This window comes from Halalkalibacter suaedae, from assembly GCF_017939705.1.
Classification (GTDB): domain Bacteria; phylum Bacillota; class Bacilli; order Bacillales; family Bacillaceae_D; genus Halalkalibacter; species Halalkalibacter suaedae.
This window is the reverse complement of sequence record NZ_JAGKSQ010000003.1, coordinates 1-57,671: the sequence shown is the minus strand read 5'-3', so window position 1 is coordinate 57,671 and position 57,671 is coordinate 1. Positions and strand designations below refer to the sequence as shown.

Below are 57,671 nucleotides of genomic sequence, written 5' to 3'. Positions count from 1 at the left end.
TTACTCATTATGATGATGTTATGAAGATGCAATACATTGATCTGAACACATGGCTTCGTGGCGACATTTTAGTCAAGGCTGATAAAATGACAATGGCACATTCGTTAGAGCTCCGTGTACCTTTCTTGGACAAAGAAGTTTTTCGTGTCGCTAGTGAATTGCAAACTAGTCATAAAATGGCTAATGGAACCACGAAATTCATACTTAGAGACGCGATGAAAGAAATTATTCCTGAACATATTTTTATGAGGAAGAAATTAGGCTTCCCTGTTCCGATTCGTCATTGGCTTCGTAATGAATGGTTTGGTTGGGCTGAGAAGCTTATTAAGGAAAGTGCGACTGAGCATCTGTTTGAGAAAGGATATCTCTTGAAAATGTTAGAGGCTCACCGAAATCAGAAGGGTGATTATAGTCGTAAGCTTTGGACTGTATTAATCTTTATGATTTGGCATCAAATCTATATTGAGGGATTATATCGTTTCAATGAGCCTATTTCTGAGGATCCTAAACAAAATAATGAAAAAGTTGCTTCAACATCTTTCTAGATGTGAAGCAACTTTTTTTTAATGAAGAACTATAGCTTGTTTGCCCATTTGCTCCCAAGCCTCAATAAAAGATCCACGGGGCATTTTTCGATTTTTGGTCCCTTCTAGAGGGTCATTGAAATAGATGAATTCTTGATCAAAGCCTGTTACCACAACAGAGTGTAAATGGTAGGTAATTTCTCTCGGTCCATTTGGGGTTTGCCACGTCTCAAAAGCACTTGAAGGTAATTTCGAATATTTGGTATTGGAAATGATCCAAACAGGATGTCCTTGTGATAGTTGGAGTAAGACATGGTCAAATGAAGTACCAGTTAAATTGATCACGTCTTCGTCTGAGTAATCCTTCGCTAACTGTTCAATAGGAAGGTGATAGACACCATAGCCTGGATTGGTTCGATTGTACATATCACCTACAAAGCCTTGATGGGGATCGCCAAAATAGATCGTATCTCCTTTTTTCTGATAGGGAGTAGGGTCTTTCATGACTTTTTCTGCAAGGAACATCTTATCAATCGAAAGATGATGGTAAGCAAATAGCATAGCAAGACTTGTCACCTCACAGCCACGAGGTAGCTCTGGGAGTTGTTCAATTAGAGGAACATTGAGAAGTACTTTTTCGGCTATATTTAGATTTCTATGCCAGATGAGATTTCCTTGAACGTGTAAATGAACCTCAGTATCCTCACTCAAACGAGCTGCATCAATAGCCTCTGAATATAAGGTGAAACCGTCGATTATCTCATTATTTCTTATTAATAGAAATGGTAAGTCATTTTCTGAAACTTCATTTAAGCTTGGCACGTCTGTAAATAGAGCAAAATCTAGAGTAAGATCATTCTTTGAAACATAATAAACAATACTAGCAGTACTAAAGAATAATCCACAAAAGAGGAAAACACCCATTCCTTTTAAGGCGACACTTCTCTTGTTGGTAAATTTGAAATAAAGAACGGTAAATAATATAAGGGTAATCAAAATATAAATGAGTCCTGATATGGCGAGTATTTTAAATCGCCTCCTGTTCGAGATAATATCTAGGTATTAATATAGTATCAATGATAGATAAGAGTAACAACAGAAAAAATATGGGCATTTTTTTTTAAATCGATGGTCTATTACGTTTTCAGTATTGAAAAGACAACATAAAAAGATGCCTTAAAAGGTTGTTGACCTTTGAAGACATCCTGCGAACCGTTTATATGTGATTTACTATTACGGAGTTTAATTGTAAAACCTAATTTAGATTAAGAAATTTAACACATACTGGATTTGGGATTGATAGCTCAATCCCTGTTTTTGTTAATTCACCTGTTTCTTGGTTTCTAGAGAATTGAACAATATTATTAGAATCTTTATTTGCTGCAAAAATAAACTGACCTGTCGGATCAATTGAGAAATCACGTGGATGCGATCCTTCCGTTGATGTAAAGGAATTAAGAGTGATTTGTCCAGTATTCTCATCAATAGTGAAGAGAGCTATACTGTCATGACCGCGATTCGAAGCATAGAGGAACCGACCATCGCCTGATAAGTGAAGTGCTCCTCCAGTACTTTCTTCTTCAAAATTTTCAGGTAGTGTAGATAGCACCTGAATTTCTTTGAGATTTCCATTGTCATGATCATATTCAAAAACAATTACTTCTGAGCTTAATTCTGCATTGACGTAAGCTGTTTTGCCATTAGGGTGGAATCTAATATGTCTCGGACCACTCCCTGGTTTTACGGTGATTTCTTTATGTAGTGAAAGCTTTCCTTCCTCAACCTTGTACATAGCAATCTTATCTGTACCTAGATCCACAACACACAAGAAGTTTCCATCAGGTGTGATGCCAGCAAAGTGGGCATGGGCCTTCTCTTGGCGAGCTTCGTTAGGTCCATTCCCCTCATGTTGGACAGTCGACAAGGCCTTTGATAACTGTCCATTCTCATTAATAGAGAATGCATCAGCTGTTCCTTTATGATAATTAGCTGTGAATAGGTACTTATTCGATTCATCTAAACTAACATGGCATGGCGGACTTCCTGCTTCAACCTGATGGTTAATAAGGGTCAAATCATGTTCCTCATTAATCGAATAAGCTGCGACTCCACCATCTTCCCCTACTTTAGCGACAGAGTATAAGTAATCATTATTTTGACTAATTGTTAAATAAGTGGGACCACCAATTTCGGCGACTGCTTTGACATGATCCACTTGTCCTGAAACTGGGTCCACCTGAAAACGATAAATTCCTTTGCTGTCTCCATTTGTGTATGTACCGACGTATGCAACTAACTGATCAGATGTTTTCATAGTTATCATCCCTCCATAGTGAATTTCTACAATTTCACTATAACATAGATGCAGGAGAGAGTAATTGCTATACGAATTATTATCAACTAAAATGATGATAGTAGAAAAAACTGCGGAATGGAACTGAAAGCTTAAAGGAGTTTTTAACATGACTAATATCAATCATGAAAATATACAGTTAATTGCTATTGATATGGATGGTACTCTCTTGGATCACGAACATAAGATTTCAATTGAAAATAGGAAGGCGATTAAGGCAGCACAGGATAAAGGAATTCACGTTGTTATTAGCACTGGGAGAACTCGAATGACACTTGACGATTTAATAGAATCTCTATCGTTAGATTCCTATCTTATTACAGTGAATGGCAGCGAAATTTGGGATGCATCTCGTCAATTGGTTGATAGACAAATTCTTAGTACAGATTTAGTGGAATATATGTGGGAGTTGAAGCAAAAGCATCAAACAGAATGTTGGGCAGCTTCAGTTGGAAATGTATGGAGAGAAACGTTCCCAGAGGACTTTACTTCCCATGAATGGATGAAGTTTGGTTTTAATATAGAGGATGATCAACTAAGACAAATCATACTAGAAGAGCTATCTGAAAATCAGCTACTAGAGGTAACTAACTCAAGCTTAACGAATTTGGAAGTGAATGCAGGTGGTGTGAATAAAGCGAGAGCAATTGAAAAAGTATGCGGTTTATTGGGACTGACGATGAATCAGGTCATGGCTCTCGGTGATAGCCTAAATGATCTAGCGATGATTAAGGAAGCAGGTATTGGTGTTGCGATGGGGAATGCTCAGCCCATCGTAAAAGAAGCAGCAGATTGGGTCACAGTAACAAACGAAGAGAGTGGTGTAGCAGAAGCAATTAAGAAGTGGTGTTTATAAACCGCAAGACGCTTGCTACTATTATCTTGTTTCCAATTTATACTATCTGCCGAAATGCAGCGACGTCTGCACGAACCGCAATTAGTGGGGCAGTTATTAGTATGTCTGGCTCTATTGATCAGCTCCGAAAAAAGTATATAAGTAAAAAAAGGCTGGGCATAGTTAAAGTGTCTAACTGAAATACCGAACAAAGCATTTACTCAGCGGATGAAATGTACGTAGACTCCTGCGCGATGCAAAAGAGGCCACTGAAAAAGGTGTGATTTTCACCTTTCTTCAGTGGCCTCATGGCTCACCGGCTTCCCGCGGAAAGCGAAGTATATTTTAGGAGCGGTTTACGTCCGCCAACTATATTGTTCGGATTTTCTATTAGTTAAATCACTATTGTCTCAGCCTCTGTTTATTTTAAAAATGAATCGATGTCATCGACAAATGGTTGTTTGTCATAGGAAAGATATAGTGCTGATGAAAGTCTAATAGGATCACCGAAAAAAAAGCGTTCATACTGTGTTTGTCTCGAGCCAAAAGGACTCATTGTTAAATCCCAAGCTAATCTTGTCAATTGTACACGTTCTCTACCTTTCACATTTGCTGCTTGAAGATAATGTTCTAATTCTTTTCCGATCGTTGTATTAAAGTCGGCCTCAGTTGGAAGAGAGATAAAACCACTTGCACCAATTAGATGAAGAATCTCAACGAGACGTGGATATGTTTTTTGATAATAGTTAGATGCTGTCATTAGGGGAACATGTGCAGGAACCATTGTGCCGAAAGAATTTACACTTGCTTCTGACTCGGCCCTAGCTAGTAAAGATTTCATAATTTCCAAACAAACGATGATTTCACTCAATTTTTCTTGTATATGTTGATATTGTGTGACGTCAATCGAAGTTGCTAATGATTCACCAACTCCTAGTATGAATTCTGTCTTGATTATTTGTCTTGATACCGCCTGATACAAAAGCATAATATTAAGATTTGTTTCTGTGAAAATAGTACTAGCCTTTTCAGAATTTTTATATAGTAGAACGCACTCCCAGGGAACGAGGACGTGATCGAATACAACGATAGCGTCGACCTCATCGAACTGTGACGACAACGGGTAATCAAATTGACAATTTGAACTAGATGCGTAGGATTGCCGACATAGAAATTTCAACCCTGGTGTGTTAGATGGAATGGCGAATGCGAAAGCGTAGGTAGTGTCCATTGATTTAGTAGCAGCAGGTAAGACGAGTATTTCATCGGTGATCCCCCCCTGTGTTGCGAGTAGGCGAGCACCATGAATGACAATACCATCTTCGGTTTCGTCGATGACTTTTGCAGCGACAATGTCATCCTTATTATTTTCTCTATAAGATTCAAAGTAAAAGGGCGAGCGATTAGATTGAGGATTTATAAATGTATGAGTAAAGGACAAATCATTTTTTTTTGCTCTTTCGTAAAGGTTTGTAGCGTTATTTGCAAAACGATTATCAAAAAATGAATGGGATGTACCTAATGTCATAATAGCTGTATTAATGTAATCTGGTGATCTACCAATTGTTCCTCCATTTTCTTTTGCCCAAAGCTGTGTCCCATCCCGTCGTTCCTGTAGGCAAGAAATTGTTTTTGGCTGTTTATAGGCAAAGTTATGTCGCTCATTTTGCTCTACAAATGTTAATTTTTCTTGTAATGAGCTGTCATGTTGTAGCTCGTATAAGGCTGCTTTGCTTTTTAAGATTCCCTTGAATGCTTGATGCTCAGAGAGTTTATCCTCCACTTTTTCCCCGTCAATCCAAATTTCATTCTTTAGTTTGTCGATACGATCTATATATTGTTTTCCTGTAACAATGGACACCTGGATCCCACCTTTTATGGTCTATATGCGTATTTTATGGGGGTATTCACTTTTTGTGAATGAATATAACCAACAGCATACGGACAGACAGAAAGAGAATAACTTATAAATTATTTGAATTTAAGTAGTCAACATTCACTAACAATCCTAGGCTGTGGCACGGGTTTCCTTTAACTAAAGATGGAGTGTTAAAGATTATAAAATAAATTAAATAATTGAAACCGTTTTCAATCTTTGGAAAAAGTATTACAATGAGAACTGATAGATTAAGATCGTTGTTATTTACTTAGGCAATAAGATGGGAGGGTCATACAACATGAATAAAGTCATTTTAGTTGATGATGAGCGTTTTGTTCGCCAAGGTCTACTCAATCTAATTGATTGGGAAAAATGTGGTTTTCAGGTTTGTGCAGAAGCAGATAATGGTAAGGGAGCGTTGCAACAGATTGAACAAACGAACCCTGATTTAGTCATCACGGATATTCGAATGCCTGTTCTAGATGGAATTGAGTTAATAAGACAGACAGTCGAAGAAAGGGATCTGGACACGAAATTTATCATTTTAAGTGGCTATAATGATTTTAAATATGCCCAGAAGGCAGTGAGATATGGTGTTTATGACTTTATATTAAAGCCAATTGAGAAAGAAGAGTTGGAAGAAACTCTAATACAACTCAGTACTTCTATTTTAAAGGAAAAAGCGATTAAACAATCGAATGAAAAAATACTGATAACAAATAGATTTGAAGAAATAATTAGTGGTAAAGTTGAACATTCAGAAGATCTATTAGAAATCTTGAAGTTAAACAAAGCTAGCAAATTTTACTATATTATTATTGAGATTAATGGCAGTGATTTGAATGAAGAGAACTGCTTACAATTGGAGAAAGGTAGGATTGAGGAATTAATTGGGGAATGGTCTAATGGGAGTCCTAATCTTCCTTTTCGAACTCACCAACGTAATAGTTACGGTTTATTAGTAACTGATTTAACGTTGGATAGATTCATGAACAGTTTTGATATATTTATTGAAAAATTGCAGTTGAACCTTCAAAAAAAACTGGGTAAACATATCTCTATTTATATTGGGGATGGGGTAGACAGTTTGAGTGAAGTATCTACTTCAATGGATTCAGCTAATTTTGCGATGCAATATAAATATAGTTCGAATGATAATAAACCAATTTATTATACTAAGGTGAAAAATTTAACAATCATTTATACTGAAATGGATACAGCCATTTATCAAAAATTACTCGTATCAATTGAAGAGAATCATAGAAAGGATACCGTGTTAATTATTGACCAAATGTTTGAGGAATTCCAAACTAAATTATTTGCACCTGAAGCTATAAAAACGTCAATTAATCGTTGTGTCCATAGTGTAACCAAAACGATTAGAAATATGGAGGGGGACGAGAAGAACCTTTCGAGTTTGCCAATAATGATTAAATGGCATCAATATTCTTGGACATTCGAACAATTAAAAAAGATCTTTTCCGATTTTGTACTCGAAGCCTCAGAATATCTAGTTGAGCTAAGAAAGCAAAATGGCAAAGGAGATATCCAAAAAGTAAAAAAGTTTATTGAAGCCAATTTCCATAATAATATTAGTTTAAAAAGTATCGCTAATACGTTCTTTATGAATCCTGTCTATATGGGTCAGCTTTTCAAGAAAGCATACGGTATGTATTTTAAAGAATATTTGTTGCAGGTAAGAATTGAAGAAGCAAAGAAACATTTACGCCAAACTAATTTAAGAATCTATGAAATTGCTGAAAAGGTCGGCTTCCAAAGTCCCGATTATTTTGTCACTCAATTTGAAAAAATTGAGAACCTGACACCAACAGAGTACCGCAATCAAATTCTACAACAAAGTAATTTAGAGTAATGGGGAAACTATGGGTAAATTTAATATTAATAATGTCAACTTAAGAAATAAGCTATTAATTGTCTATTTCTTCTCGGTCTTTATTCCAATCCTATTAACTAATATCATTTTTTATCATGTTACGATTACAAATGTTCAAAAACAAAAAGAAGCAGATCTAACTTTAGCTGTCAGACATATGTCTGATAGCTTCAAAAACATTGTTAATGATGCAGTTGGGATATCGGCAACCATTTATACCGATAAGACTCTCCATGATTTTTTAGAAAAGGATTATCAATCCATCGTTGAGTATGTTAATGATTATGATTTAGTTTTAAGAAACTATAAGTATAGTACGCTCTATGCTTCAATTAAAGATTTTAATTTATTCACAGATAATCAAACTGTGTTGTATGCGGGCGGTATTCGAAATGCAATGGAGGACCTCCCGAACCAAGAATGGCTGAAAGATGTGCTTAATTCATCTACGTTTGCACCTACTGTGATTAGAATAGATGATGAAAAAAGTGAAAACGGATTCATTTTCAGTGTGATTCGTAAACTAGATCATTTTCATAACAATACAAAACAGAAAATTGTTAAGATTGATTTAAATACAGAACTAATAAAGAAAGCCTTTGTTAACGCAACGTTTCAAGGTGAAGTCTATTTGGTTGATGAGAATAATATGATTCAATATACAACCGCAGCTAATAGTGATACGGAATTTTTCTCTGATAAATTAATTGAACAAGATTCGCTTGTTTTTTCAGAAGAATACACAATCAACTATTTAAATGAATGGAAAGTGATTGGTATTGTTTCCGAAGCGACCATTTTAGAAGAGGCTCAAAATTCAAGAAGATTCATTTTGTATTTAGCTGCTATTAATTTCTTTGTCCCCTCTTTTGTTATTATTTATATTACTAGTTCACTACACTCACGTTTAATCAGGATCTTAAAACAAATGAAGCGAATGAAACATCAACAATTTAATAGTATTGAAGGTGTTGAATATAAGGATGAGATAGGCCAGTTAACAACTGAATTTAACCGCATGTCTAAGAAAATCAAAGATTTAATTAATGATGTGTATCTTGCTAATCTGCAAAAGAAGGACCTTGAACTAAAAAGTAAACAAGCTCAATTGAGTGCTCTTCAAAGTCAAATAAATCCACATTTTCTATTTAATTCTTTAGAAACGATTCGAATGAGAAGCATGCTAAAAAATGAAGATGAGACAGCAAATATAATTAAGAATATGGCTAAAATCCTTAGAAATTCAATTTCGTGGGGGAAGGACTGGGTAACTGTTCAAGAAGAATTAAAAATGATTCAATACTTTCTAGAGATTCAAAAATATCGTTTCGATGAAAAATTAAACTATCATATTGAAGTAGATGATGATGCAAAGGAATGTAAGATTCCGAACATGGCATACACTCCATTTATAGAAAATGCTAGTATTCATGGAATTGAACCAAAGCTCGGTAACGGATTAATTAAGATTAAAATTACAAAGGAAGAAAATAAAATAGTCTGTCAAATAACGGATGATGGAGTTGGGATGGAGAAAGAATTTTTAGATGAGTATCTTCATTCTTTACAGACAAACGAATCAATGGGTGATAGTGTAGGAATTCGTAATGTCTATTACCGATTGAAACTGCTATATGGCAACCAGTTTGAATTTACAATGAGTAGTACAATCTCGGAAGGCACAACAGTTAAAATTATATGTCCAGCTGATAGCAGTCCTAATAAACCATAGTCGTCCTGACTATGGTTTATTTTTGTCTTAAATTAGCCTAAGTTTTTCAAAGTAAGAACTATAGTTTTGATGGTCCAAGAAACACAAGGTTAGCGTTAAAATAAAACTAATCAGATGAAACCGCTTACAGTTTTTTGTTTGAGTGTTAGAACAATAGTCTAATCAAGGAGGGATAGAATTGCGTATAGAAAGAGAACCTCAGAATAGTGTACCAACTCTGTTAGAGAAAAAGAAAGAACCAAAACTGAAAACGATTCTAAAGAAATGTAGGCAACAGAAAGCACTATTGATAATGACCGTACCGTTTGTTATTTGGCTAATAATATTTAAATATGTGCCTGTATGGGGATGGACAATGGCCTTTCAGGACTTCAAACCAGCACGTAGTTTTAGTGAGCAGAAATGGGTAGGCCTTGAGCATTTCTACTTCTTATTTCAAGACAATACCTTCTTAATCATTCTTCGAAATACGTTTGCAATGAGTTTTATTAATATGGTATTAGGATTTGTAACTGCCATTCTTTTAGCCGTACTACTAAATGAGATTAGAAATATGGGCTTCAAACGAATCGTTCAAACAATTAGTTACATGCCCCACTTTATTTCATGGGTTGTAGCAGCAAGTATTGTTTCTTACACACTATCTCTAGAGAACGGTATTATAAATATTCTTTTGACAACCTTCAATATTGTTGATGAACCTATTTTGTTTTTAGGGATTGGTGAATATTTCTGGGGAATTATTGGGGCAGCTGAAACTTGGAAGAACGTTGGCTGGAATACGATTATCTATTTAGCTGCAATCGCTATGATTGATCAAGCTCAATATGAAGCAGCCGAAATTGATGGAGCTTCGAGAATACAAAGAATTATTCATATTACGATTCCTGCAATGCAACCCGTTATTGTTATTCTTGTCATTATGAATCTAGGATACATTTTAGAATCTGGATTTGAACCTCAATATCTATTAGGAAATCCAATGAACTATCACTTTTCTGAAAACCTAGATATTTTTGTTTTAAAATATGGAATTTCGATGGGGAATTTTTCACTAGCTACAGCAGCTGGAATCTTTAAAACAGTCGTAGCATTTGTTTTCCTATTTGCAGCAAATGGTATCGCCAAAAAACTAGGCCAGGCCAGATTATTTTAAGAGGAGGTGCCCAAATGAGTCTCTTTACTAAGAAGAAAAGAAACATCCGTCGCACGAGAGAAGATGTTGTTTTTGATACATTAAATACTATTTTTATGATTTTCCTTTGTATCGTTATGCTGTATCCATTTATAAATACATTGGCCATTTCTTTGAATGATGCTTCAGATTCAATTAAAGGTGGAATCTTCCTTTGGCCGAGAGAATTTACTTTGAAGAGCTATGAACATGTCTTTAGTCAATCGACTATCTTCCAAGCAACATGGATTTCTATCTTAAGAACAGTAATTGGTACCGGTATCTCATTGATTTGTACTGCAATGGTTGCATATGCAATTAGTCGAAGAGAGTTCGTCTTTAGAAAATCAGTGACAGTTATTTTTGTCTTAACAATGTATTTTAATGGTGGATTAATTCCAACTTTCTTACTTATGCGTGATTTACAATTAATCGGAAGCTTCTGGGTCTATATCCTTCCGGGAATCATTGGAGTATTCAACCTAATCGTCATTCGCTCATTCATTGAGGGACTACCGGAAAGCTTGTTTGAATCAGCACGAATTGATGGTGCTGGGGACTTCACTACTTTCTTTAAAATTGTCTTACCACTATCACTTCCAGTACTTGCAACCGTGTCTCTATTTGTTGCGGTATTCCAATGGAACCAATGGTTTGATGTATTCTTATATAATTCAAGTGATCAAACATTGAGTACATTGCAATATGAATTAATGAAAATCCTCCAAAATTCAACTGCAATTGGAGGAGGTAGTCAAACGGATGCCTTTGTCAATTCAGGATCACAAGCTGAACGGGTCACTCCTGTATCCATTCGTGCAACAATGACGATCGTTGCGAGTGTACCTATTATTATGGTCTACCCATTCTTGCAGAAGTACTTCGTTAAAGGGTTAACTTTAGGTGGAGTAAAAGAATAACTGAGATCCATAAGATAATCTAAAAAAGAGGGTGTCCCGTTGGTCTAGCAAAGATCCTCGGAGACACCCTTCATATTGATCTGCTTAAGGGAGGAAGAACTATGGATAAGCTGGAAAATAAAAAAGCTCCTATTTTAAAGGAAAGCTATAGTAACTATTTTCGTATCGGAGCAGCTGTGAACGAAAGAACATTACATTCTGCGAGTGAATTATTAAAAAAACAATTCAATAGTCTTACAGCAGAAAATGAAATGAAACCAGAAATGCTTCAACCTGAAGAAGGTGTCTTCTCTTTTGAAAAATCTGATCGAATCGTACAGTTTGCACAAGATCATAACATGGCAGTTAGAGGTCACACTCTTGTTTGGCATAATCAAATGCCTGAATGGATGTTTCACGACACTACAGGTACCACAATTGATCGTCAAAGGTTATTAGAACGAATGAAATCTCATATTCAAACAGTTGTTAAGCGTTATGCAGGGAAAGTAGATTGTTGGGATGTCGTAAATGAAGCGATTGCTGATGAAAGTAGTCAATTTTTACGTGCTTCTAAATGGCTTGATATTGTGGGAGAAGATTTTATTGAGAAAGCCTTTTTCTTCGCTCATGAAGCTGATCCAACAGCCTCTCTTTTCTATAATGACTATAACGAATCTGAGCCAGTAAAAAGGGATAAAATTTTCCGACTTGTGAAATCGTTGATTGAGAAAGAAGTGCCGATTCATGGTGTGGGGATGCAAGCTCATTGGAATATTCATTTACCAACGATTGATAACATTCGACGAGCAATTGAATTATATGCTTCTTTAGGGTTACAAGTACAAATAACAGAGATGGATGTATCTGTTTTTGATTGGGAGGATCGCCGAACAGATCTTAAACAACCCACAGACGAAATGAAGGAATTACAAGCAGAACGGTTTGAAGCATTTTTTAAGGTATTTAGAGAGTATCGAGAGGTGATTACCTCTGTGACGTTTTGGGGAGCTGCAGATGATTATACTTGGTTATCTGATTTTCCAGTGAGAGGGAGAAAGAATTGGCCGTTTTTATTCGATGAAAACCATAGACCGAAAGAAGCTCTAACGACTGTAACTAGTTTTTAATAATAGGAGGGGTAACGATGAGTGTAGATGTTAAGAATGCTGAAGGATATAAAGCGTGGCTTAAGTACGATCTTGTTACGAGTCAGGAGAATATAAGAGAAATAAGCCGATGGTGTAGTCGAATTGTTCATTTAGTAGATACAAGGATCGTTCAGGCTGCTAAAGAAGAATTGACAAGAGCGATTTCAATCATGATTGGTGAAGAGCCACAAATAGCTTCAGAGACAGTAACGTCCAATCATATTCGATTAGCGACATCAGAGCAGCTAAATGTAGATGAATTTCCTGAAATAAGAAAGATTAATGAAGAAGGTTATTTGATTAAGACTGTGAAACATGAAGAGGGATCATATATATTATTAGCTGGAAAGTCTGACAAAGGGGTTTTATATGCTACCTTTCATTTGCTTCGTTTGATTCAAGCAGAACATAGTCTTGATAATCTCGATATCGTTGAAAGTCCTCGCAATCAAATACGGATGATCAATCAGTGGGATAATATGGATGGAAGTGTTGAACGTGGATATGCTGGGGAGTCAATTTTCTATAAGGACGATGACTTTATTCGTGATTATGACCGAATTAAAGATTACGCCAGACTCCTATCTTCAGTGGGGATAAATGCAATCTCAATTAATAATGTCAATGTTCATGCTGTTGAAACAAGTCTTATTACGACATTTCTACCAGATGTCGCAAAGGTTGCTGATGTATTCAGAACATACGGGATAACGACATATTTAAGTGCAAATTATGCAAGTCCGATGGAACTAGGTGATTTAACAACAGCGGATCCGCTAGATGAGGGAGTTAAAGCATGGTGGAAAGATAAAGTAAAAGAAGTGTATAGTTATATCTCAGATTTTGGTGGATTCGTCGTAAAGGCTGATTCAGAGCATAGACCTGGACCTTTTACGTATGGACGAAATCATGCAGATGGTTCCAATATGCTAGCAGAAGCATTAGAACCATTTGGTGGAATTGTCATTTGGAGATGCTTTGTATACAACTGTATGCAGGATTGGAGGGATCGTTCCACAGATCGGGCTAGAGCTGCGTATGATCACTTTAAACCACTTGATGGTCAATTCCATAATAATGTTATTTTACAAATTAAAAACGGTCCAATGGATTTTCAAGTAAGAGAGCCGGTCTCTCCGCTATTTGGAGCAATGAGGGACACAAATCAGATGATTGAATTTCAAGTTGCACAGGAGTATACGGGTCAGCAGCGACATGTCTGCTTCCTAATTCCACAGTGGAAGGAGATTCTAGACTTTGATACGTATGCCAAAGGGCAAGGTTCAACGGTGAAATCAATTGTTGATGGCTCAATGTATGAAAGTAAGTTAAGTGGGATCGCGGCTGTTTCAAATATTGGTAACGATACGAATTGGTGTGGGCATCAGCTTGCACAAGCTAATTTATTTGGTTATGGACGACTTATCTGGGACCCTAATCTTTCAAATGAAGATATTGTTGATGAGTGGGCTAGAGCAACATTTGGAAATAACTCAGCTGTTATTGAAAATATTTCAGCAATGCTTCTTAGTTCCTGGCAGATCTACGAAAGTTACACCGCTCCATTGGGTGTAGGCTGGATGGTCAATCCTAACCATCATTATGGTCCAAATGTTGATGGCTATGAATACTCAGTTTGGGGAACATATCATTTTGCAGATTGGCAAGGCATTGGTGTTGATCGAACAGTGACGAGTGGCACTGGATACACGTCTCAATATTTTGAAGAAAATATGAAATACTATGAGTCACTTAAGACTTGTCCAGATGAATTGCTTTTATTTTTCCATCATGTTCCGTATACTCATTTGCTGAAATCAGGAGAAACTGTCATCCAACATATCTATAATACTCATTTTGAAGGCGTTGATCAGGCAATAGCTCTGAAGGAAAAGTGGGAGGCTTTGCAGCAAGCGATTGATGAGGAACGGTTTCACTCAGTTAACGAAAGATTAGAAGAGCAAATTGAAAATGCTAAAGAGTGGAGAGATATGATCAATACATATTTCTACCGCAAATCAGGAATAAAAGATAAAGAAAATAGAGTGATCTATTAGGTGAAAGTCGGAGAGGCTATCTCAAATAGTCTAAATTATTCTATATGAGATAGCCTCTTTGCATATGTTAACCTCATCTAAACAATGTTATAATGAAAGGGGTTACAATGCGATGTTAGGGGGAAATTTATGGATGGCCAAGGAGCTATGGGTGGGTTCTACCGGGTTGCTGAGCGAATCATGTTATTCGCCTATTTAAATATATTATGGATCTTATTTACATTGCTTGGACTAATTGTTTTAGGAATCATGCCCTCAACGATTGCCATGTTTACCGTCTATCGAAAGTGGCTCATGGGAGAAAGAGATACGCCTATTTTTAAGTTATACGCAAGAACGTACAAGAATGAGTTTATCAAAGGGAATGGCTTAGGTTTGTTTTTAGCAATAGTAGGTTATATTCTATACGTTGATTTTGTCTATCTAGGTACAGTAGATGGTATGTTAAATCTTATTTTTACAGCATTTTTGTTTATCGCTGGTATATTATATTTATTGTTACTTGCTTATCTTATCCCTGTATATGTTCATTACGACCTGAAGTTCTTTCAATATATTAAACATTCACTGATGATCGGCGTAATTAGTCCGTTAATGACTATACTTATGCTGCTCAGCTTAATCGCTCTATATTTTGTGTTCAGAATGATTCCTGGATTAATCCCATTGTTTAGCTTTAGTGTGATCGGATTTATCATTATGGGAAATGCATATTATGCCTTTGTACGATTAGAAAGACGCAAAGAAGATTTGGAAGATGTTGTTGGTGAAAGTGTGTAGAAGGTGGTTTACAACAAATATTGAAAAATTAAGACCCCATCAAAAGGGAAATAGCCTTTTGATGGGGTTTCTTTGATGATTTAGTTATTTGTATTTGGAAAGTAAATTTTGTAGTTTCCACTTAAAGCAAGCAAGCTGAAAAAATAAAGACAATTATCATAATATCGTCTATCGCCAGTTCGCAATGGAGTCTTCCAAAAAAGGTCTACGGTTGCTTTAGCATATGGTCCATCAGAAGAAGCAAGTGAAGCCATAGCGTTCGTTGCAAGCAGACCGACTGGATGTAACGACTTTTCGTCAAAAGCTACTCCTTCAATCGTATACCGGCGATAATCTTCTATATCTTTGTCGATAAAGAATGCTTGAATTTTGTTTGCTTCTTCTGTTTGCCAGGTGTCTATGCGAAACCATTCATAGTCAAGTCCAATATTTGCTGCGAGTCGATATGAGTCACTAAAGAAATATCCGAATCCTCGTATATGATTAGGAGTTCCGTCATAATGGGCATACTCCGGAGCGAGACCTGTTTCAGGATGACAGGAAAGCTTAATATAATCGCGACTAGCTTGTGCAGCACTTTTCCAAAATGGACGATCTTCTTCATTTGCCCATAAACTAAAAAGTTCATAGAAATGGGGAAGATGATAAGAAGGATCAGAAAACTCAACTTCCGGTACAAATTTTATTAAGTGATTTTCTGGATTCCACATTGGATATCCGTCATTGTGCTCACCTTTATGAAGACAAGCATCAAGGATGTCCTTTGCTTGCTGACTGTAGTTAAAAGGAGATGGTCCATCCCCCCAACGATGGGAAGCAAAAAATAAAGCCATTGCAAAGAACTCTTCACCATCAGGAGCGGGCCCATGAGCATTCTTGGTTCCATCGGTTTGACAAGACCAAGCAAAATAGCCGGCATGTGTACCACTATCCATATACATATATGTTTTCGTCCAATTCCAGACTCGATCAAACACGTCTTTGTTATTCATTTGAACAGCCATCATCATGGCGTAGGATTGCCCTTCTGTACGAACATCATTATTACCAGTATCAACAAAGTAACCAAAGTTTTCCCCTTCTTCGTGATAAATTCTAGAATCTTCATCACCAAAGAATAATTCTCTCCATGTATCTTGTAATCTCGTCTCGATTTCTGATTCGCTATAGCCATATTCTTTAAAAAGATTACGATATTGACCTGTATGAAAAGCTCCAGCCGTTTTTTTCATTGTTGAACCTCCTAGTAATTGGTTGACGATTTTAAAAGGTTAATAGGACGTAATTAAACGATCATCTAAGCCATGGTAACTGTCTGATTCATCGTTAATTGGTTGTATTTCAATCAATGTCACTTCGTTCTTCGTTAAAGTAATTGATACAGTCAGCGTGCCATCAACTGTTTGCTCTCGAGAGGTCCGAACGAAAGGTATTGATGTTTGTTGAAGGGTATGAATGGTTTGCTTATCTGGAAACCTAGGACGTCCTAACTGTTGCCAAACCTTCCACGGATTCGCATGATTCTCATCAATTGTTTGTCTTTTTAGAAATAGAACTGACGACGGAACTGGGATCGAGAATTCAACTTCGGTGTTAAAGTCATCCCCTTTTTCCATGACTAAATTCCAGGCAATTAATACAATAGATCCATCTTTCCTTTGAGTCACGATTGCTTGCTCGTCACGATAAAGAACCCTTTCTCCTAAATGATTAAAAAAAGCAAATAAATGGAATGTAGGTTTTGGAATATGATTTAATGCTATTAGGCCGAATCCCCCGTGGAATTGGGATTTAGGCACATCAAGTTCCTCAAAGACATCACTAAATGTCCAATAAGAGAATGAATCAACATAGTCCCCAGCTTCACTTAAAATTCGAGCAAGATACGCAGCATTTAGCGTCGTATCATGGACGGGATTAATTGGACTATAAGAAGTGTTGTACTCAGTAATATGAAAAGGCAATTCTGGAAACGGTGATTGATCTATCATTTCTCGCACACTTCGAAACTGTTCAAGCATATCTGTATTATCTACCAGTTCTTGATAGTAGTACTCCGTCGTAATCTTCGTAGGTGGCTTAGACGTATATGCATGTCTACTTACGAAGTCCACGGGAACGCTTTCATTTTTGCAGAAATTAAGAAAATCAACAATCCATTCATCTGAACCACCACAAATTGCAGGACCACCTACTTGCAGGTCTGGATGGATTTCTTTTATTGCTTCTGTAGTAATGTGATAAAGCTTGAAATATTCCTCCTTGTTTGCATCCTTCCAGAAATTCACTAGATTTGGCTCGTTCCAAACTTCAAACGGCCATTCGAGAACTTCTTCAATCCCATAGCGGTCAATAAAATGAGAGACACATGCCTTAATTAGATTAGCCCATTTCTGATAATCATTCGGTGGAGTAACATTTCCTTCCCAATAAAAAATCGTCTGGTCTCCGGAAGCTAATAGCTTTGGCATAAAACCAAATTCAACAAAAGGACGTAGACCTAGGTCAAGAAATGCATCAAAGATCCGATCAATATAAGTGAAATTATAAAATGGTTTCTTCTCACCATTAATCTCCATTTCACGGTAAATGCCGACGTCATCACTTAATAGACCATGCCCGCGTATGTAGTCAAATTGAATAGACTTTTGTATTGTTTCGAGATGTTCTAAATATTCCTTTTGTAGGGCAAGACCAAGTCTGCCAGTTCCAATGCATTTTTTCCAATTCCTTTTAAATGAACGAATCGTTTCATTTTCAATCGTAACTGTTTTCAACATAGATTAACCCCCTACTGAATGTTGTTTAGAAAGTATACCAAAGGATGTTTTTCAGAAGAAATAGTCAAATTAAAGTTTAGGCCATAGAAAGTTTATATATATGCGACATACTCACCCATTAAGGTTGTTAACCTGATCGTTTTTCATCTATAATAAGATGAAATAACCCTTTGGAGGTAAACAATGGCAAAAGAAAGTTCATTCGATATTGTTTCAAAAATTGATTTTTCAGAAGTGACGAATGCAGTTACGATGGCAACGAAAGAAATTCAGACTCGTTATGACTTTAAAGGAAGTAAAAGTAATATTTCCCTAGACAATGAAGAATTAGTTCTTATCTCTGATGATGAATATAAATTAGATCAGTTGAAAGACGTGTTAATTTCCAAACTGATCAAGCGTGATGTTTCGATCAAAAATCTTGATTATGGAAAGATAGAGGGAGCATCAGGTGGTACCGTTCGTCAACGTGCCAAGCTGATTCAGGGAATTGACAAGGAAAATGCAAAAAAGATTAATACAATAATTAAAAATAGTGGAGTGAAAGTAAAAAGCCAAGTTCAGGATGATCAAGTACGCGTAACCGGTAAAAATCGAGATGATCTCCAAGCAATTATTGCAGCAGTTCGTGGTGCAGATTTATCAATTGATGTTCAGTTTATTAACTACAGATAATAGGTGGAGTTAGCAGGATGGGTCTGCTAACTTTTTCACACTATACACATGTATACTTGTATGGTAGTATGAACAGTAAGGAGTGAACAACATGAAAATTGATCAAGAGACTCGAAAGAAATACGCTTCTACTCGTGATTTCGTCTATCAAAGCTTAAAAGAAAATATGATTTCACTAAAGCTTGAGCCGGGTGAGAGCATTTCTGAGAAAGACATTTCGGAAAGATTAGAAGTGAGCAGGACCCCAGTAAGAGAAGCTTTTGTTAAGCTAGTCCAAGACGAATTACTTGAAGTATATCCTCAAAGAGGTTCATTTGTAGCTCTCATAGATCTAGAGCATGTTGAGGAAGCTCGTTTTATTCGTAGACATCTTGAAAAAGCCATTTTTGGCTTAGCATGTGATCACCTTCCCAACGACTACTTGCAACAGCTTGAATTTAATCTTCATATGCAAAAGAAGTGTGTCGAAGTAAGGGATTACGATAGATTGTTTCTTCTTGACGAGGAATTCCATCAGACAATTGCTGTAGGGTGTGGGAAGAAGAGGGTATGGACTGTGATCCAACAAATGAACGTACACGTCAATCGTGTTCGCATGCTTAGTCTCGTTAAATACGATCATTTAGAGACGATTTTATTTCAGCATGAAGAAATGATTAGATTGATTAAATATCACGAGAAGGCAGAAGCAGAAAAGATATTAGCTGAACATTTAGATCTAGTGAGTAAAGACCTATCCCAGCTAAAGGAAACATATCCGAATTATTTTAAATAGATTCTTCAAAAAAGGAGGTGGGGTGAATTTCCCCTCCTTGGCAAGACCAAAGCGTTGATCATTTTGCAAGATTAATTACAAGGCGAGCTCATTAATAATCTACGTTTCAGAATAATAAATACGTCTTATTTTGTAATCGCTACCATACTAGCGAGGAAAGGATGATTAAGTTGAAGCCGTTCTTAGGAGAAGATTTTTTACTGGAAACGAGAACCTCACGTACTCTTTACCATGAGTTTGCGAAAAACATGCCAATTATTGATTATCACTGCCACTTGTCGGCAAAAGAAATTGCTGAAAATAGACAGTTTTCATCAATGGCAGAAATGTGGTTAGGTGAAGATCATTATAAATGGAGAATGCTACGTACTTTTGGAGTTCCTGAAGCTTATATTACTGGAAATAAAAGTGAAAAAGAAAAATTTATGAAATGGGCCGAACTAGTTCCAGACCTCATAGGAAATCCGTTATATCACTGGACCCATCTTGAATTACAGCGTTGCTTTGGAATTTTTGATAGTTTAAATAAAAATAGTGCTGAGAAAATATGGGAGGCGTGTAATCAAGAATTAAAAAAGGAACGTCTGTCAGCTAGAGGGATTATTAAACAATTTAATGTGAAAATGCTTTGTACGACTGACGATCCGGTTGATTCACTTATTCATCATAAGCAATTAAAAGAGGATTCCTCTTTTGAAGTTGACGTATTACCGACCTTCCGACCAGATAGGGCTTTTAATATAGAGGTAGATGGTTTTCTTGACTATATAGGGGAGCTTGAACAAGTATCTGATACGGCTATAAGGACCTTTACTGATTTTAAGAAGGCACTTGAAATACGAATTAATTACTTTCATGAAGTAGGGTGCCGCCTTTCTGACCATGGCTTGGATACAGGATTTTACCGTAATTATTCTGAAGAAGAAGTGGAGTCAATCTTCCAACAAGCTCGTGAACGAAATTCATTGTCTACAGAAGAGGTTATTAAATTTAAGACCGCAGTCCTAGTAGCACTAGGGAGACTTTATGCTCGTAAAGGATGGGCCATGCAGCTCCATATTGGTGGTCTTAGAGGGGTAAATAAAAGAATGGTTGCTCAAGTTGGAATGAATACTGGCTTCGATTCTATAGCTGATTTCAGCTATGCAGCTGACTTAGGGAGCTTTCTTAATCATCTTGAAGTGACGAATGAATTACCTAAAACGATCCTTTACGGTTTAAACCCAAGAGATAATTATATGCTTGCGACAATGGCAGGTAACTTTCAAAGTGAGATCCCAGGAAAAATTCAACACGGCACAGCATGGTGGTTTAATGATCAACGTGATGGGATGGAAGACCAACTTAAAACGCTTGCTAATGTTGGTTTGTTATCAAAATTTATCGGAATGTTAACGGATTCTCGTAGTCTCTTATCCTATACAAGACATGAGTACTTTAGGAGAATTCTTTGCAATATCATCGGGAAGTGGGTAGAAAATGGAGAATATCCAAATGATCTTGATCATATAGGGAAGATCGTGAAAGACATTTGTTATTACAATATTCAAGAGTATTTGGATGTTACATATCTAGAAAAGGAGAGGTCGCAATGAGAATGGTCTTTCGTTGGTTTGGTGAAGGAAATGATTTAATTTCACTTGAACATATTAAACAGATACCTGGTGTAGAAGGAATCGTTTGGGCATTACATGATGTACCAGCGGGTGAGGCATGGCCATTAAGCAGAATACATGAGGTGAAGACCGAAGCAGATCGTCTCGGTTTAACAATTGATGTTGTTGAGAGCGTTAACATTCACGAAGATATTAAGCTAGGGCTTTCGACAAGAGATGAATATATTGAAAACTATAAAAAGACAATTGAACGTCTAGCCCAAGTGGGAGTGAAGGTTATTTGTTATAACTTTATGCCTGTATTTGATTGGACTCGGACAGATCTTTTCAAAGAATTAGACGATGGTTCTACAGCTCTCTTTTTTGAAAAAGCTAAGTTAGAGAACACAGATCCAATCGAACTAGTAAAGCAAATCGCTGAAAACTCTACACTGACTATGCCTGGCTGGGAGCCTGAGAGATTAAAGGATTTATCAAAGCTTTTTGAACTGTATAAGGATGTTACAGAAGAGAATTTATGGAGTAACCTCCAATACTTTTTAGAACAAATTATTCCGGTTGCTAGGGAACACGATATCAAGATGGCCATTCATCCTGATGATCCTCCGTTTTCTGTTTTCGGATTGCCAAGAATAATGACAAATCATCAAAATATTGCTCGTTTTTTAGAGCTTGTAGATGATCCTTATAATGGCTTAACCATTTGCAGCGGTTCATTAGGTGCTAACCTTGAAAATAATGTAAGTGAAATGGTAAGAGCATTCTCAGAACGAATCCATTTTGCTCATCTCCGTAATGTGAAAACATATGGAAATGGAGATTTTATTGAAACCTCGCACCGTTCATCTGACGGAACCGTTGACCTGTTAAGTATTGTCAAAGCCTTGCATGACAGCGGGTTTGAAGGGTACGCAAGACCAGACCATGGTCGACATATTTGGGGTGAGGAATGCAGACCTGGTTATGGACTGTATGACCGTGCCCTTGGGATCATGTATTTATGGGGAATATGGGATGCACTTGAGATGAAAAAGGAGAGAAGCCTAACATGATTACGATGAGTGACAATTTAAAAGGAAAAGTAGCCGTGATCACAGGTGGAAGTGGAGTGCTTTGTGGAGCAATGGCAAGGGAACTCGGTCGCCAAGGTGTTAAGGTTGCAATATTAAATCGGAATCTCGAAAAGGGGAAAATTGTTGAGCAAGAAATTATAGCAGCTGGTGGGGTGGCACTTGCTATATCATGCGATGTTCTTGATGCCAAAAGTGTAAAAGAAGCGGAAGAAATCGTAACAGAACAATTAGGTATATGTGATATTTTAATCAATGGTGCTGGAGGAAATCATCCTGATGGTACAACAACGAATGAAACGTTGAAGGCAGAGGACTTGGACAATGATGCTCTAAAGACGTTTTATGATATGACAACTGAGGGCTTTCAGTTTGTTTTTAATCTGAACCTAGTTGGAACAATTATCCCAACACAAGTTTTCTCTAAGAAAATGATTAATCGTCCTGGTGCAACAGTAATTAATATGTCATCAATGAGTGCCCCCTCACCGATGACGAAAGTGCCAGCTTATAGTGCAGCAAAAGCTGGGATTGATAATTTCACCCAATGGTTAGCTGTTCATATGGCTGAAGTTGGCATAAGAGTAAATTCGATTGCTCCTGGATTTTTCCTCACTGAGCAAAACCGAAAATTATTAACAAATGAAGATGGTTCGTTAACACCTCGTTCAGATAAGATTATGGCCCATACACCAATGGGGAGATTTGGAAAGCCTGAGGATCTTTTGGGTACATTAATTTGGCTAGCTGATCATCAAATGTCTGGTTTTGTAACAGGAATTACTGTTCCGGTGGACGGTGGATTCCTAGCATATTCTGGTGTGTAAAGGATGGGATTAGGATGAAAAAATATGAAGTCATTAAAAACATTTCAAGCAATCTTTTAGTAGCTGTTGTCCGTGGGGAGAATGCGGAAGAAGCAATTCGCATTTCCAAAGCGTGTACGGAGGGTGGTGTGAAGGTTATTGAGTTAACCTATACGACACCGGATGCCTCGGCTGTTATCTCACAACTAAAACAAGAGTTACCGAAGGATATTCTAATTGGTGCTGGAACAGTACTAGATGTAACAACAGCACGTCTTGCTATGCTAGCAGGTGCAGAGTTTATCGTTTCGCCATCATTCGATACAGAAACAGCAAAACTATGTAACTTATACAAAATACCTTACATGCCTGGATGCATGACGATTACTGAGATGAAATCAGCTCTTGAAAACGGCTGTGATGTTATTAAGCTATTTCCTGGGAGAATGTTTGGTCCAGCCATTGTTAAAGATTTAAAAGCACCACTTCCACAGCTAGACATTATGCCGACTGGTGGAGTTGGTCTCGATAATGTTCAAGAATGGATCAAAGCAGGTGTTTGTGCAGTCGGTGTAGGCGGGCAGCTCGCAAAAGGAACATCAGAAGATATTTCTGAAACTGCTCGCCAGTTTATTAAGAAAATTGAAGAAGTTCGAACTCAAATGGGGAGTTGATTAAATGAAAAGAGTAGTAACACTAGGGGAAATCCTTCTTCGTTTATCCCCTCCAGATCGTAATCGCATCATTGGGAGTCAATCCTTTGACGTTAATTACGGGGGGAGTGAGGGCAATGTTGCCGTTGCACTTAGCCATTTTGGCATTGATACAGCTTTGATTACGAAACTTCCAGATAATCCAATTGCAGATGCTGCTATCCAACAATTAAGAGGGTTTGGTGTAAATACTGATTTGATCATCCGTGGTGGTGAACGGATGGGTCTGTATTATCTCGAAAATGGTTATTCTGTTAGATCAAGTAGAGTGGTTTACGACCGCAAACATTCATCCATTTCAGAAGCTGAAATTAGTGAATTTAATTTTGATCAAATTTTTGAGAATGTCGATTTATTTCATGTGTCAGGAATTACGTTAGGTATTAGTGAAGAAGCCTATCTGCTTGCCAGATCATTTATGCAAGAAGCAAATCGTCGAGGGATTAAGGTTAGTTTTGATTTTAATTATCGTAGCAAGCTATGGACCACAGATGAGGCAAAAGCTAAGTTCTCCAAGGTTTTGCCATACGTCAATATTGCATTTGCAGGTGTACTTGATTTTACTACTTTCCTCGGGATCGATCCCGAAGAAACGAGTAATCTTGTAACTAAAATGGATCATAAAAAGTTGTATAAAAAAGTAAATGAACACTATCAATTTGATTATATTGTTTCATCCTATCGTACGGTTGTCTCAGCATCACATAATGAGTACCAAGGACTTGTCTTTAATGGTGAAGAAGCATTTCAGTCGAAAAAATATCAATTGGATATTATTGATAGAGTTGGAGCAGGTGATGCATTTACAGCTGGTTTTCTCTATTCTTATCTTTGCGATAAGGAAGAACAATACCAAGTTCAATTTGCAGCAGCAGCCGGGGCATTGAAGCATACAATCTTTGGTGATGCTTTACTTTCGTCAAAAGAGGAAGTTGAAAATTTGTTTCAATCAAACACATATCATGTACAAAGATAAAGTTAAATTGACTTAAAGATCACTGTCGTTTTTTAGACTTGTCGTGTGATTTCCGTGAATACCTTTCTGGAATATGGGGAATATTACTCGGCAAATACAGTCTGAAAAGGAGATTGCTGATGGAAGCTAAGAACTTATCTGGAAAAGTAGCTATTGTTACGGGTGGATCCTCTGGAATAGGAAGGGCAACTGCACTTCAGCTCGCAAAACAAGGAGCAAAAATTGCCTTAGTTGATTTAAAAGAGGAGAAAGCTGAGCTAGTCAAAAAGGAAATTGAGGAACTGGGCGTGGAAGCATTAGTGACAGATACAGATGTCTCAGATCCGAATCGAATGGCAGAAAGCTATGACCATGTGTTGGAGCACTGGGGACGACTTGATATTGTTTTTGCGAATGCGGGTATTAATGGGAAAGTTGAGCCAATTGAGGATTTAACAGCAGAGGATTGGGATCAAACTTTGGGAACAAACCTTAGGAGTACCTTTTTGGCTGTGAAATTAGCTATCCCGCATATGAAGACAAACGGTGGAAGTATTGTAATTACTAGTTCAATCAATGGAACGAGAACATTTAGAAGCTTCGGAATGTCCGCCTATAGTACATCTAAGGCAGGCCAAGTAGCATTTGGCAAAATGGCAGCATTGGAATTGGCACGATATCGGATACGAGTGAATATGATTTGTCCTGGTGCTATCAAAACAAATATAGGGCAAAATACGTTTCCTGATAAAGAGGAACTTGAAAAGATAAAAATTCCAATTGAATTTCCAGAAGGCTCTCAGCCACTTGAGCATAAAGCGGGTACACCTGAGCAGGTAGCTGACCTTGTTTCGTTCTTATCTTCTGATTTATCAAGTCATATTACAGGTAGCGTCATTCATATTGATGGTGCTGAATCTCTTTTATAACAAAGATTGAGTTATATTTATGATGAAGAGGCACTGGGAAGGTCTTTATTCTTTTTCAGTCGTCTCTTATCAGTTAATACGTACTGTCTTCACACTTTAATGGTATAGTAATGGGAGAGAAGATAAGGGGTGTGAACGATGAGAAGATTACTTAAAGGTTTTTTGCTATTTAGTATGTTCTTAATTGTAAGCGGTTGCGGTGAAGAGGAAGATACGGGTGTGAAGGTTGCCCTTTTTTCAGATATCCCACTAGAATTTAATGATGATTTTGAAGGGTTGATTCAAGAATCTACTCCTTCAAGCTCAGATGTTGAGTTTAGTTCTTATGCCGGTTTCTATGAAAAATTAATTGTTGAATTTATTTCAAAGGAAGTTGACCTTTTTTTAGTAGATGAGGCACTAATTCAATCAGTATACGATCCAGAAGCCTTCAAATCACTAGATATGTTAACTGATGAACAATTGAAAACAGTACCTGATGAATATAAGTATGTGAATGAAGAGACCGGTGAGACAAACGTTCATGCCTACCCACTTGGAAATGATAGTAAATTACTAAAAGAGATTGGGATTGAGTTAGAGCGTCCCCTAATTGCCTTTATTCCCATTTTTAGTGGAGATAGTGAAACAACATCAAACATACTAGAATCCTTAATTGAATAATGATTAGCTATCTGGACTTTTATTCTTTGAAAGAGTGTAAGCTGCTAGTCATTTAAATAGTCCAAAAAAGAAATGTCTCAAAAACCTACAAAGGTTTCTGAGACATTTCTTTTGGCTATACTTGGTTGGAGAAGACAGTTTACAGAAATAGAGAAGGTGAATAGTTTTATGGAGTTAGTGATTGTTCTATCAATTATCATTGTTCCGATATCCATGTATTTCATTCAAAAAAAGTGGTCAAGAGCTCATGTTATCTTTAATTTTCTTGCCTTACTTTCATTTGCCATTTTCGCTTTTATTACTGCGGATTCTATCTCGGCAATCCTCATAACAGATGAAGTGTTTATGACGACCATTCACGGTATTTTCCTTAATCTATGGTTTCTAACGTCCGGGGCGTATCTTGGTTTCTATATTCTGTTGAGGTTGATTTATTTGAGTGTAATTGAAAGAGGATGATTTTGTGAAAGCCGGTCGAATATCCTCTGTTTTAATTTTGCTTAAGAGGTATAATTAACTAAGGACTTACAAGAAGGAGTGAGGTTATGAGAGACTATCTCATTTACCATGTTGATTCATTCACGGATCAACCTTTTAGTGGAAATCCTGCTGGTGTCGTTCCATTTGCAGAAGGTCTAACTGAAGAAGACATGCGTAAAATAGCTAGTGAAATGAATTTATCGGAAACTGCTTTTCTTGTTCCGAGTCAGCTAGATGAAGCGGATTATCGTATATGCTATTACACACCAACATGCGAAATCGACTTTTGTGGTCATGCTACATTGGCCGCTGCGTGGGTATTAGCCAAGGAATTTGATTTTCTGAAACAATCGACTCTATTAACCTTTGAAACAAATATTGGACTCGTTCCAATGGAGTTTTCTGACGTAGAAGGACAGCTATCTATAACGATGACTCAGCTAGAACCAACATCTAAGGAGATTCCTTTAAATTTAGCAGAACTAGCAGAAATACTAGGTATTGATGAGAAAGATATCGACATAAGATATCCTGTTAAGGCAGCACATACTGGAAATTGGCATCTAATAGTCCCTATGAGGACGATGAAGGCAATTGATCTTGCTGTACCTAATTTTCTAAGGCTTAAGGAGTATAATGAAGAACATTCTATTATTACAACACATTTATTTACACTTAATACACCAAAGGATGAGTTTTTCTCTTATACAAGAGACTTCGCTCCAGCAGTTGGAGTGAATGAAGACCCCGTTACAGGCTCTGCTAATGGTGCACTAGCAGGATACTTCTTGCTTGAAGAGATCGTTGAAACAAACAGTTCATTTATGATTGTTCAGGGCAATTCGATGAATCGACCTGGTGTCACAAAAATTAAGACGTTTCTTCAAGATAATAAAATGAGAGTGAAGCTGGGTGGGCAGGCAGTAATTACGATTAAGGGGCAAGTGACATTACCATAGAAAGGTGTGATTGTATATGGATACATTACGATACCCGATAGGCCTGTTTACATATAATGAAGAAGAGTCGGGGCAATTATTCCAGGTGTGGATTGATGAAATAAAACAACTTCCAACTAAGTTACGTGCTGCTGTTGAAGGATTAAGTGAAGTGGAGCTCGATACAACTTATCGCCCTCAGGGATGGACTGTTCGTCAAGTTGTTCATCATGTAGCTGATAGCCATATGAATGCATATATCCGTTTCAAATTAGCATTAACGGAAGAAAATCCAACAATCAAACCGTACGATGAGGGTGAGTGGGCACAACTTGCTGACTCTAAGTTAGACATTGATATTTCTTTGAAACTTCTTGAGGCTCTTCACGCTCGCTGGAGTATATTAATTGAATCTCTAACTGAAGAAGATTTGCAGAAGGTTTTTTCTCATCCAGAACATATGAGTACTATCACATTAAGGGAAAGTGTTGCGAATTACGCTTGGCACGGAAAGCACCATACAGCTCACATCACTGAACGATTCAAAAGAATAGGATAAGCATGAGACAGAAGCTAACTACCTCTAATGAGTTGACTAGCTTCTGTCTTTTTTAAAATAAAATTGTGCTCCTCCGCTAGTCCCCTGTCAAACGAGGATTCGTTGAATAAGATAAGCATAGTAGGTTCTATTCTACGGCGAGTATTAATACAATAAAAGAATATTAAAAAGGAGGGGTAACAAATGGACTATCTCATGTTTTGTGATCAGTGTGGTACACCGAAACCAATTGAAACGTATATCATGAGGGAGTACTTTTGGATTGCCACTCAGGTGTACTGTAGCAATTGCCATTATGCAAATCCAATTCCATCTTATCTACAATCCTTAGCACTTGAGATGAGAGAAGAAGAAAATAAACGAGATAATTAAACAGGACAAGCGTCCACAGGATAAGTCAAAATTTCTGCACTGGCAGTTTTTTGACTATTTTTTTGTATATGATTTGAGTTCTTATTGATAAATATGTTTATATAGTAGATAGAGAGCGATCTCATACAGATGAAGGAGGATTCATATGCCAACTAGCTTACAGGATACAACGACATTACATAATGGTGTTAAGATGCCATGGTTCGGCTTAGGTGTTTTCAAGGCTCAAGAAGGACAAGAAGTCATTAATGCAGTTAAATCTGCTATCAAAAATGGATATCGTAGCATTGATACAGCAGCTGTTTACAAAAATGAAGAGGGCGTCGGACAAGGAATTAAAGAGTCTGGAATCGCTCGTGAAGACTTATTTATTACGACCAAAGTCTGGAATAGCGACCAAGGCTATGATTCCACTCTAGCAGCATTTGAAACAAGCTTATCAAAACTAGGCCTTGATTATTTGGATTTATATTTAATCCATTGGCCTGGAAAAGATAAATATAAAGAGACTTGGAAAGCATTAGAAAAGCTTTATAAGGATGGCAAGGTACGTGCAATTGGAGTAAGTAATTTCCAGGTTCATCATTTGAAAGAGTTAATAAGTGATTCTGAAGTTAAACCAATGGTCAATCAGGTAGAGTTTCATCCAACACTTGCACAGAAGGAGCTTCTTACTTACTGTGAACAAGAAGGTATTCAATTAGAAGCATGGTCTCCACTTAAGCAAGGACAATTATTAGATGATCCAATTTTAAGCGAAATTGCTGAGAAATATAATAAAACAGTTGCTCAGGTCATTCTTCGTTGGGATCTGCAGATGAAAGTAGTAACAATACCGAAATCAATTAAAGAAGAGCGCATTATTGCAAATGCCGCTATTTTTGATTTTGAGTTGTCTTCAGAGGATATGGAGAAGATTGCTGAACTTAACAAAGAAGACAGAGTCGGTCCTAATCCAGACGACTTTAGTGTCGGTTTTGAATAATAACGTTTGTGAGGTTCCCATTGGAAATTGGGATCCTCTTTTTACTAAGTAGGTCTAGATTTGTTAAGCAGAAAAGTAATTAAGAAGACGAAGGTGTAGATATGCATATCATAATTATCGGGGCAGGTATTTTAGGAGCATCAACGGCTTATCATCTGGCGAGAGCTGGTGTCGATGTGACAATGATTGATCGAAATGATGCTGGTCAAGCAACGGATGCAGGAGCAGGTATTGTTTGCCCTTGGCTCTCACAGCGACGAAATCAGGCCTGGTATCAGCTTGCTAAAGCAGGAGCGAGGTTTTATCCAGAATTAATTGAAGGATTAGAGCGTGAAGGAGAGAGTGAGACAGGGTATGCTAAGGTTGGTGTTATCAGTGTTCATTCAGATGGGAAGAAACTTGACCAAATGGAAAAAAGAGCACGTCAGAGACGAGAGGATGCACCTGAGATTGGGGAAATTACAAGGTTATCCCCACAAGAAACGCAAAAGCAATTTCCGCTGCTTGCAGATGGGTATGCTTCTTTGCATGTAAGTGGAGGGGCACGTGTTAACGGGAAAGCATTGCGTCTTGCACTAATAAAAACAGCGATTAAATATGGGGCTGTCTTTAAGCAGGGCGATGCGGAACTCATTTGTAGTGAAGGTCAAGTAAATGGGGTTAAGGTTGAAGGAGAGTTTCTGCAAGCAGATCAGGTTGTTGTCACAGCTGGTGCTTGGGCAAAAGAATTATTTGAACCGCTTGGTGTCGAATTTCTAATCAAGCCTCAAAAAGCTCAAATCCTTCATTTGCAATTAGCGGATTATAATAACTGTGATGAGTGGCCTGTTGTAATGTCTCCGACGAGTAAGTATTTACTTGGTTTTGAAGAGGGAAGAATGGTAATTGGATCAACTCATGAAAATGACACCGGATTTGATACAACAGTTACAGCTGCTGGTCTCCATGAAATTCTAGGTATGGCCTTTGAGCTTGCTCCTAGATTAGCAACTAGTGCTGTATTAGAAACAAGAGTTGGTTTTCGACCTGTTAGTCCTGACTTTCTTCCGGTAATTGGGGAGATACCTGGTTTTAAGGGGTTGACTGCAGCCAATGGATTAGGTTCATCAGGCTTAACTGTAGGACCGTATTTAGGAGCTGAGTTAGCTAAGCTGATCCAGGGATTAAAGACAGAAATCGATCTTTCTTCGTATGATATTAAGGGAGCTATAAAATAGGACAAATTAAAAAAGGTTAACCGCTTACATTTTGGTCAACCTTTTTTAATTACAAATATTAAAGTAGATTACCTTTAGATTTTTTCGAAAATACCAATTGCAAGTAATGCATCTAAAGGGGCTGTATCCTCACTATCACTTACTTCAAGAATAACTTCATGATCTGGTTGTAGTGAGATGGCTAATAATCCTAACAAACTTTTTGCATCAATTACCCAATGATCTTTTTTAATTAGAATAGTCTCAGGAAATGCTCCAGCAGTGTTTACTAATTTTGTTGCCGTTTCGCCGAAGATTGGCTTTAACACTTTTACTTTCATTAATGTCACTCTCCTTTATCGTTTAAATCATCTTCATTATACAATAAATTGTTAAAATTAGCCTTGTAATTTCAAAAATAGTATAAATATTTTATGTGAATATTAATGTATAAGCATTAATGTTTAAGATTAGAGAGAGAAAAATACAATTATATAATAATTAGTTCGGATCTAATGATTAAAACCATCTAGTTCGTTATCTATAGTTTTAAGGAGTGGTGTAATGAATGTATTTGTCTATGGAACGTTACGACAGAATGAAGTAAATCATCATTATTTAGATGGAGCGATTTGCCTTGCGAGACAGTGTTGGGTTAATGGAGTGATGTATGATACAGGTTTAGGATACCCAACAATGATTAAAGATAAGAACCAACGTATCTATGGTGAATTATATCAAGTGAATGAGAACCAACTAGACCAGATTGATTGGCTTGAAGGTTACGGTGGAGAGAGTGTAAAAAACGATTATAATCGCGTGTTTGCAACGGTTCACACCGATTTTGGTGAAATGCAAGCATATGTCTATATTTATCCTGAATCAAAAGTGAAGAACTTTGAAATGATTCGTTATGGAGATTGGAAATGTCATCTTCATCTTCAAGACGAATCATTTCTCTATTTTGCTTACGGTTCCTGTATGGATCATGAGAGATTTCAAAAGCAAGGTGTTGATCATTTATTTAGGAAGCTTAAAGGTTGTGGTGTTGTTCAAGGTTATTCATTGTCCTATACTCGTCCCTTTGCAGACGGAGGAAGAGCTGATTTAATTGAATCGTCCGAATGGGTTGAAGGTAAGATATATGAAGTAAATCAAGAAGCACTAAAGTACTTATTCCTGCGTGAAGGGGTAGACACGGATGTATATCGTCCAGCATTTATAGACGTAATGATAGAAGGGGTGGAATACAAGAATGTGTTAACCTTTTTAGTTATACATAAAGAGGATGAAGTTGCTCCTCCAACGCACTATGCTAAAGAAATTATTAGAGGGGCTCATGGAATTGTAAGTGAACGCTATTATAGTAAGTTAATTAACGAGTTGAAGAGTAAATTTAATATAGAAATAGTAATATAGAAAAAGCTTCTTATCAGGGCCACTAGATTACGGTGAAAAGTATGTTTTTACCTCGATCTAGTGGCCTGACTTTATTTATTAACGTTTTTATTGTGATGAAGATCACAGAAACTGGTAATGAGAGAAGGTACGATAGGGGCGTGGCAAGAAACAAAAGTTTGGAGGAGATCTATATGAGGTTTAATATTCGTGGCGAAAATGTTGAGGTAACGAGTGCATTAAAGGATTATATTATAAAAAAAGTGGAGAAATTAGAGAAATATTTTGATGGGGCAATCCTGACTGAAGTGCAGGTGAAATTAAATGTTTACGAAAAAGGGTCAAAAGTTGAAATGACGATTCCTGTTAAGGGTTTACTCTTACGTGCTGAAGAACAACATCTTGATATGTACGCTGCTATTGATTTAATTGTCGATAAGCTAGAACGTCAAGTGCGTAAATACAAAACAAAGGTGAATCGAAAACCTAGGCAGTTGGTACGTAAGGAGCTATCAAATGTGGTTGTGATTGATCCCATCGCTCAAATGCTTGAAAAAGATGAGGAGCTTCAAGTGGTTCGGAACAAGCGCTTTTACTTAAAGCCGATGCATACAGAGGAAGCGATTCTCCAAATGCATTTGCTTGGACACCAATTTTTTGTTTATACAGATGCCGAAACTGAGTTAACGAATATTGTCTATCAAAGAAAAGATGGCAAATACGGTATCATTGAAACCGCATAAAGTGTTTTACGAGAATGAAGGTTCGATCATTGTATAGCAGACCCTTTTAGGAGAAGAATAAGACTAATTAACTCAGAAGAGAGGGCTTGCAATGAACGAGATCGAACATTCGTATATTGAAACAAATGGAGTAACATTACATGTTGCTATTGCAGGTCAAAAAGACGGACCACTTGTTATTCTTTTGCATGGATTTCCTGAATTCTGGTATGGGTGGAACCAACAAGTTACTCCTCTAGTGAAAGCTGGTTATCGTGTCGTCATTCCAGACCAAAGAGGCTATAATTTAAGTGAAAAACCAGAGGAAATAGACGCATATAAACTTACGACTTTACGAGATGACGTCATAGGCATTATTGATCAGCTGGGCTATGAACAAGCGAGCATCATCGGTCATGATTGGGGAGGGGCGGTTGCTTGGTATTTAGCTGCTAGTCACCCCTCTTATGTGAATCGGCTTATTGTTATTAATATTCCTCATCCGGAAATAATGAAGAAAGCACTGTATACGAAGCCAACCCAATTGCTTCGGAGTTCCTATATGCTCTTCTTTCAGCTACCGACGCTCCCTGAAAAATTCCTTCAATCCAATCAGTTTCAATCGTTAAAAACCGCGTTGAGAATGACGTCAAACCGAAATACGTTTGATGATCATACATTACATATGTACCTCGAGGCATGGTCGATGCCTTACTCACTCACAGGAATGTTAAATTGGTATAGAGCGATACGAAGAGGTAGTTTAAATCATGTGCCTATTTCTAAAATAACAATCCCTGTATGTATCATTTGGGGAAAGAACGATCAATTTTTACCTTTAGAATTAGCGAAAAGAAGTCTTGAAATGTGTCAAGATGGACAATTAATTGCTGTTGATGAGGCCACTCATTGGGTGCACCATGAACAACCGACTATTTTGAATCAGCTAATTCGTCAATTTTTAACTAATTAAGTAGAATCTACTCCTAGTCCTTGACTAGGTCAGCCTGTCGACAATGTCTCGCTAAGACGAGGCTTTGTCGACAGGCTTTTTTGCAGTTGAAAGGAAGACCATGATAAGTTGCTTCGAATCCGCTACCGGGATGGGGGCACGCTTTCCGCAGGCGGGCGTGGAACTAACCGGCTCTGCCGGTGGATTTCCACCTGCCCTCTCCTCCTGCAGGAGTCGGCCCCCATCCCGTCCGCTTTTTTAGAGGAGACATGGGAATCTACTCCCTCTTGAACGATCCCTTATAAAGTAAATTGGAGACAATTTATAGATTATTTTTATAATATGAATGAAAACAACTGGGATTGGGGGGACACCAATCCTTAGGTCTACCAACTGAAAATAGATGGAATTACGTAAAAACGCCTTTGAGAGTTATTTTCTCAAAGGCGTTTTGTCTCAGTCTGTCCTAGTCCTTGACTAGGTTTCAAGTATGGATATGTGTTCCATCGGGAATTTGGTGGACGCACTCAATCGCCTATAAATTCATAGACTAAAACTATATTGACGAAAGGAGTGGCAGAAGTGAAGAACAATAACAAAGAAAATTCTTTTGTAAAGCCGTTATTGTATCAAGAGGATAGACTACTAAAAGAACGTCCTAATCAGAACGTATTTTACTCACCAACAAGAGTTGATCATATCGAGTATCAAATGAAGACAATCCTTGAAAATAGTGAAAAGATGTCAAATAGATTAGTAAGACAGGAGCAAAAGACTCATTCCTTACAGGTATTAAATGAACATGTTCAAACGATGTTAAAGCAAAAACATAATGTACTAAATGAATTAATGATGAAACTAAATGAGTACGTACTCGAAAAGGATATGACTGTTAAGCAACTAAATGAGCTTGAACAAACGAACCTGGAAATAGCCGCTAGACTAGATGAGTACGAAAATAATAAGGACGATCTCTATGAACAATTAACTGAGTATAATGAAAATCTTCAAAGCCATGATCAATTAATGAAAAGTGTTAGAAAAGAGCAATTAAATCAAAAAGAACAATTGGAAGAGCTAGTGCAACAACTTCAATTAAGAGAAATTGATCACGATGATTTGTTTGAAAAGGTTAAGGATAACGAAACTGAACATAACCAAGTAGAAGAGCAAATGAATGAACTTATAGAAACAATAGCACGACTTACTTCTGCACATCGGAACCAGGAACAGCTACATTTGGAGTTGTATACTGAGTTCCTTGAGTTCAAAGATTATATCGATGGAGATATGGAGCGTCATACAAGCAAGGTGAATAGTGAGTTAGAGCAGTTGAAGATTGATCGAGCACAGCAAGAAATTTAAAAACTATTTTTGAATGTATTTAGGTTTGAGTGAATCTTAGTATTGAATGAGTGTAATCGTTGCGTTCTCTTAAGCCAACTATGAGTGGTTTAAGCTCATAGTTGGTGTGCAACGTCTGGAGTGATTGTGATTTTACGAATCCGCTAAAGGGGACTCCTTTAAACATCCTTCTTTTACATAAAAAGGTTTTGGTACTATTTGTTAAATGAAGTCAATAGCAAGATCTTAAAATAACTAATGTATTTTTGACAACATTGTGAATGACAAATTTCGTTTTTCTTTAAATTGAAAACGCTTCATCAAAAACTTATGATAATAGGTGTAAAGGGGAAACCTACTTACAGGCCAAAAAAAGCTTGAGAGGAGCAATTATAATGTCAAATTCTAAACCAGATGCACGTGTAAGAATACAGCGTTTTGGAAGTCACTTAAGTGGTATGATTATGCCGAATATTGGGGCATTTATCGCATGGGGGTTTATTACAGCCCTATTCATTCCGACTGGATGGACACCAAATGAAAACCTAGCTCAACTTGTTGGTCCTATGATCACATACTTACTTCCACTATTAATTGGTTATACCGGAGGAAAGATGGTGTATGGTGGACGTGGAGGAGTTGTTGGGGCAACAGCAACAATGGGGGTTATTGTTGGTGCTGATATCCCGATGTTCCTTGGGGCTATGATTATGGGTCCACTTGGTGGTTACTTGATTAAGAAAGTCGATCAAGCAGTCCAACCTAAAGTAAGACAAGGATTTGAAATGTTAGTCAATAACTTTACTGCAGGTATACTCGCAGGTATTTTATCAATTATTGCTTTAATCGGTATTGGTCCACTTGTTGAATCATTGAATAAGGTTCTAGCAGCTGGAGTAGAAGTGATTGTTGGAGCGGGCTTGCTACCATTAGCTAGTATTTTTATCGAGCCAGCGAAAGTGTTATTTTTAAACAATGCAATCAATCATGGAATTTTAAGTCCGCTTGGGGCTGAGCAAGCAGCAGAAACAGGGAAATCGATCTTATTTTTACTTGAATCTAATCCTGGACCAGGTCTTGGAATCTTACTTGCATTCATGTTCTTTGGTAGAGGAACAGCTAAGCAAACAGCACCTGGGGCAGTAGTTATCCACTTCTTAGGTGGTATTCATGAGATTTACTTCCCTTATATCTTAATGAAACCCTTATTGATCTTAGCTGCAATCGCAGGTGGAGCAAGTGGAGTATTAACATTTACATTATTCAATGTTGGATTAGTTGCACCACCATCACCAGGTAGTATCTTTGCCTTAATGGCAATGACACCAAAAGGTGGAGGGCATTTAGCAGTCTTATTGGGTGTATTAATTGCTGCAGCTGTTTCATTCGTCATTGCAGCAATCATCTTGAAGACTGGTAAGCAAACAGATGAAGATCTTTCAGAAGCGGCAGCAAAAATGGAAGAAATGAAAGGTAAGAAAAGTTCAGTATCAGGCTCATTTGCAGCAACTAATACAGAATTCGACCCTAAAAACGTTAACAAGATTATCTTTGCATGTGATGCGGGTATGGGCTCGAGTGCGATGGGTGCTTCTATCTTAAAAAATAAAGCGAAAAAAGCAGGATTGGATGTTGAAATTACAAACACTGCGATTAGTAATATCCCAGCTGATGCTGATGTGGTTGTAACACATAAGGATTTAACATCTAGAGCAAAGGAAAAACTTCCTACAGCTCATCACATCTCAGTTGATAGTTTCTTAAATAGTCCAAAATATGATGAATTAATTGATAGCCTTAAGTAAAACTAAGAAGACTGATTCAATGGATCTCCATTCCATTTGAATCGGTCTTTACATGTATAATTCAATTTTGGCAACAATGTAGATGACGAATTGATGTTTATCTTCTGTTGTTGTGAGATCGCAAAGGTTTTAAAATAGAAATTGTACCGTATCCTTATTAAGATTTGTCAGCAATGACAAACGGACGATGGTGGTGGATACATGTATATCTCAGCAAGGGAACGAACCATTCTCGAGGTATTATTAAGAAAAGAAGATGAAACAACAGTTAAGGAATTAGCTAAAGAGTTAAATGTCAGTTCAAGAACTGTTCACAGAGATTTAAAAGGTGTCGAAGATATTTTGCATGATGTGGGATTAGCACTCAATAAGAAATCAGGATCAGGAATTAAGATTATTGGTGAAGAGAATCTGAAAGAATTGTTGAAGAAACGTTTATTTCAAGAAAATCATAATGAATATACTCCTGATGAAAGGCTAACCATTATCTTAACGTCATTATTAGAGGCAAAAGATCCAATAAAACTTGTATCCTTAGCTACTGATTTGAATGTAACGATTGCAACGATTAGCAATGACCTCAATAAAGTCGAGGAAAAGATATCTGCATTTGAACTCTCATTGATTCGAAAACGAGGCTACGGCCTAGAAATAAATGGTTCGGAAACAGCTAAGCGTAAGGCGATGAGTAAGCTCCTTCTAGATCATCTTGATGAATTTGAACTTATTACGCTCGTTAAAGAAAATATTATTAAAAAATCTACAGATCCTATTGAGGCAACGTCAGATCGACTTTTAGGTCTTGTTGATAAACAGAAGCTTTTTATAATTGAAAAGCATGTAAATGAGATTAAAGGTGATCTTCCTTACTCAATGGCAGATAGTGCGTATATTGGCTTGCTTGTTCATTTGACACTAGCGATTGAGAGGATTCAGCAAGGAGAAAATGTTACGTTCAATGAGGAATACCTTGAAAGTTTAAAGCACACAAGGGAATTTACTGTTGCTAAGAAATTAGTAGAGGCATTAGAGAAAGCGTTTCAAACGTCAATCTCCCTAGGTGAAGTAGGCTACATAACAATGCATCTAATGGGAGCAAAATTACGAAATGATTATGATCATCTACTTGAGGATACAAGTCTACAGGTGGGAATTATCGCACAGAAATTAATTCAATTTGTCAGCAAAAGAATTAACTATAATTTAAGTAATAATTCTTCGTTGTTCCAGGGGTTAGTTGCACATCTAAGACCAGCGCTCTATCGAATTAAACAAAAGATGGGGATTTCAAACCCTTTGCTTTATCAAATTGAGCAAGATTATCATGAACTTTTTCTTACAATAGAGGCAGCAGTTCAAGAGACGTTACCTGAATTAATTATACCTAAAGAGGAAATTGGCTATTTAGTTATGCATTTTGCTTCAGCTTTACTTAATCAAGGTGATTTAAGAGAGCAACATGCTTTGGTGGTATGTTCAAGTGGAATTGGTACTTCGAAAATGCTTTCTACAAAGTTACAACAAGAAATTCCAAGTTTGAAAACATCTAATGTGTCTCTGTTTGATTTAGAGACAATGGACGAAGATGAGTATGACCTTATTGTTTCGACGATCCCTTTAGGAGGCTTGACTAAAGAGTATATTTTAGTTAATCCTTTACTCTCTGAGTTAGAGATCAACCAAATTAAAAGAGCTTTACTCGGTAAAAAGCAATTTGCTAAAAGTATTAAACAACCTACAATGAAGCGTGTTGATTTTTTAACGGAATTAAATAGGGTTCAGCATTATATAGCAGCATTACAACAAGTAATAAGTGGATTTAGCTTAACGACGTTGCAACAAGAAAAGAAAGAAGAAATGTTGATTGAAATTTGTGAACGCTTATTAGCGAAGAATGTTATTACAAATAGTGAGCAAGTCGTGAAAGAGCTTCTAGAACGAGAAGAAGTGGGAGGATTGGGAATTCCCGGTACAATGCTTGCCTTATATCATACCAGAAGTGATGCAGTACAAGTACCATCTTTTACCGTCTATCGGCTCCATTTCCCGCTTTCTATCAAGGCAATGGACAATTCACAGATGAAGATCAATACAATTTTAATGATGTTATGTCCGCAAGAAACGACTGAAGAAACATTGGAACTATTAAGCGGAATTAGTTCGATTATTATTAGAGATGAGAAGACGACTGACTCTTTTCAAACAAATGACGAAAAACAGTTAGAGCTGTTTTTTACCAGTGAATTAAGATCAATGTACAATCAACTGTTTATAAAATAGGAGTGGATATTATGAGTAAAGAAATTTTGGCTGTTGAAAATATCGAATTGAATGTATCTGTTAAAGACAAAGAGGAAGCGATTAGAAAAACAGGTCAAATCCTTGTTGATAAGGGATATGTTGAACCATCATATATCGAGAAAATGCTAGAGCGAGAAGAACTTACAACAACCTATATGGGTAATTTTGTCGCGATTCCACACGGAACAGAAGATGCAAAAAAGGCAGTTATAGAATCTGGACTTTCTATAGTGCAAGTTCCTGAAGGGGTTAGTTTTAATGGAGAGATTGTTAAAGTATTAATAGGAATTGCAGGAAAGGGAGATGAACATTTAGAGATTCTGTCGCAAATTGCGATTGTTTGTTCGGAGGAAGAGAATGTAAATCAAATTGTTGAAGCAAAATCAGCAGCAGAAATTCTAAACCTATTTAATGAGGTGAACTAATTTGTTAGCCGTACATTTTGGAGCTGGGAATATTGGTAGAGGATTTATTGGAAGTTTGTTGTCTGCAGCTGGATATCAGGTTTGTTTTGTTGATGTAAATACAGAAGTTGTGCAGTTGTTAAACGAAAAAAAAGAGTATCGTGTGGTTTTAGCTTCTGAAAATACAGAAGAAATTGTCGTAAAAGATGTTCATGCAATTAACAGTTTATCTAACCCTGAAGCTGTAATTGAGGCTATTACGAATGCTGATTTAATTACCACTGCAGTTGGACCAAATATTCTAAAAATCATCTCAGATCTGATTGCAAGCGGTCTGAGAGAAAGAGTAGACTTGGATCGGAAGCCATTAAACATTATTGCTTGTGAAAATATGATTGGCGGTAGTGAGTTCTTAAAGGAAAATATATATGAGAAACTAAATGCTGAGGAGCAGAAGAGATTTGATCAACTATTTGCTTTTCCTAATGCAGCTGTTGACCGAATTGTTCCAAATCAAACAAACGAAGACAAGTTAATGGTTTCGGTAGAACCATTCTATGAATGGGTTGTTGATCGCTCAGCTATGATTGGTGAGATGCCAACGATAGAGGGGATTACGTTTGTTGATGATCTAAAGCCCTTCATTGAAAGAAAGCTTTTTACTGTAAATACTGGGCATGCAGCAGCAGCTTATGTTGGCTATAGAGCGGGATTTAAGACAATAAAAGATGCGATGGATAATGAAACAGTGTACCAAACTGTTAAAGAGACATTGGTAGAGACAGGTAGTGTTTTAGTGAAACAGTACGGCTTTAGTAAAGAGGAGCATCAAAAATATATTGATAAAATTTTGGGTAGATTTACAAATCCGTATATTAATGATGAGATTCCAAGGGTAGCTAGAGGTCCGCTTCGCAAGTTAGGGCCAAATGATCGATTGATCAGTCCTGCTAAACAATACTTTGATGTGTTAAACGGGGAGCCTGAGCACTTGGCAACAACTATTGCAGCAGCCCTTCAATACGATTATTTACAAGATGAAGAAGCAGTAATTCTCCAAGAAAAAGTGAAAACTCAAGGGTATAAGGAAACACTAAAAGAAGTAAGTGGGCTTAGTGAAGGCCATCCACTGATTGATTTAGTATTAAGTAAAATATAGAATGAAAGAAAAAAGCAAACAAGATGAGATTTCTTGTTTGCTTTTTCTGTTCCATCCGACTTAATATAGATAGGTTGACTAAAAAAGAAATTGAGCAGATTGCATCAATGGAGGAAACTGTATGTACCATACTGATTCATTGAAAGAAAAAATAATGTTATTCATGAAAATTCTGTGGCCCATTATGGTTACACAAGTAAGTTTATATGCAATGAACCTAGTAGATACAATGATGTCTGGTCGTGTCGGGACGAATGATCTAGCTGGTGTGGCCATTGGATCAAGCTTGTGGATGCCGATTTTTTCTGGAATCAATGGAATACTACTTGCTGTGACGCCGATTGTTGCACAGTTAATTGGAAAAGGAAGAAAGGATCAAATTTCAGGATCGATTGTGCAAGCCTTTTATGTATCCCTGCTACTTGCAGTCGTTGTTGTCCTTGCCGGAATCGTATTCTTACATCCGATTCTCGGATTAATGGATTTAGATCCGGCTGTTTATCATATTGCTTATCATTATTTGGTTGGTCTATCGTTAGGGATCATACCGTTATTCTTGTCAAGTGTGCTTCGATATTTCTTTGATGCACAAGGATTTACTCGAATTACAATGGTAATTACAGTAGCGGCTGTTCCTTTCAATATTTTGTTGAATTATGGTTTGATCTTTGGTCACTTTGGTCTACCTCAACTTGGAGGTATTGGAGCCGGATATGCAACGGCTATTACGTATTGGATTATTCTGGCACTAAGTATTTGGATGACATTTAGGTTGGAATCATTACGACGCTATAAGCTTTTTATCGTATGGGCGAAGCCATCACTGAAAGCGTGGAAAGAACAATTAGCAATAGGTGTTCCTATTGGGTTATCAATCTTTTTTGAAGCAAGCATATTTGCAGTAGTGACTCTGTTGATTGGAATGATGTTTACAACGGTGACCGTAGCTGCTCATCAAATTGCACTTAGTTTTACCTCGTTGATCTTTATGATTCCGTTAAGCATTTCAATGGCACTGACGATTGTCGTTGGTTTTTCAGTTGGAGGAGATCGTCTAGAGGATGCAAAGCAATATGGAAAGCTTGGTGTTCTTGGTGGAATTGGTTTTCTAGCGGTTGGTGCTATTTTCCTTTATTTCTTCAGAGAACCCATTGCTTATCTATATACAACCGATCAAGAGGTTGTTATGCTAGCTGGACAATTCTTTATTATTGCGATCTTCTATCAGCTCTCGGATGCAGCTCAAGCAGGGCTGCAAGGGGTATTACGTGGATATAAAGATGTCCAAATACCATTCATCACCGCATTTATTTCATACTGGATTATTGGAATTCCTGCGGGGTATCTTTTATCAGTTTACACAGACTTAGGTGCATTTGGCTTTTGGATTGGTATCACACTTGGCTTGACATGTGCGGCGATCGGATTTCTTGTTCGTTTAGGTATAGTCCAAAAGAGATTTAGAGTTAAGGTGCTTAATTAATAAAAAAGTGCTGGGACAAAAGTGATTTAACCATAGAAAATCCGAATAAAAATAGTTGGCGGACATAAACCGCTCCTGAAATATACTACGCTTTCCGCGGGAAGCCGGTGAGCCTCCTCGTGCTTCGCACTGCGGGGTCTCACCTTTGGCTTTTAGGTCCCGCAGGAGTCTACGTATATTTCATCCGCTACGTAATTGCATTATTCGCTATTTCAGTTAGGCACTTTAGTTATGCCCGAACCTCTTTTTTTGAATTTTGAATGAAAAATGACTGCTTTCGGTTTACAATTAATGTTAAAGTGCCTTGGGGGTGAGTGGGATGCTATGGATCACAATTATTGTTGCACTTAGTCTTTTATATTATGGATACGATAAGAAAAAGGGATACGAATTAGAAGAAAAGAAAATCGAATTAGAACAAAAGAAAATTGATTTAGAAATGAAAAAGCTTGATTACGACAAAAGGCAGGAATAATTAGAAATGGTCGGCAATGAATTTGTTAATGTTAAAAAGAAGTTAACTCTAATTTTAACTCTAACACAGCTTGCTCCCCATCCCGGTAGCGGAGTCGAAGCATTTTTCAATGGCGACTCTCCTTTAAGATTTCTCGCTGTACTATACAAAAGCTTTATGAATTTCCTCAATAGGTACAATTGGTTATGGAAAAAAGGGTATTCAAGGTGATTTAACCTTGAATACCCTTTACCGTTATCGACCTATAAACATCTGTGTCCAATAATGACCTTCCTCAATATAACCAACACCAATATGAGTAAAATCTCCGTTCATTATATTTGCACGATGCCCTTCACTATCCATCCATGCTTGGACGACTTCTTCAGCTGAGCGTTGACCTTGAGCGATATTCTCTCCAGCGGAATTATACGATACATCAAAGTCACGAATCATATCAAAAGGAGAACCGTAAGTCGGACTAGTATGAGAAAAGTAGTTGTTTGTTTGCATATCATTTGATTTTTCTCTTGCGACATTACTTAATGCAGTATCTGCCTGTAAGTCAGCTAAGCCATTATTTCTTCTTTCTGCATTGGTTAATTCAATGACTTGTTGTTCAATTTCACTAATATCTCCCGACTGAGTTGGTTTAGCTGGAGTTTGCTCCTTTTCCACTGCAGGCTCTTCTGCTTGCTCCGTTTTTGGCTGCGGGGCCGTTGGTGAAGGTGCAGGTTGCTCTGTTTGTTGTTTTGGAGTAGGTGAAGCTTCTTGTTTGGTGCCATTCGTACCAGTATTGAGTCGTTCTGAGATTTGTTCAGGTGTAAGTTGTGTGGTTCCTTTAGGAATTAAACGAGCGATATCCTCTGGAGTAAGATGCTGAACATTTTGAGGTAGATGCTTTGTTATGTCCCCAGGAAGTAATTTAGCAATTTCGTCGCGAGAAAGCTGTACCGAATCCTGAACAGCGAACTCATACTTTGCATGCTGGACTTGGATAGGCTTTGTATGCGGAAATTCTTTACTTGAGTTTGTTGTGAAGTCACTTGAAATCTGGCCTTGCCCGACTTGTAATCCTTCCATTGCATTTTCATCATTATTCCCACAACCTACCAATGTTAGGATGCTGATGAGTAAAACGGTGATTGTTCTTTTCATGATTCATAATTCTCCTTTATTCAAAATGGTTTTTCTTAGTATTAGTTATTAAATGAAATAAATGATGGTAAATAAAGGTTGGGAATCATGTAATCGGAGGAGTGATTCAGTAAAAGAAGGCGGATCTAAGGCTGAAATTCTCACGTCCTATAGTTGCTATTTTTTATTTCATAAATTTTAAATTATAGGATGGCTTAATCATTGGAATTCGTGTACTCTGTAAAAAGGTTTTTAATTGATAAATCAATGACATACATCATATTCATACAGACATATCATGTAAAGATTTGAAACAGAGAGAAAAGAGGGAGAGACATGTCAATACCTAGTTACAATAAGTCAACAATTGTTGCATTGCTACTCGCAGGTTCCTTTATCGCAATTTTAAATCAGACACTAATGATTACTGCGATTCCACCAATTATGGATGAGATGGGGATCACCGCAAATAGTGCTCAGTGGCTTACAACTGTTTTTATGCTTGTAAATGGAATTATGATTCCAGTAAGTGCCTTTTTACTAGAAAGATTTACGACAAGACAGCTTTTCTTAACAGCAATGAGTATTTTTGCTTTTGGGACGCTTGTCGCTGGGTTGGCACCTGGCTTTGAAGTATTATTACTTGGTAGGGTTATTCAATCAGTAGGAGCAGGGGTCATGCTTCCGTTAATGACGACGGTCTTTTTAATGATTTTCCCAGTGAATAAGCGAGGGGCAGCAATGGGGTTAATTGGACTTGTTATCTCATTTGCACCAGCAATTGGTCCTGCTATCTCAGGGTGGGTAACTGCAAATTATTCATGGAGACTACTGTTCTTTTTTATTTTGCCAATTGCTTTAATTGATATTGTTATTGCTGCATTTAAATTAAAGAATGTAACAGAAATCACTAAGCCGAAGATGGATAGTATTTCTATTATTTTATCTTCTTTTGGTTTTGGTGGATTACTTTACGGATTTACAAGTGCAGGTAATAATGGTTGGACTCATTTTTTGACAATACTTATTTTATTAGTAGGAGTTACCTCGATAACGCTATTTATTATCAGACAACTTAAGCTGGAGCATCCTATGCTTGAGTTCCGTGTATTTACGTATTCGATCTTTCCTTTTGCTGTTATCATTGGAATGATCGGTTTTATGGGTCTAATTGGTGTTGAAACGCTAATTCCACTATTTATGCAGGAAGAACGTGAATTTACAGCATTTCAAGCAGGATTAGCATTATTACCTGGTGCAGTAATTATGGGTATTATGTCTCCTATTACCGGAAGAATCTTTGATAAGGTTGGAGCTAGATGGTTAGCGGTAACGGGCTTAGCTATTTTAACGTTATCATCATTTGCATTTATAAATTTAAGTACGGATACTTCGATGATGTACATTACGATTATGTATAGCATACGTATGTTTGGTCTATCAATGGTCATGATGCCTGTCGCAACGGCTGCTCTAAACCAATTGCCGAAACACTTAATTCCACACGGTGCAGCAATGGACAATACGATGAAAATGATGGCATCTTCAGTAGGAACAGCAATTCTTGTTACGGTCATGACAACAACTGAAGCAAGAGCTGAACTTCGACCAGAGATTTCTGATCCTGGAATATATGGAGTGAACATTGCCTTCATCGTTGTAGCAGTTCTTACCTTAGTGGGTTTAATCATGTCTTTCTTTATTAAGAATAGCAAGCCCGCTGAAGAGGACAATCAAGAGGAATATAAGCAAGTAAGTAATCATTAATAACATGAATGAATATAATCGACTAAAAAGCACATGGTTTTAACTAGTCCATGTGCTTTTTTTATTTTTAAAAATAGTGGATTTTCTTTCTTTGTGACGATCGCTTATAATGAATTGTGGAGAGATCGGTTTTGGGTGCTTAGGAGGTATGTGAATGCTTGAGAGGTTGAAAAAAAGAACGTTTTTAACTATATATAATTCAAACTTATTTACAAGTGATCTACTTGCTGGAATCACACTTTTTGTCATGCTTATTCCACAAGGGATGGCATATGCGATGTTAGCAGGGATTCCTCCTGTGATGGGTCTTTATGCAGCGACCATTCCTCTATTTATTTATGCCATTTTTGCTTCGTCCAAACACTTATCCGTTGGCCCTGTTGCGATTAGCTCACTTCTTGTTTTTTCAGGGGTATCCGGGTTAGCAGAGCCTAATTCTTCTAGCTATGTTTCGTACGTACTCGTTCTAGCAGCTATGGTCGGGGCGATTCAACTATTATTAGGAGTTAGTCGATTAGGGTTCATAGTGAAATTTATCCCTCACTCGGTTATGAATGGGTATACTTCCGCAGCAGCGATTGTTATTGGAGTTAGTCAGATTAAGCATGTATTAGGTATTGATGTTGGTAACTATTTACAGATTCATTATTTACTATTCGACGTATTACAAGAATTTAAGAATGTTAATTTACTTACCGTATTAATTGGACTGGCTAGTATGAGTCTGTTAATTATATTTAAAAAAATCGGTCCAAGAATGCCTGGTGCACTAATTATAGTAATCATATCTAGTGCCTTAGTGTATCTCTTTTCACTAGAGGAAAAGGGAGTACGGATTGTTGGAGATGTTCCTACAGGATTACCAGCTTTCATCTTACCTGATTTTACAATTGAGACGATCAAGTTATTAGTTCCAATGGCTATTACCATCGCTCTTATGGGCTTTATGGAATCACTAGCAATCGCCAAAACGATTGCACGTAAAGAAAAGTATCTCATCTATCCTAATAGAGAGCTTAAAGCAATTGGACTTTCCAATCTAATAGGAGCCTTCTTTCAGTCAATGCCAATTAACGGTAGCTTTTCTAGAACGGCTGTTAACCATCAATCGGGTGGTGCGACCCAGGTTACTTCTGTAATTACTGGAATACTTGTTATTATTACATTACTCTTTTTTACTTCTTATTTTTATTACTTACCTAATGCCGTCCTTGCAGCAATTATCTTAGTAGCTGTTTATAGTTTGGTGGATATTAAGGAATTGAAACATCTGTTTGAGATCAATCGTTTCGAAGGCTTGGTTTGGATCACGACATTTATTGTTACTCTATTTGTAGGAATTCAATGGGGGATTGTAATTGGAGCAATTTTCACTTTAATACTCTTGTTGAAAAAGAGTGCACAACCATCAATTGTTGAATTAGGATATGTAAAAGAAGAAAAGACCTATCATAATATTGAACGATATCTAGATGCAGTGACTTCTGATCAAGCATTAATTATTCGAATTGATTCAAGTTTGCATTTCGCTAATATTTCTTTTATTGAAGAAAAGCTAAAAAATCTTCTAATGAATCGACGAAATACGAAATGGGTGATCATTAATATGGCTGGTGTAAATGATGTTGACACGATTTCAGTAGATACACTTGAAGAAATGATTGATCATTATCAAAGACAAGGGATAACTATATTGTTTTCTAATATGAAAGGATCAATAAGAGATACAATGAACAAAGTCCATTGGAACAAAAAGTATCAAGAGCAAATGAATCATCTCCCGTTAGAACAACTTCTAAAAGAAAAGGGAATTAACATTGATTCTTCCAAACAGCTCGAGCCAGGTGTATTGGATTATCACATTTGAATATAGTTGACGAAAGGCTACTGAATGCTCCCTTTTCAGTAGCCTTTTTTTCATATCCCTTTTTCCTTTGAATACAATGGCTAGAAGGAAACATGTCTTATAGGTTTCCCCAATATGTTATTTAGGGGGGATTTTGATAAAGATCATAGAGTCATTCCATTTTATTCATGAAAATCCTCAGTTCTTAAAGAGGCAATTTTCCATTTCGAAGGATCACATATTTCAAGCAATCGAGGGTGTGCATGCTACCGTAGAATGGCTTAAAACCTCTGTCTTTCATCTAATTGTAGATGATTTAACATTTCATATCTCAGATGAACCAATTAATTTTCCAGGAGAACTAGCAATTGAGGAACGAGAGGACTTCCATCCAGTTGTTTATATTAATGTCATGTCGATTGTTGATGACTATCAAAAGCAAGAATTTTTGTACGATATGAAAGTGAGTAATACTACCTGTTTTGATTATGCAGCTTTTGTGACATTACACGAGGTTGGACATTATGTTCAAGCACTTATTGGAGGACGAGGCAAAAGTAAGAAAGAAAAGATTTATGACTATTTCGACCGTGGTGAGCATCATTATGATTGTTTTGTGGAACATATGAAGCATGGTGATAGCTATGAAGAGAAGAAACGTTACCGCAATATTCCACATGAAAAAGCAGCAGATGATTTTGCAAGAGTCTACTTAAATTGCTTAAAAAGGGAGAGCTGTTAAAAAAATCTGCTTCCAGAACGTCTCAATCTGGGAGCAGATTACAAAAGTTAGCCAATATTATTTTTAAGTAGCTCCTCTATCGCGAACGCAACCCCATTCTCAATATTGGACTTGGTTGTAAAGTTGGATAGGTTTTTAATTGTTTCATCAGCATTTCCCATAGCGACTCCAAGACCTGCCATTTCAAGCATTGAAACATCATTATAATTATCCCCTAAAGCCATCACATCTTTCATTTCAATTCCTAATTGTTCACTGTAGAGCTGCAATGCTAATCCTTTTTGTGCGTTAGGGTGATTGAATTCTAAGTTTCGATCACCAGATGAGGTTATAGCGATTCCTTTTTCGTTTCCTAGTTGGTCATGGGCTTGTTGAAGTTTGTCTGAAGTAATTGAGAAGGCAAGAATTTTATAAACGTCTAAATCTGGTCGTGAAAAAAGTTCTTCGAAATGATCGATTACTTCAATCTCTTCATCTTGGAACCGTTGCCTGGCCATCATTGCGACATCTTCTCGTTTCAGACTAGGATTGGCTGAAGTTAAGATATCAACCAAAACTCGGACAAACTTCTCTCGGTCTGTGGAAAATCCTCCTTGATTTGTGAATGCCTCAAAATAGAGATTATGTTCTTCGCAGGTTTGTTGAATCTTTTGTACTGTTTCTTTTTCTAGAGGAACGCTGCGGATAAGTGTTTCATTTTCTGTATAGATATTTGCACCATTTAAACAAATTATTGGACAGGTTATTCCTACTTTTTCGAGAGGCTTCTTAGCCGCATTGTATGTACGACCTGTTGCAACAACGAATTCGATCCCGTGGTCTTTTGCTTTTTGAATAGCTTGAGCATTTTCCTTGCTCACCTCATGGTCCTCATTTAAAAGGGTTCCATCTAAGTCGGTTGCGATTAATCTCATCTTACATCTCCTCTTCTTCTAGTAGGTCGTTTACGTATCATACTACGTAAAAAAAACTATATGGCCTTTAAGGAAGTTACGTTTTTTCACCTTTCTTAATGGTCTTATTAAAAACCATCTAGACATCAAGATAACTTCTTACTCACCGTAGGGAAGATCACTTTTGAGTAGCTCGATCAATGCTTTAATTTTTGGATCTTGTTCCATGTAAGGGGAGTACACACAATAAAACTCTCGATTTAAAGGTAATGTTGCAAGAATTTTGACTCTATTGTATTTCGTTGCTAGTCTTGCAGCAAGATCTGACACAATTGAATAACCTAAACCAGATTCGACCATGACAATAACTGATTCTGTGCTGTGGACGGTTGCGAGTCTTTTCAAGTCTTGAACTGATCCGCCCCAATCAGTTAGTGCTTGCTTGGCTGCTTTCCATGTGCCGGAGCGTTCACTACGGAAAACAAAAGGCAATCCACGGATATCATCAAAGGAATGAATATCAGGACTATCTATCGGACCGATTAGCTGAAGCTGATCTTGGGCTATGAGATGACTTGTAAAAGTGTCTTTAGGAGGTTTAGTCCCAACAAATCCAATATCAAGTTTTTCGTTCTTGATTAATTCAAGTACTTTTTCTGATTCGTATTCGGCCAGTTCCACCTCTAGATGTCGATGTAATGTTAATAGATCTTTTAGAAATCTAGGGACAATATATGTACTTGGAATTGAACTTGCACCTATTTTTACTAAACCTGTCAGTGCTTCCTTTGAGGATGTGCATTCCTCTTCTAACTGCTTCCACGAATGCAATAGGTCTTTCCCTCTTACGTATACAATTCGACCAGCTTCTGTTGGTTCCAAAGAGTCACGGTGGACCAATTGGGTTCCTAGATCGACTTCTAATGCCTTAATCTGTTTGCTTACTGCTGGCTGACTAATATCTAAAATGTCGGCAGTTGTTGAGAAATTTTTATGATCAATGAGTAGCATAAATGTTTTAATTCGTTTTAGGTTCACTAAATGGGCTCCTTACCTATGACTTCACAATAAGTATAATCCAACTGATCCATTATACTCAAGACTACTCCTTGATCGCACCCGCAAGTCTACCACCAATAAAGTACTTATGGAAGAAAAGAAACAAAATAATTGGTGGAAGCATGGTCAAAATTGATGCAGCCATAAGGTTATTCCACTCAACTCCATATTGGTTCATGAAGCTATATAATCCATAAGGTAACGTCCGCTTGCTTTCAGAGTCAGTTAAAGCAAGTGCGAAAAGAAACTCATCCCAAGCGATTAAGAAAGCGAAGATAGCTGAGGCCATAATGCCAGGTGTTGATAATGGAATGATAACTTTGACGAATGCCTGCCATTTATTTGCTCCATCTATATAAGCTGCCTCCTCTAACTCTCTTGGAATACCTTTGTAGAATCCAAACATGATCCATGTGCAGAAAGGAATGGAGAATGTGACATAAGTAGCGATCAATCCACTATAAGTGTCAATCAGAGAAAGTTGATTCATAATATAGAAGATTGGAATTAATAAAATAACGCTTGGAATCATTTGTGCACTTATAAAACCAGTTAGAAGTAATTTTCTTCCTTTAAACGCAATTCTCGCAAATCCGTAGCCAGCCAGTGCTGACAGAATCACTGTAATGACCATTGACGTAATAGAGACAAATAGACTATTAGCTAGATACGATCTAAATGCAGGGATTTGTAACACGTCAATATACGGTTGGATGCTGAAAATCTCAGGGATAAGACTAGGCTTAAGGACTAGCACGTCTTCTGAGCGTTTTAATGAAGTTGAAATCATCCATAATAGTGGAGAAATTAATAACAGCCCATAAGTGCTAATCGATATGTACCAAAGAATTCGTTTTCCTGTTTTTTTGCTCATAGCAGGTCACCCTCCTTGTCTAGAGCTTTTCGATAAAGGCTGATTAGAATGAAGATTATGAGCAGGGTTAAAGCAGATAATGTTGATGCCATTCCAAAATCGTAATTTGTGAAAGCCATTTGGTAAATATGAATGACGAGCGTTGTGGTAGCGTTAACGGGCCCTCCTCCAGTTAATGTATAGATAATGTTAAAGCTATTGAAGGTGCCAATTAAGCTTAGAATTCCAATCACGAGAAGGATTGGCTTCATTCCGGGTAATGTGATGTAGCGGAAGCGTTGAAGGAAACTTGCCCCATCCACCATTGCTGCTTCATACCATTCCTTTGGTATTGTGTTTAATCCAGCTAAACAAACGATAATCATGAAGGGTAAACCTACCCAGACATCTACAAGAATTACGGAAATTAATGCAAGGATAGAATCACTTAACCAGGCAACTTTCGTATCAATTAGATTGAAATTTAACAAAACTTGATTCAAGATCCCATATTGGTCATGTAAAATCCAACGCCAAATTAGGGCTGCAACAACAGAGGGAATCAACCATGGGATCATAAAAATAGACCAATAGATTTTTGTTGCTTTTGATTTTACCTGTAACAATAGGGCACCAATCATGCCGAGCACAAGCTTCATTGCAACAGAGGTTAGTGTGAAAATAATTGTAATCCAGAGAGCGTGTAGTAAATCAGCGGATTGAAAAACTTCAATATATTGATTAAAACCAACAAACTCATCTTGATTTGGTGCGATTAAGACTTTGTTCTGTAAGCTAAGCCATAATGTATGTAGTAGAGGGTAGAGGACGATACAAAGTAACACAAATAATGCAGGAAAGATGAAGAGGAAACCAGCAAGATTCTTCCCTTTCTTCATTATTACTTCACCACCTTATTGATATAAGAAAAACGGGGTTTCCCCCGTTTTTCGTTTCAGTTCCGTTATTTCGCTAGTAAAAGATTAACCTTTTCTGCAGCATCATCAAGGGCTTGTTGAGGTGTTTTTGTCCCGGTGAGTGATTCTTGGATGGCATCAGCAATCGCTTGGTCAATCTGAGGCCATTCAGGCATTGTCGGGTAAACGACAGCATCAGGAGCTACGTCAAAAAACACCTTAAATTCGGGATCATCTTTTCTAGGGTCATTTTCTAAATTAGCTTTATGATATGGGATAAAGCCTTGATATTCAGCCCACTTCATATCATTTTCTTCGTTTGTAAAAAATTCCATAAAGGTCCATGCGGTCTCTTTGTTTTCAGACTGCTTTGACATAATAATGTGATCGGCAGTGCCTAGGTTCGCTGATTCCTTTTTGACGGGATACGGGGCAATAGAATATTCCATTTCTGGTGCCTGTTGAGCGAGCGTCTTAGGAAACCAAGGTCCAACAGTTGTCATACCAACAGCGCCTGAAACAAAAAGGTCTTGTGAATCACCACGTCCATAATTAATGCTGCCCTCTGGTGCAACTTTATGTGTTAAAAGAAGGTCAGTGTAGAATTCTAATGCCTCCACACCTTCTGGGCTATTAAAGGTAGCCTCAGTGAGGTCATCGTTAAGAAGTTCCCCTCCGTTGGACCATAAAAATGGAGCCCAGAACATCGTTGTTTCCATTCCATTTGAGCCAACTAAGCCAAATCCATAGCGGTCCTCAGCTGTGAATGCCTTGGCTACATCAACAAACTCCTCCCATGTAGTAGGTGGACTATTAAATCCTGCATCTTCTAACCAATCGGTCCGATAAAATAATCCTGTCGTCGTAAAGCCAATGGGCAGCCCCCAGGTTGAACCCTGATACTGTGTGGTATTCCATGCTCCTTCAACAAAGCTCTCTTGAAAGGCTTCATCAAAATAAGAATCAAGTGGTTCGACAGCCTCCATGGCAACAAGCTGTGGTGTCCAGCGACCTGCAATTGTAGTGACATCTGGCAGTCGGTTATTTGTTGCTGCAGTTACTAGTTTATTTTCGCCTTCTGCCCACGGTATGTAATCAACTTCAACTTCAATGTTTTTGTTTTCTTGTTCAAATCTTTCAATAAGATCATCATGATATGTCTTCCAGTGATCGTCAGAGCCCATCACCCAAACAGTTAATGTTGTCGTTTCGTCGTTTGTTCCATCAGCATTCGATTCAGTGTTACTACCACAGCCAACGAGTAGCACGAACAAGATCATAATGGATGAGATTATCTTTTTCATATTCATTCCCCCCTATTTTGTTAGTTCCATCTATAACTATTAATCATGGACATTATACATAAAAGTTATTAAGATTGAAAGATAAGTAATACAATAAAATGAATTTATTATAGAGGTGCGGATATGAAGAGTGTGAAGGTTGCGATAATAGGAGCTGGAAATCGTGGGAATGTATATGGAGATTTTAGTTTACAACAGTTAAATCAAATTGAGGTTATTGCAATAGCTGAGCCTGACCAACAACGTAGAGAATTGTTTGCAGCTAAGCATCATTTAAGAGCGGATTCCTGTTTTGAATCCTGGGAACAAATGATGTTGGAAAGACCGGAAGCTGATGCTGTCATCGTAACTACACAGGATCAAAAGCATTATGAGCCAACAATGGCAGCTTTAGATCTAGGGTATCATGTACTTGTTGAAAAACCACTAAGTCCTAGTTTGCAAGAGTGCATAGAAATGGAACGGAAAGCTAAGGAAAAGAACCGCTTACTCGTTCTTTGTTATGTTCTACGCTATACGGCTTTTTTTCAAATGTTAAAACAATTACTTTCAAATCAGAGTATTGGTGATGTACGTCATATCTCCATTGAAATGGATGTTGCTTATTGGCATCAGGCACATAGTTTTGTAAGAGGGAATTGGCGTAATGGATCAGAATCAAGTCCGATGATACTCGCAAAGTCCTGTCATGATTTTGATATTATCGATTATCTTCTTGAAAAAGAATGTATACGCCTTTCCTCATTCGGAAATCTTTCTCATTTTACAAAGGGAAATGCACCAGTTGGCTCCACCAAGCGATGTATAGATGGTTGTGCTGTTGAAGAAAGCTGTTCCTTTTCTGCACTGAAAATTTATACTGGTGATAATACAGGTTGGCCTGTTAATACGATTAGCACCGATTTAACCAAACAGGGTCGCTTACAGGCAATTAAAGAAGGACCTTATGGAAGATGTGTCTATTATTGTGATAATGATGTTGTTGATCATCAGATCGTGAACATGGAATATAGTACGGGTACGACAGCGACGTTAACGATGAGTGGATTTACGAATCAGTTAAAGCGAACAGTGAGAGTGTTGGGGACGAAGGGAGAAATTAATGGAACGATGGAGAAGAATAAGCTTGTTGTATCTAGATTTGGGCAAGAGGAACAAGTGATCAATCTTTCTCCAGTAAATGTTGGTCAGCATGCTGGGGGAGATTACGGCTTATTATCTGCTTTTGTCGAGAAGGTGTGTTCATTTAATGCTAGAGACAATTCGAGTGAGAAAATAATTAATAGTCATATTTTAGCTTTTGCAGCTGAGGAGGCTAGGTTAACGAATGAAACAATTAATCTTAAAAGGTATGAAAATAAGATATCTAGTTTAGTATAAATAAGCTGTCACATAGGCCATAGTGCGAATATGTGATAGCTTTTTCTTCTTTAAAAAGGTGTTCATTGTTGAAACTGATGGAACTAGAACATGAATAGGTAGAAGATTGATCATTTTTTACGTTAATTACTATAGGTAAATGCACAAGAAAAAGATCAGAGTAGTGAATAGGATAAGGATATATAACATTATTAAGAGAGTCAAAATGACCTTCCGATTATGAGTAGAGTTCAGAAAGGCTGGTGAAAGGAAGTGGACGAAAACGATCAAAAAGCTGTCACTGGTGACTGGGTTAAGGGGAAGACGTTGATCGGAGAGCTAGTACATGGTTATATAGAAAGCTACGAACAGTATAGCTCCATTGTTAAAATTATGGTGACCTCTTCCGATAATGAAGAACTGATTGGGAAAGTAATTAGAGTGGATGAAAAGAATATAAGAAAAGTTCCTAGAAAGCAAAAATGGTCAGAAGGCGAGTTATTGAATTTGATTGACTTAGCTCTATCGACAAGGGAAGAGAAGTGGTTTATTACCTTATCAAATGAGTTAAACCGATTGAATCAATCAAAAAAAACACTTGGAAGCGGTTCCGTATCAAGCATTATTAACTAAGGGAAATTAGAAGCGGAGGGGCTGTCTCAAATAGTCACTGACGATAGCTCCGTTCCGTGTGTTCATTAGATATAAGGCGTCAAAATGTACATATCGTATCGAAAAGAATAAAATAAATAAAAAATTCGAAATGAAGGGGGCCATTTATATGATAAAAATACTGCAGGCTTTGCCTATTTTTCTAATAATAAATGGAGTTTTTCTCTATTTAGGATGGAATGGATGGGTGTGGTTGAAGGTCGCGTTCGGATTCGAACATTTCTGGTTATACCTTATTCTCTTCTCTGTTCTGTGTTACTCATACGTAATTGGAAGATCGGTGAAAATGTTAAGTGTTTTACGAATCATTGGAGCATATTGGTTTGGGGTTATTCAATACGGTTTGTTACTTCTTCCGGTTGCAAATCTCGTTGTCTTACTAGTTGGATTTACCGATATTGAAGGACAAGCCATTATTTTTTGGACTGGTGTTGTTGTTTTACTTAGTTTAGCAATACTTTTATTAATCGGCACCTATAATGCGTATAGTCCGGTTATTAGAACATACGAGATACATATTCCGAAACCTAATAGTGATATTCACTTAAGACTTGGCGTGGCATCTGATATGCATTTTGGTGGCTTATCAGGTATTTCACACGCTAAAAAAATGGTTCAATTTATAAATAGTTTTAAGCCGGATTTAATTTTGCTACCTGGGGATGTAATAGATGATCAATTAGAACCATTTATAAGTAAGAACATCGGCAACATAATGAGCGAGTTGCAGGCCTCATTAGGAGTCTATGGCGTTTTAGGTAATCACGAATACTATGGTGGAGACATCCCAGAATACATTGAGGAAATGAAAAAACAAAACATCTCTATATTGACAGATGACATCATCATAATTAATGATACGATCCAACTGATTGGTCGAAAGGATAAGACTGACCGGAATCGCAAGACAATACAAGAATTAACTAATGACATTGACCCTAACCTTCCCCTTTTTATGATGGATCATCAGCCTGCTGAAATCATGGAAGCGAGGGAAATGGGAGTTGACTTTATTGTATCGGGACATACACATCGTGGACAGATGGCACCTAACCATTTAATTACAAAGAAAATTTTCGAATTAGACTGGGGCTATTTAAAAAAGGGACAATTGCATGCCTTTGTTTCTTCAGGTTATGGGTTTTGGGGACCGCCGCTTCGAATTGGAAGCAGGTCAGAAATCTTACAAATAGACATTACTTTTCATGAAAACCGAACCCACTCTGATCAGAAGGATTCGGATAAAAACCAATGATGTAGCCTTATACTTCTGGTTGGAAATATTCAAGTGGTTCTCGAGAAGACGTGTGCTCAACTGTATTTTCTAGAAGCTCAATGACTTTACGTAACCTTTTCTCATCTGACTTGGACTGATTATTACTTGCTACAATAGTTAATTCATGAATAACATTTCTGAGTTCTTCATCTAATTGCATGTTATCACTCCTTCTCTATATACACTAACCCATATGACTCTGTACAATGAGTGGGTTTTAAGTGTAGATTCTTCCATAAATGACATCAAAGCTCATTTGTAATTTTCCTTAGATAAGCAAAATCTAGAACTACTATTAATAAAGGAGGAAAATGACAATGAATGAGCAATGTTTCTATTGTGAAGAGGAGTTAGCGTCCATTTACTCTGCGATGTTTATACTTCAGAATGAACATATCGAAAAGGAGTTATGTGAGGAGTGTTATAAAGAATGGCTCCAAGGAATAAAAGGTTAGTTCTTTGTGGAGATAAGTTCTTTCAGGATTAGAGGAACATTAAAGCTCATAGTTTGCATCAAAGCCACTGTAAGGTAAAAACTTTAGTGGCTTTTATTCCTTTTGGTTCTTTAGACAGTAGGGCAGTTGTAGTTATCAGGTATATGTTAAAAAATGGTTAAATATTTTATTGGAATAATGATTGTATCTTTTGTTTAATAATGATATATTATTCCTCGTCGCCAAAACAAAGCGACGTCGCAAAAATAAATTTTTAAATAGTCTTGCATAGCTGAGTTTGATATGTTAAGATAGTATTCTGTCACTGAGAGATGTGGCAAACGAGTTCTTTGAAAACTGAACAAAAGCCAAGCGAAATAGAGATTTTACTGTTGATTTCAACAGTAAGGATATCTCGTTAATTTAGACTTTTATTAAAAGTCAGCAACAAGTATTGAGCTATTTAAACTCAACAATTTTATGGAGAGTTTGATCCTGGCTCAGGACGAACGCTGGCGGCGTGCCTAATACATGCAAGTCGAGCGGACTAATGGGAGCTTGCTCCCAGAGGTTAGCGGCGAACGGGTGAGTAACACGTGG

54 protein-coding genes and 1 rRNA gene (1 of these 55 running past the window's edge) are annotated in these 57,671 nt (G+C 37.2%); 42 read left to right on the top strand and 13 right to left on the bottom strand.

Features of this window, described 5'->3' with window-relative positions; translation table 11 throughout:
• Positions 1-545 carry the end of an asparagine synthase (glutamine-hydrolyzing) gene (asnB, locus tag J7W16_RS07700; RefSeq protein WP_210596722.1) on the top strand. 1,360 nt of this gene lie to the left of the window's left edge, so 545 of the gene's 1,905 nt are visible here — the last part of the coding sequence; its start codon lies beyond the left edge, outside the window; its stop codon occupies positions 543-545.
• An 18-nt stretch (positions 546-563) separates the two neighbouring features.
• On the opposite strand, the gene J7W16_RS07695 is transcribed toward asnB, so the two are convergent.
• Positions 564-1,520: a C39 family peptidase gene (locus tag J7W16_RS07695; protein ID WP_210596721.1), complete on the bottom strand. Its 957-nt coding sequence runs from the start codon at positions 1,518-1,520 to the stop codon at positions 564-566.
• A 259-nt stretch (positions 1,521-1,779) separates the two neighbouring features.
• The gene (locus J7W16_RS07690) at positions 1,780-2,838 is read right to left on the bottom strand and encodes a lactonase family protein (protein ID WP_210596720.1); all 1,059 of its coding nucleotides are present in this window, start codon (positions 2,836-2,838) and stop codon (positions 1,780-1,782) included.
• A gap of 148 nt (positions 2,839-2,986) precedes the next feature.
• On the opposite strand from J7W16_RS07690, the gene J7W16_RS07685 reads away from it, so the two are divergent.
• Positions 2,987-3,733 carry a Cof-type HAD-IIB family hydrolase gene (locus J7W16_RS07685; RefSeq protein ID WP_246879915.1) on the top strand — a complete coding sequence of 249 codons (747 nt, stop codon included), beginning with the start codon at positions 2,987-2,989 and terminating at the stop codon, positions 3,731-3,733.
• A 400-nt stretch (positions 3,734-4,133) separates the two neighbouring features.
• Here the strand turns inward: J7W16_RS07685 and hpaB are convergent, their stop codons facing one another.
• Positions 4,134-5,573: a 4-hydroxyphenylacetate 3-monooxygenase, oxygenase component gene (gene hpaB, locus J7W16_RS07680; protein ID WP_210596719.1), complete on the bottom strand. Its 1,440-nt coding sequence runs from the start codon at positions 5,571-5,573 to the stop codon at positions 4,134-4,136.
• 316 nt (positions 5,574-5,889) lie between these two features.
• On the opposite strand from hpaB, the gene J7W16_RS07675 reads away from it, so the two are divergent.
• The 7 genes from J7W16_RS07675 to J7W16_RS07645 all read left to right on the top strand — a co-directional run bounded on the left by J7W16_RS07675 (position 5,890) and on the right by J7W16_RS07645 (position 15,278).
• On the top strand, positions 5,890-7,464 hold the full coding sequence (locus tag J7W16_RS07675; RefSeq protein ID WP_210596718.1) for a response regulator transcription factor: 1,575 nt from the start codon (positions 5,890-5,892) through the stop codon (positions 7,462-7,464).
• Between the two features lie 10 nt (positions 7,465-7,474).
• Positions 7,475-9,217 (top strand): sensor histidine kinase, encoded by a 1,743-nt coding sequence (locus tag J7W16_RS07670; RefSeq protein WP_210596717.1) that lies wholly within the window; start codon positions 7,475-7,477, stop codon positions 9,215-9,217.
• Positions 9,218-9,509: 292 nt separating this feature from the next.
• Positions 9,510-10,373: an ABC transporter permease gene (locus tag J7W16_RS07665; protein WP_210597213.1), complete on the top strand. Its 864-nt coding sequence runs from the start codon at positions 9,510-9,512 to the stop codon at positions 10,371-10,373.
• Between the two features lie 14 nt (positions 10,374-10,387).
• The gene (locus J7W16_RS07660) at positions 10,388-11,311 is read left to right on the top strand and encodes a carbohydrate ABC transporter permease (RefSeq protein WP_210596716.1); all 924 of its coding nucleotides are present in this window, start codon (positions 10,388-10,390) and stop codon (positions 11,309-11,311) included.
• Positions 11,312-11,412: 101 nt separating this feature from the next.
• Positions 11,413-12,420 (top strand): endo-1,4-beta-xylanase, encoded by a 1,008-nt coding sequence (locus tag J7W16_RS07655; protein ID WP_210596715.1) that lies wholly within the window; start codon positions 11,413-11,415, stop codon positions 12,418-12,420.
• A 17-nt stretch (positions 12,421-12,437) separates the two neighbouring features.
• The gene (locus J7W16_RS07650; RefSeq protein ID WP_210596714.1) at positions 12,438-14,498 is read left to right on the top strand and encodes an alpha-glucuronidase family glycosyl hydrolase; all 2,061 of its coding nucleotides are present in this window, start codon (positions 12,438-12,440) and stop codon (positions 14,496-14,498) included.
• A 129-nt stretch (positions 14,499-14,627) separates the two neighbouring features.
• The gene (locus J7W16_RS07645) at positions 14,628-15,278 is read left to right on the top strand and encodes a YesL family protein (protein WP_210596713.1); all 651 of its coding nucleotides are present in this window, start codon (positions 14,628-14,630) and stop codon (positions 15,276-15,278) included.
• A gap of 80 nt (positions 15,279-15,358) precedes the next feature.
• Here the strand turns inward: J7W16_RS07645 and J7W16_RS07640 are convergent, their stop codons facing one another.
• A complete protein-coding gene (locus J7W16_RS07640) occupies positions 15,359-16,510 on the bottom strand; it encodes a family 8 glycosyl hydrolase (protein ID WP_210596712.1) in 1,152 nt (383 codons plus the stop codon).
• A gap of 39 nt (positions 16,511-16,549) precedes the next feature.
• On the bottom strand, positions 16,550-18,055 hold the full coding sequence (locus tag J7W16_RS07635; protein ID WP_419095825.1) for a GH39 family glycosyl hydrolase: 1,506 nt from the start codon (positions 18,053-18,055) through the stop codon (positions 16,550-16,552).
• A gap of 186 nt (positions 18,056-18,241) precedes the next feature.
• Between J7W16_RS07635 and J7W16_RS07630 the strand changes: the two genes are divergently transcribed.
• The 15 genes from J7W16_RS07630 to J7W16_RS07560 all read left to right on the top strand — a co-directional run bounded on the left by J7W16_RS07630 (position 18,242) and on the right by J7W16_RS07560 (position 30,811).
• Positions 18,242-18,733, top strand: coding sequence for a YajQ family cyclic di-GMP-binding protein (locus tag J7W16_RS07630; protein WP_210596710.1), 492 nt, complete (start codon positions 18,242-18,244; stop codon positions 18,731-18,733).
• A gap of 91 nt (positions 18,734-18,824) precedes the next feature.
• Positions 18,825-19,508, top strand: a complete 684-nt coding sequence (locus tag J7W16_RS07625) for a GntR family transcriptional regulator (RefSeq protein WP_210596709.1) — start codon at positions 18,825-18,827, stop codon at positions 19,506-19,508.
• Positions 19,509-19,678: 170 nt separating this feature from the next.
• Positions 19,679-21,103, top strand: coding sequence for a glucuronate isomerase (gene uxaC / locus J7W16_RS07620; protein ID WP_210597212.1), 1,425 nt, complete (start codon positions 19,679-19,681; stop codon positions 21,101-21,103).
• Entirely contained in the window at positions 21,100-22,176 is a 1,077-nt protein-coding gene (uxuA, locus tag J7W16_RS07615; protein ID WP_210596708.1) for a mannonate dehydratase, read from the top strand. Before uxaC ends, uxuA begins: the two co-directional genes overlap by 4 nt.
• A complete protein-coding gene (locus J7W16_RS07610; protein ID WP_210596707.1) occupies positions 22,173-23,021 on the top strand; it encodes an SDR family oxidoreductase in 849 nt (282 codons plus the stop codon). Before uxuA ends, J7W16_RS07610 begins: the two co-directional genes overlap by 4 nt.
• Before the next feature lie 14 nt (positions 23,022-23,035).
• Positions 23,036-23,674 carry a bifunctional 2-keto-4-hydroxyglutarate aldolase/2-keto-3-deoxy-6-phosphogluconate aldolase gene (locus tag J7W16_RS07605; protein WP_210596706.1) on the top strand — a complete coding sequence of 213 codons (639 nt, stop codon included), beginning with the start codon at positions 23,036-23,038 and terminating at the stop codon, positions 23,672-23,674.
• A gap of 4 nt (positions 23,675-23,678) precedes the next feature.
• Positions 23,679-24,689: a sugar kinase gene (locus J7W16_RS07600; protein WP_210596705.1), complete on the top strand. Its 1,011-nt coding sequence runs from the start codon at positions 23,679-23,681 to the stop codon at positions 24,687-24,689.
• A 119-nt stretch (positions 24,690-24,808) separates the two neighbouring features.
• Entirely contained in the window at positions 24,809-25,597 is a 789-nt protein-coding gene (locus tag J7W16_RS07595) for an SDR family oxidoreductase (RefSeq protein WP_210596704.1), read from the top strand.
• A gap of 138 nt (positions 25,598-25,735) precedes the next feature.
• Positions 25,736-26,260 (top strand): hypothetical protein, encoded by a 525-nt coding sequence (locus J7W16_RS07590; RefSeq protein ID WP_210596703.1) that lies wholly within the window; start codon positions 25,736-25,738, stop codon positions 26,258-26,260.
• Positions 26,261-26,428: 168 nt separating this feature from the next.
• Positions 26,429-26,719, top strand: coding sequence for a transposase (locus tag J7W16_RS07585; protein ID WP_210596702.1), 291 nt, complete (start codon positions 26,429-26,431; stop codon positions 26,717-26,719).
• An 86-nt stretch (positions 26,720-26,805) separates the two neighbouring features.
• On the top strand, positions 26,806-27,699 hold the full coding sequence (locus J7W16_RS07580; RefSeq protein WP_210596701.1) for a PhzF family phenazine biosynthesis protein: 894 nt from the start codon (positions 26,806-26,808) through the stop codon (positions 27,697-27,699).
• A gap of 16 nt (positions 27,700-27,715) precedes the next feature.
• On the top strand, positions 27,716-28,237 hold the full coding sequence (locus tag J7W16_RS07575) for a YfiT family bacillithiol transferase (RefSeq protein WP_210596700.1): 522 nt from the start codon (positions 27,716-27,718) through the stop codon (positions 28,235-28,237).
• Between the two features lie 183 nt (positions 28,238-28,420).
• Positions 28,421-28,609, top strand: coding sequence for a hypothetical protein (locus J7W16_RS07570; RefSeq protein WP_210596699.1), 189 nt, complete (start codon positions 28,421-28,423; stop codon positions 28,607-28,609).
• Between the two features lie 145 nt (positions 28,610-28,754).
• Complete coding sequence (locus tag J7W16_RS07565) at positions 28,755-29,594, top strand: aldo/keto reductase (protein WP_210596698.1); 840 nt, start codon at positions 28,755-28,757, stop codon at positions 29,592-29,594.
• A 101-nt stretch (positions 29,595-29,695) separates the two neighbouring features.
• Positions 29,696-30,811 (top strand): NAD(P)/FAD-dependent oxidoreductase, encoded by a 1,116-nt coding sequence (locus J7W16_RS07560; RefSeq protein WP_210596697.1) that lies wholly within the window; start codon positions 29,696-29,698, stop codon positions 30,809-30,811.
• Positions 30,812-30,885: 74 nt separating this feature from the next.
• Here the strand turns inward: J7W16_RS07560 and J7W16_RS07555 are convergent, their stop codons facing one another.
• The gene (locus tag J7W16_RS07555; RefSeq protein WP_210596696.1) at positions 30,886-31,131 is read right to left on the bottom strand and encodes an HPr family phosphocarrier protein; all 246 of its coding nucleotides are present in this window, start codon (positions 31,129-31,131) and stop codon (positions 30,886-30,888) included.
• A 223-nt stretch (positions 31,132-31,354) separates the two neighbouring features.
• Here J7W16_RS07555 and J7W16_RS07550 point away from each other — a divergent pair, with 223 nt between their 5' ends.
• The 10 genes from J7W16_RS07550 (at position 31,355) to J7W16_RS07505 (ending at position 42,833) form a co-directional block, all read left to right on the top strand.
• The gene (locus J7W16_RS07550; RefSeq protein WP_210596695.1) at positions 31,355-32,209 is read left to right on the top strand and encodes a gamma-glutamylcyclotransferase family protein; all 855 of its coding nucleotides are present in this window, start codon (positions 31,355-31,357) and stop codon (positions 32,207-32,209) included.
• A 173-nt stretch (positions 32,210-32,382) separates the two neighbouring features.
• Positions 32,383-32,931: a ribosome hibernation-promoting factor, HPF/YfiA family gene (gene hpf, locus J7W16_RS07545; protein WP_210596694.1), complete on the top strand. Its 549-nt coding sequence runs from the start codon at positions 32,383-32,385 to the stop codon at positions 32,929-32,931.
• Between the two features lie 91 nt (positions 32,932-33,022).
• Entirely contained in the window at positions 33,023-33,883 is an 861-nt protein-coding gene (locus J7W16_RS07540; RefSeq protein ID WP_210596693.1) for an alpha/beta fold hydrolase, read from the top strand.
• 561 nt (positions 33,884-34,444) lie between these two features.
• A complete protein-coding gene (locus J7W16_RS07535; RefSeq protein ID WP_210596692.1) occupies positions 34,445-35,227 on the top strand; it encodes a coiled-coil domain-containing protein in 783 nt (260 codons plus the stop codon).
• 374 nt (positions 35,228-35,601) lie between these two features.
• Entirely contained in the window at positions 35,602-37,011 is a 1,410-nt protein-coding gene (locus J7W16_RS07530) for a PTS mannitol transporter subunit IIBC (protein WP_210596691.1), read from the top strand.
• 201 nt (positions 37,012-37,212) lie between these two features.
• A complete protein-coding gene (locus J7W16_RS07525; protein ID WP_210596690.1) occupies positions 37,213-39,291 on the top strand; it encodes a BglG family transcription antiterminator in 2,079 nt (692 codons plus the stop codon).
• Between the two features lie 11 nt (positions 39,292-39,302).
• The gene (locus tag J7W16_RS07520; protein ID WP_210596689.1) at positions 39,303-39,737 is read left to right on the top strand and encodes a PTS mannitol transporter subunit IIA; all 435 of its coding nucleotides are present in this window, start codon (positions 39,303-39,305) and stop codon (positions 39,735-39,737) included.
• A gap of 1 nt (position 39,738) precedes the next feature.
• On the top strand, positions 39,739-40,875 hold the full coding sequence (locus J7W16_RS07515) for a mannitol-1-phosphate 5-dehydrogenase (RefSeq protein ID WP_210596688.1): 1,137 nt from the start codon (positions 39,739-39,741) through the stop codon (positions 40,873-40,875).
• Positions 40,876-40,996: 121 nt separating this feature from the next.
• Positions 40,997-42,358 (top strand): MATE family efflux transporter, encoded by a 1,362-nt coding sequence (locus J7W16_RS07510; protein WP_210596687.1) that lies wholly within the window; start codon positions 40,997-40,999, stop codon positions 42,356-42,358.
• 319 nt (positions 42,359-42,677) lie between these two features.
• A complete protein-coding gene (locus tag J7W16_RS07505; protein WP_210597241.1) occupies positions 42,678-42,833 on the top strand; it encodes a hypothetical protein in 156 nt (51 codons plus the stop codon).
• A gap of 234 nt (positions 42,834-43,067) precedes the next feature.
• On the opposite strand, the gene J7W16_RS07500 is transcribed toward J7W16_RS07505, so the two are convergent.
• On the bottom strand, positions 43,068-43,970 hold the full coding sequence (locus tag J7W16_RS07500) for a CAP domain-containing protein (RefSeq protein WP_246879914.1): 903 nt from the start codon (positions 43,968-43,970) through the stop codon (positions 43,068-43,070).
• A gap of 315 nt (positions 43,971-44,285) precedes the next feature.
• Here J7W16_RS07500 and J7W16_RS07495 point away from each other — a divergent pair, with 315 nt between their 5' ends.
• From J7W16_RS07495 to J7W16_RS07485, 3 genes are all read left to right on the top strand, one after another.
• Positions 44,286-45,716 (top strand): MDR family MFS transporter, encoded by a 1,431-nt coding sequence (locus tag J7W16_RS07495; RefSeq protein WP_210596686.1) that lies wholly within the window; start codon positions 44,286-44,288, stop codon positions 45,714-45,716.
• A 154-nt stretch (positions 45,717-45,870) separates the two neighbouring features.
• On the top strand, positions 45,871-47,583 hold the full coding sequence (locus J7W16_RS07490) for a SulP family inorganic anion transporter (protein ID WP_210596685.1): 1,713 nt from the start codon (positions 45,871-45,873) through the stop codon (positions 47,581-47,583).
• A gap of 133 nt (positions 47,584-47,716) precedes the next feature.
• Complete coding sequence (locus tag J7W16_RS07485; RefSeq protein ID WP_210596684.1) at positions 47,717-48,304, top strand: hypothetical protein; 588 nt, start codon at positions 47,717-47,719, stop codon at positions 48,302-48,304.
• 47 nt (positions 48,305-48,351) lie between these two features.
• On the opposite strand, the gene J7W16_RS07480 is transcribed toward J7W16_RS07485, so the two are convergent.
• The 5 genes from J7W16_RS07480 to J7W16_RS07460 all read right to left on the bottom strand — a co-directional run bounded on the left by J7W16_RS07480 (position 48,352) and on the right by J7W16_RS07460 (position 53,330).
• Entirely contained in the window at positions 48,352-49,218 is an 867-nt protein-coding gene (locus J7W16_RS07480; protein WP_210596683.1) for a Cof-type HAD-IIB family hydrolase, read from the bottom strand.
• Between the two features lie 138 nt (positions 49,219-49,356).
• Positions 49,357-50,235, bottom strand: a complete 879-nt coding sequence (locus J7W16_RS07475; protein WP_210596682.1) for a selenium metabolism-associated LysR family transcriptional regulator — start codon at positions 50,233-50,235, stop codon at positions 49,357-49,359.
• A 64-nt stretch (positions 50,236-50,299) separates the two neighbouring features.
• A complete protein-coding gene (locus tag J7W16_RS07470) occupies positions 50,300-51,130 on the bottom strand; it encodes a carbohydrate ABC transporter permease (protein ID WP_210596681.1) in 831 nt (276 codons plus the stop codon).
• Positions 51,127-52,008 carry a carbohydrate ABC transporter permease gene (locus tag J7W16_RS07465; RefSeq protein ID WP_210596680.1) on the bottom strand — a complete coding sequence of 294 codons (882 nt, stop codon included), beginning with the start codon at positions 52,006-52,008 and terminating at the stop codon, positions 51,127-51,129. The genes J7W16_RS07470 and J7W16_RS07465 overlap by 4 nt, the downstream gene beginning before the upstream one ends.
• Before the next feature lie 65 nt (positions 52,009-52,073).
• A complete protein-coding gene (locus tag J7W16_RS07460) occupies positions 52,074-53,330 on the bottom strand; it encodes an ABC transporter substrate-binding protein (RefSeq protein ID WP_210596679.1) in 1,257 nt (418 codons plus the stop codon).
• Positions 53,331-53,453: 123 nt separating this feature from the next.
• Between J7W16_RS07460 and J7W16_RS07455 the strand changes: the two genes are divergently transcribed.
• From J7W16_RS07455 to J7W16_RS07445, 3 genes are all read left to right on the top strand, one after another.
• Positions 53,454-54,710, top strand: coding sequence for a Gfo/Idh/MocA family protein (locus tag J7W16_RS07455; protein ID WP_210596678.1), 1,257 nt, complete (start codon positions 53,454-53,456; stop codon positions 54,708-54,710).
• Positions 54,711-54,962: 252 nt separating this feature from the next.
• A complete protein-coding gene (locus J7W16_RS07450) occupies positions 54,963-55,322 on the top strand; it encodes an IDEAL domain-containing protein (RefSeq protein ID WP_210596677.1) in 360 nt (119 codons plus the stop codon).
• Between the two features lie 151 nt (positions 55,323-55,473).
• The gene (locus tag J7W16_RS07445) at positions 55,474-56,616 is read left to right on the top strand and encodes a metallophosphoesterase (RefSeq protein ID WP_419095824.1); all 1,143 of its coding nucleotides are present in this window, start codon (positions 55,474-55,476) and stop codon (positions 56,614-56,616) included.
• Between the two features lie 7 nt (positions 56,617-56,623).
• Here the strand turns inward: J7W16_RS07445 and J7W16_RS07440 are convergent, their stop codons facing one another.
• A complete protein-coding gene (locus tag J7W16_RS07440) occupies positions 56,624-56,797 on the bottom strand; it encodes a hypothetical protein (protein WP_210596675.1) in 174 nt (57 codons plus the stop codon).
• 157 nt (positions 56,798-56,954) lie between these two features.
• Between J7W16_RS07440 and J7W16_RS07435 the strand changes: the two genes are divergently transcribed.
• Both J7W16_RS07435 and J7W16_RS07430 read left to right on the top strand, forming a co-directional pair.
• Positions 56,955-57,092, top strand: a complete 138-nt coding sequence (locus J7W16_RS07435; RefSeq protein WP_210596674.1) for a hypothetical protein — start codon at positions 56,955-56,957, stop codon at positions 57,090-57,092.
• A gap of 456 nt (positions 57,093-57,548) precedes the next feature.
• Positions 57,549-57,671 (top strand): 16S ribosomal RNA (locus tag J7W16_RS07430); the annotation flags it as partial.

Excerpts from the sequence above, each read along its gene's own strand:
- J7W16_RS07690 (WP_210596720.1), bottom strand. The coding sequence starts at position 2,838 with ATGAAAACATCTGATCAGTTAGTTGCATACGTCGGTACATACACAAAT.
- J7W16_RS07685 (WP_246879915.1), top strand. The coding sequence starts at position 2,987 with ATGACTAATATCAATCATGAAAATATACAGTTAATTGCTATTGATATG.
- J7W16_RS07675 (WP_210596718.1), top strand. The coding sequence starts at position 5,890 with ATGAATAAAGTCATTTTAGTTGATGATGAGCGTTTTGTTCGCCAAGGT.
- J7W16_RS07670 (WP_210596717.1), top strand. The coding sequence starts at position 7,475 with ATGGGTAAATTTAATATTAATAATGTCAACTTAAGAAATAAGCTATTA.
- J7W16_RS07665 (WP_210597213.1), top strand. The coding sequence starts at position 9,510 with ATGACCGTACCGTTTGTTATTTGGCTAATAATATTTAAATATGTGCCT.
- J7W16_RS07660 (WP_210596716.1), top strand. The coding sequence starts at position 10,388 with ATGAGTCTCTTTACTAAGAAGAAAAGAAACATCCGTCGCACGAGAGAA.
- J7W16_RS07655 (WP_210596715.1), top strand. The coding sequence starts at position 11,413 with ATGGATAAGCTGGAAAATAAAAAAGCTCCTATTTTAAAGGAAAGCTAT.
- J7W16_RS07650 (WP_210596714.1), top strand. The coding sequence starts at position 12,438 with ATGAGTGTAGATGTTAAGAATGCTGAAGGATATAAAGCGTGGCTTAAG.
- J7W16_RS07645 (WP_210596713.1), top strand. The coding sequence starts at position 14,628 with ATGGATGGCCAAGGAGCTATGGGTGGGTTCTACCGGGTTGCTGAGCGA.
- J7W16_RS07640 (WP_210596712.1), bottom strand. The coding sequence starts at position 16,510 with ATGAAAAAAACGGCTGGAGCTTTTCATACAGGTCAATATCGTAATCTT.
- J7W16_RS07630 (WP_210596710.1), top strand. The coding sequence starts at position 18,242 with ATGGCAAAAGAAAGTTCATTCGATATTGTTTCAAAAATTGATTTTTCA.
- J7W16_RS07625 (WP_210596709.1), top strand. The coding sequence starts at position 18,825 with ATGAAAATTGATCAAGAGACTCGAAAGAAATACGCTTCTACTCGTGAT.
- uxuA (WP_210596708.1), top strand. The coding sequence starts at position 21,100 with ATGAGAATGGTCTTTCGTTGGTTTGGTGAAGGAAATGATTTAATTTCA.
- J7W16_RS07610 (WP_210596707.1), top strand. The coding sequence starts at position 22,173 with ATGATTACGATGAGTGACAATTTAAAAGGAAAAGTAGCCGTGATCACA.
- J7W16_RS07605 (WP_210596706.1), top strand. The coding sequence starts at position 23,036 with ATGAAAAAATATGAAGTCATTAAAAACATTTCAAGCAATCTTTTAGTA.
- J7W16_RS07600 (WP_210596705.1), top strand. The coding sequence starts at position 23,679 with ATGAAAAGAGTAGTAACACTAGGGGAAATCCTTCTTCGTTTATCCCCT.
- J7W16_RS07595 (WP_210596704.1), top strand. The coding sequence starts at position 24,809 with ATGGAAGCTAAGAACTTATCTGGAAAAGTAGCTATTGTTACGGGTGGA.
- J7W16_RS07590 (WP_210596703.1), top strand. The coding sequence starts at position 25,736 with ATGAGAAGATTACTTAAAGGTTTTTTGCTATTTAGTATGTTCTTAATT.
- J7W16_RS07585 (WP_210596702.1), top strand. The coding sequence starts at position 26,429 with ATGGAGTTAGTGATTGTTCTATCAATTATCATTGTTCCGATATCCATG.
- J7W16_RS07580 (WP_210596701.1), top strand. The coding sequence starts at position 26,806 with ATGAGAGACTATCTCATTTACCATGTTGATTCATTCACGGATCAACCT.
- J7W16_RS07575 (WP_210596700.1), top strand. The coding sequence starts at position 27,716 with ATGGATACATTACGATACCCGATAGGCCTGTTTACATATAATGAAGAA.
- J7W16_RS07570 (WP_210596699.1), top strand. The coding sequence starts at position 28,421 with ATGGACTATCTCATGTTTTGTGATCAGTGTGGTACACCGAAACCAATT.
- J7W16_RS07565 (WP_210596698.1), top strand. The coding sequence starts at position 28,755 with ATGCCAACTAGCTTACAGGATACAACGACATTACATAATGGTGTTAAG.
- J7W16_RS07560 (WP_210596697.1), top strand. The coding sequence starts at position 29,696 with ATGCATATCATAATTATCGGGGCAGGTATTTTAGGAGCATCAACGGCT.
- J7W16_RS07555 (WP_210596696.1), bottom strand. The coding sequence starts at position 31,131 with ATGAAAGTAAAAGTGTTAAAGCCAATCTTCGGCGAAACGGCAACAAAA.
- J7W16_RS07550 (WP_210596695.1), top strand. The coding sequence starts at position 31,355 with ATGAATGTATTTGTCTATGGAACGTTACGACAGAATGAAGTAAATCAT.
- hpf (WP_210596694.1), top strand. The coding sequence starts at position 32,383 with ATGAGGTTTAATATTCGTGGCGAAAATGTTGAGGTAACGAGTGCATTA.
- J7W16_RS07540 (WP_210596693.1), top strand. The coding sequence starts at position 33,023 with ATGAACGAGATCGAACATTCGTATATTGAAACAAATGGAGTAACATTA.
- J7W16_RS07530 (WP_210596691.1), top strand. The coding sequence starts at position 35,602 with ATGTCAAATTCTAAACCAGATGCACGTGTAAGAATACAGCGTTTTGGA.
- J7W16_RS07525 (WP_210596690.1), top strand. The coding sequence starts at position 37,213 with ATGTATATCTCAGCAAGGGAACGAACCATTCTCGAGGTATTATTAAGA.
- J7W16_RS07520 (WP_210596689.1), top strand. The coding sequence starts at position 39,303 with ATGAGTAAAGAAATTTTGGCTGTTGAAAATATCGAATTGAATGTATCT.
- J7W16_RS07510 (WP_210596687.1), top strand. The coding sequence starts at position 40,997 with ATGTACCATACTGATTCATTGAAAGAAAAAATAATGTTATTCATGAAA.
- J7W16_RS07505 (WP_210597241.1), top strand. The coding sequence starts at position 42,678 with ATGCTATGGATCACAATTATTGTTGCACTTAGTCTTTTATATTATGGA.
- J7W16_RS07500 (WP_246879914.1), bottom strand. The coding sequence starts at position 43,970 with ATGAAAAGAACAATCACCGTTTTACTCATCAGCATCCTAACATTGGTA.
- J7W16_RS07495 (WP_210596686.1), top strand. The coding sequence starts at position 44,286 with ATGTCAATACCTAGTTACAATAAGTCAACAATTGTTGCATTGCTACTC.
- J7W16_RS07490 (WP_210596685.1), top strand. The coding sequence starts at position 45,871 with ATGCTTGAGAGGTTGAAAAAAAGAACGTTTTTAACTATATATAATTCA.
- J7W16_RS07480 (WP_210596683.1), bottom strand. The coding sequence starts at position 49,218 with ATGAGATTAATCGCAACCGACTTAGATGGAACCCTTTTAAATGAGGAC.
- J7W16_RS07470 (WP_210596681.1), bottom strand. The coding sequence starts at position 51,130 with ATGAGCAAAAAAACAGGAAAACGAATTCTTTGGTACATATCGATTAGC.
- J7W16_RS07465 (WP_210596680.1), bottom strand. The coding sequence starts at position 52,008 with ATGAAGAAAGGGAAGAATCTTGCTGGTTTCCTCTTCATCTTTCCTGCA.
- J7W16_RS07460 (WP_210596679.1), bottom strand. The coding sequence starts at position 53,330 with ATGAAAAAGATAATCTCATCCATTATGATCTTGTTCGTGCTACTCGTT.
- J7W16_RS07455 (WP_210596678.1), top strand. The coding sequence starts at position 53,454 with ATGAAGAGTGTGAAGGTTGCGATAATAGGAGCTGGAAATCGTGGGAAT.
- J7W16_RS07440 (WP_210596675.1), bottom strand. The coding sequence starts at position 56,797 with ATGCAATTAGATGAAGAACTCAGAAATGTTATTCATGAATTAACTATT.
- J7W16_RS07435 (WP_210596674.1), top strand. The coding sequence starts at position 56,955 with ATGAATGAGCAATGTTTCTATTGTGAAGAGGAGTTAGCGTCCATTTAC.